The 54645-nt window shown below is 60.4% G+C and carries 56 protein-coding genes and 2 tRNA genes (2 of these 58 only partly in view); 36 read left to right on the top strand and 22 right to left on the bottom strand.

What is annotated here, in order from left to right:
• Positions 1-854, top strand: the 3' portion of a protein-coding gene (locus ROSMUCSMR3_RS19780) for an FMN-binding glutamate synthase family protein (RefSeq protein ID WP_081508484.1). 739 nt of this gene lie to the left of the window's left edge; only the last 854 of its 1593 coding nucleotides appear in the window; the start codon falls outside the window, past its left edge; it ends in the stop codon at positions 852-854.
• 52 nt (positions 855-906) lie between these two features.
• On the opposite strand, the gene ROSMUCSMR3_RS19775 is transcribed toward ROSMUCSMR3_RS19780, so the two are convergent.
• A tRNA-Leu gene (locus ROSMUCSMR3_RS19775) sits at positions 907-992 on the bottom strand.
• A gap of 144 nt (positions 993-1136) precedes the next feature.
• Between ROSMUCSMR3_RS19775 and ROSMUCSMR3_RS19770 the strand changes: the two genes are divergently transcribed.
• Positions 1137-1715: a YqaA family protein gene (locus ROSMUCSMR3_RS19770; protein WP_008282238.1), complete on the top strand. Its 579-nt coding sequence runs from the start codon at positions 1137-1139 to the stop codon at positions 1713-1715.
• Entirely contained in the window at positions 1715-2179 is a 465-nt protein-coding gene (locus ROSMUCSMR3_RS19765; RefSeq protein WP_008282237.1) for a disulfide bond formation protein B, read from the top strand. Before ROSMUCSMR3_RS19770 ends, ROSMUCSMR3_RS19765 begins: the two co-directional genes overlap by 1 nt.
• Before the next feature lie 8 nt (positions 2180-2187).
• Here ROSMUCSMR3_RS19765 and ROSMUCSMR3_RS19760 read toward each other — a convergent pair whose 3' ends face one another.
• On the bottom strand, positions 2188-2616 hold the full coding sequence (locus ROSMUCSMR3_RS19760) for an Lrp/AsnC family transcriptional regulator (RefSeq protein WP_037269691.1): 429 nt from the start codon (positions 2614-2616) through the stop codon (positions 2188-2190).
• 118 nt (positions 2617-2734) lie between these two features.
• On the opposite strand from ROSMUCSMR3_RS19760, the gene rocF reads away from it, so the two are divergent.
• Positions 2735-3664 (top strand): arginase, encoded by a 930-nt coding sequence (gene rocF, locus ROSMUCSMR3_RS19755; protein WP_008282235.1) that lies wholly within the window; start codon positions 2735-2737, stop codon positions 3662-3664.
• 10 nt (positions 3665-3674) lie between these two features.
• Positions 3675-4727 (top strand): ornithine cyclodeaminase, encoded by a 1053-nt coding sequence (locus ROSMUCSMR3_RS19750; protein ID WP_081508483.1) that lies wholly within the window; start codon positions 3675-3677, stop codon positions 4725-4727.
• A gap of 10 nt (positions 4728-4737) precedes the next feature.
• Here ROSMUCSMR3_RS19750 and ROSMUCSMR3_RS19745 read toward each other — a convergent pair whose 3' ends face one another.
• Entirely contained in the window at positions 4738-6297 is a 1560-nt protein-coding gene (locus ROSMUCSMR3_RS19745) for a helicase HerA-like domain-containing protein (protein ID WP_081508482.1), read from the bottom strand.
• A gap of 416 nt (positions 6298-6713) precedes the next feature.
• Here ROSMUCSMR3_RS19745 and ROSMUCSMR3_RS19740 point away from each other — a divergent pair, with 416 nt between their 5' ends.
• Entirely contained in the window at positions 6714-7337 is a 624-nt protein-coding gene (locus ROSMUCSMR3_RS19740) for an invasion associated locus B family protein (protein ID WP_037298327.1), read from the top strand.
• A 59-nt stretch (positions 7338-7396) separates the two neighbouring features.
• On the opposite strand, the gene ROSMUCSMR3_RS19735 is transcribed toward ROSMUCSMR3_RS19740, so the two are convergent.
• The 3 genes from ROSMUCSMR3_RS19735 to ROSMUCSMR3_RS19725 form a co-directional block, all read right to left on the bottom strand.
• Positions 7397-8608 carry a beta-ketoacyl-[acyl-carrier-protein] synthase family protein gene (locus ROSMUCSMR3_RS19735; RefSeq protein ID WP_081508481.1) on the bottom strand — a complete coding sequence of 404 codons (1212 nt, stop codon included), beginning with the start codon at positions 8606-8608 and terminating at the stop codon, positions 7397-7399.
• Positions 8605-8865 carry an acyl carrier protein gene (locus ROSMUCSMR3_RS19730; protein WP_037298430.1) on the bottom strand — a complete coding sequence of 87 codons (261 nt, stop codon included), beginning with the start codon at positions 8863-8865 and terminating at the stop codon, positions 8605-8607. Before ROSMUCSMR3_RS19730 ends, ROSMUCSMR3_RS19735 begins: the two co-directional genes overlap by 4 nt.
• Before the next feature lie 219 nt (positions 8866-9084).
• Positions 9085-10653: a L,D-transpeptidase family protein gene (locus tag ROSMUCSMR3_RS19725; RefSeq protein ID WP_081508685.1), complete on the bottom strand. Its 1569-nt coding sequence runs from the start codon at positions 10651-10653 to the stop codon at positions 9085-9087.
• Positions 10654-11034: 381 nt separating this feature from the next.
• On the opposite strand from ROSMUCSMR3_RS19725, the gene ROSMUCSMR3_RS19720 reads away from it, so the two are divergent.
• Positions 11035-11604 (top strand): YcbK family protein, encoded by a 570-nt coding sequence (locus tag ROSMUCSMR3_RS19720; protein WP_008282228.1) that lies wholly within the window; start codon positions 11035-11037, stop codon positions 11602-11604.
• A gap of 95 nt (positions 11605-11699) precedes the next feature.
• Here ROSMUCSMR3_RS19720 and lipA read toward each other — a convergent pair whose 3' ends face one another.
• The 3 genes from lipA to ROSMUCSMR3_RS19705 form a co-directional block, all read right to left on the bottom strand.
• Positions 11700-12644, bottom strand: a complete 945-nt coding sequence (lipA, locus tag ROSMUCSMR3_RS19715) for a lipoyl synthase (RefSeq protein ID WP_081508480.1) — start codon at positions 12642-12644, stop codon at positions 11700-11702.
• A gap of 122 nt (positions 12645-12766) precedes the next feature.
• Positions 12767-13765: a hydrogen peroxide-inducible genes activator gene (locus ROSMUCSMR3_RS19710; RefSeq protein ID WP_237183497.1), complete on the bottom strand. Its 999-nt coding sequence runs from the start codon at positions 13763-13765 to the stop codon at positions 12767-12769.
• 72 nt (positions 13766-13837) lie between these two features.
• A complete protein-coding gene (locus ROSMUCSMR3_RS19705; protein ID WP_198385558.1) occupies positions 13838-14953 on the bottom strand; it encodes a DUF6456 domain-containing protein in 1116 nt (371 codons plus the stop codon).
• A 238-nt stretch (positions 14954-15191) separates the two neighbouring features.
• Between ROSMUCSMR3_RS19705 and ROSMUCSMR3_RS19700 the strand changes: the two genes are divergently transcribed.
• Positions 15192-15485 carry a DUF6477 family protein gene (locus ROSMUCSMR3_RS19700; protein ID WP_198385557.1) on the top strand — a complete coding sequence of 98 codons (294 nt, stop codon included), beginning with the start codon at positions 15192-15194 and terminating at the stop codon, positions 15483-15485.
• Between the two features lie 60 nt (positions 15486-15545).
• On the opposite strand, the gene ROSMUCSMR3_RS19695 is transcribed toward ROSMUCSMR3_RS19700, so the two are convergent.
• Positions 15546-17093: a trimethylamine methyltransferase family protein gene (locus ROSMUCSMR3_RS19695; RefSeq protein WP_008282223.1), complete on the bottom strand. Its 1548-nt coding sequence runs from the start codon at positions 17091-17093 to the stop codon at positions 15546-15548.
• A gap of 344 nt (positions 17094-17437) precedes the next feature.
• On the opposite strand from ROSMUCSMR3_RS19695, the gene ROSMUCSMR3_RS19690 reads away from it, so the two are divergent.
• The 11 genes from ROSMUCSMR3_RS19690 to ROSMUCSMR3_RS19640 all read left to right on the top strand — a co-directional run bounded on the left by ROSMUCSMR3_RS19690 (position 17438) and on the right by ROSMUCSMR3_RS19640 (position 27559).
• Positions 17438-18655, top strand: a complete 1218-nt coding sequence (locus ROSMUCSMR3_RS19690; RefSeq protein WP_157667367.1) for an OmpP1/FadL family transporter — start codon at positions 17438-17440, stop codon at positions 18653-18655.
• A 52-nt stretch (positions 18656-18707) separates the two neighbouring features.
• On the top strand, positions 18708-20276 hold the full coding sequence (guaA, locus tag ROSMUCSMR3_RS19685; protein WP_081508477.1) for a glutamine-hydrolyzing GMP synthase: 1569 nt from the start codon (positions 18708-18710) through the stop codon (positions 20274-20276).
• A gap of 17 nt (positions 20277-20293) precedes the next feature.
• Entirely contained in the window at positions 20294-20539 is a 246-nt protein-coding gene (locus ROSMUCSMR3_RS19680; protein ID WP_237183496.1) for a putative quinol monooxygenase, read from the top strand.
• The gene (locus ROSMUCSMR3_RS19675) at positions 20536-21423 is read left to right on the top strand and encodes a DMT family transporter (protein ID WP_081508475.1); all 888 of its coding nucleotides are present in this window, start codon (positions 20536-20538) and stop codon (positions 21421-21423) included. The genes ROSMUCSMR3_RS19680 and ROSMUCSMR3_RS19675 overlap by 4 nt, the downstream gene beginning before the upstream one ends.
• Positions 21424-21560: 137 nt before the next feature.
• Positions 21561-22679: an OmpP1/FadL family transporter gene (locus tag ROSMUCSMR3_RS19670; protein WP_008282218.1), complete on the top strand. Its 1119-nt coding sequence runs from the start codon at positions 21561-21563 to the stop codon at positions 22677-22679.
• A 113-nt stretch (positions 22680-22792) separates the two neighbouring features.
• Positions 22793-23665: a hypothetical protein gene (locus ROSMUCSMR3_RS19665; RefSeq protein ID WP_008282217.1), complete on the top strand. Its 873-nt coding sequence runs from the start codon at positions 22793-22795 to the stop codon at positions 23663-23665.
• A 27-nt stretch (positions 23666-23692) separates the two neighbouring features.
• Positions 23693-24616 carry a homoserine O-acetyltransferase MetA gene (gene metA, locus ROSMUCSMR3_RS19660; RefSeq protein WP_081508474.1) on the top strand — a complete coding sequence of 308 codons (924 nt, stop codon included), beginning with the start codon at positions 23693-23695 and terminating at the stop codon, positions 24614-24616.
• Positions 24600-25568 carry an alpha/beta fold hydrolase gene (locus ROSMUCSMR3_RS19655; RefSeq protein WP_081508473.1) on the top strand — a complete coding sequence of 323 codons (969 nt, stop codon included), beginning with the start codon at positions 24600-24602 and terminating at the stop codon, positions 25566-25568. Before metA ends, ROSMUCSMR3_RS19655 begins: the two co-directional genes overlap by 17 nt.
• A gap of 36 nt (positions 25569-25604) precedes the next feature.
• Positions 25605-26474 (top strand): polyphosphate kinase 2, encoded by an 870-nt coding sequence (gene ppk2, locus ROSMUCSMR3_RS19650; protein ID WP_081508472.1) that lies wholly within the window; start codon positions 25605-25607, stop codon positions 26472-26474.
• Positions 26467-27090, top strand: coding sequence for a TetR/AcrR family transcriptional regulator (locus ROSMUCSMR3_RS19645; RefSeq protein ID WP_081508682.1), 624 nt, complete (start codon positions 26467-26469; stop codon positions 27088-27090). The genes ppk2 and ROSMUCSMR3_RS19645 overlap by 8 nt, the downstream gene beginning before the upstream one ends.
• Positions 27091-27181: 91 nt before the next feature.
• Positions 27182-27559 carry a DUF2852 domain-containing protein gene (locus ROSMUCSMR3_RS19640; protein WP_081508471.1) on the top strand — a complete coding sequence of 126 codons (378 nt, stop codon included), beginning with the start codon at positions 27182-27184 and terminating at the stop codon, positions 27557-27559.
• 66 nt (positions 27560-27625) lie between these two features.
• Here ROSMUCSMR3_RS19640 and rpsI read toward each other — a convergent pair whose 3' ends face one another.
• From rpsI to ROSMUCSMR3_RS19625, 3 genes are all read right to left on the bottom strand, one after another.
• Positions 27626-28117, bottom strand: a complete 492-nt coding sequence (rpsI, locus tag ROSMUCSMR3_RS19635) for a 30S ribosomal protein S9 (RefSeq protein ID WP_008282211.1) — start codon at positions 28115-28117, stop codon at positions 27626-27628.
• Positions 28117-28581 carry a 50S ribosomal protein L13 gene (gene rplM / locus ROSMUCSMR3_RS19630; protein ID WP_008282210.1) on the bottom strand — a complete coding sequence of 155 codons (465 nt, stop codon included), beginning with the start codon at positions 28579-28581 and terminating at the stop codon, positions 28117-28119. Before rplM ends, rpsI begins: the two co-directional genes overlap by 1 nt.
• A 246-nt stretch (positions 28582-28827) precedes the next feature.
• Positions 28828-29247 carry a PaaI family thioesterase gene (locus ROSMUCSMR3_RS19625; RefSeq protein ID WP_081508470.1) on the bottom strand — a complete coding sequence of 140 codons (420 nt, stop codon included), beginning with the start codon at positions 29245-29247 and terminating at the stop codon, positions 28828-28830.
• Positions 29248-29305: 58 nt separating this feature from the next.
• Here ROSMUCSMR3_RS19625 and ROSMUCSMR3_RS19620 point away from each other — a divergent pair, with 58 nt between their 5' ends.
• The 3 genes from ROSMUCSMR3_RS19620 to gluQRS are packed head-to-tail and all read left to right on the top strand — an operon-like array spanning position 29306 to position 32356.
• Complete coding sequence (locus ROSMUCSMR3_RS19620; RefSeq protein ID WP_081508469.1) at positions 29306-30091, top strand: enoyl-CoA hydratase; 786 nt, start codon at positions 29306-29308, stop codon at positions 30089-30091.
• A gap of 42 nt (positions 30092-30133) precedes the next feature.
• Positions 30134-31510 carry a methylenetetrahydrofolate--tRNA-(uracil(54)-C(5))-methyltransferase (FADH(2)-oxidizing) TrmFO gene (trmFO, locus tag ROSMUCSMR3_RS19615; RefSeq protein WP_081508468.1) on the top strand — a complete coding sequence of 459 codons (1377 nt, stop codon included), beginning with the start codon at positions 30134-30136 and terminating at the stop codon, positions 31508-31510.
• A 12-nt stretch (positions 31511-31522) separates the two neighbouring features.
• Positions 31523-32356 carry a tRNA glutamyl-Q(34) synthetase GluQRS gene (gene gluQRS, locus ROSMUCSMR3_RS19610; protein ID WP_081508467.1) on the top strand — a complete coding sequence of 278 codons (834 nt, stop codon included), beginning with the start codon at positions 31523-31525 and terminating at the stop codon, positions 32354-32356.
• A gap of 22 nt (positions 32357-32378) precedes the next feature.
• On the opposite strand, the gene hisI is transcribed toward gluQRS, so the two are convergent.
• Positions 32379-32747, bottom strand: a complete 369-nt coding sequence (gene hisI / locus ROSMUCSMR3_RS19605; RefSeq protein WP_081508466.1) for a phosphoribosyl-AMP cyclohydrolase — start codon at positions 32745-32747, stop codon at positions 32379-32381.
• Positions 32748-32814: 67 nt separating this feature from the next.
• Here hisI and ROSMUCSMR3_RS19600 point away from each other — a divergent pair, with 67 nt between their 5' ends.
• A complete protein-coding gene (locus ROSMUCSMR3_RS19600) occupies positions 32815-33270 on the top strand; it encodes an iron-sulfur cluster assembly scaffold protein (RefSeq protein ID WP_037298318.1) in 456 nt (151 codons plus the stop codon).
• Between the two features lie 98 nt (positions 33271-33368).
• Positions 33369-34586, top strand: a complete 1218-nt coding sequence (locus ROSMUCSMR3_RS19595) for a HAMP domain-containing protein (RefSeq protein WP_081508465.1) — start codon at positions 33369-33371, stop codon at positions 34584-34586.
• 190 nt (positions 34587-34776) lie between these two features.
• Here the strand turns inward: ROSMUCSMR3_RS19595 and ROSMUCSMR3_RS21790 are convergent, their stop codons facing one another.
• From ROSMUCSMR3_RS21790 to ROSMUCSMR3_RS19575, 5 genes are all read right to left on the bottom strand, one after another.
• A complete protein-coding gene (locus tag ROSMUCSMR3_RS21790; RefSeq protein ID WP_008282202.1) occupies positions 34777-34899 on the bottom strand; it encodes a hypothetical protein in 123 nt (40 codons plus the stop codon).
• A gap of 97 nt (positions 34900-34996) precedes the next feature.
• A complete protein-coding gene (gene recG, locus ROSMUCSMR3_RS19590) occupies positions 34997-37087 on the bottom strand; it encodes an ATP-dependent DNA helicase RecG (RefSeq protein WP_081508464.1) in 2091 nt (696 codons plus the stop codon).
• Positions 37084-39204, bottom strand: a complete 2121-nt coding sequence (ligA, locus tag ROSMUCSMR3_RS19585) for an NAD-dependent DNA ligase LigA (RefSeq protein WP_081508681.1) — start codon at positions 39202-39204, stop codon at positions 37084-37086. The genes recG and ligA overlap by 4 nt, the downstream gene beginning before the upstream one ends.
• A gap of 103 nt (positions 39205-39307) precedes the next feature.
• Positions 39308-40024 carry a response regulator transcription factor CtrA gene (gene ctrA, locus ROSMUCSMR3_RS19580; protein WP_008282199.1) on the bottom strand — a complete coding sequence of 239 codons (717 nt, stop codon included), beginning with the start codon at positions 40022-40024 and terminating at the stop codon, positions 39308-39310.
• A 101-nt stretch (positions 40025-40125) separates the two neighbouring features.
• Complete coding sequence (locus ROSMUCSMR3_RS19575) at positions 40126-40398, bottom strand: DUF1153 domain-containing protein (RefSeq protein ID WP_081508463.1); 273 nt, start codon at positions 40396-40398, stop codon at positions 40126-40128.
• Positions 40399-40521: 123 nt separating this feature from the next.
• Between ROSMUCSMR3_RS19575 and mnmA the strand changes: the two genes are divergently transcribed.
• Positions 40522-41673 carry a tRNA 2-thiouridine(34) synthase MnmA gene (gene mnmA / locus ROSMUCSMR3_RS19570; RefSeq protein ID WP_008282197.1) on the top strand — a complete coding sequence of 384 codons (1152 nt, stop codon included), beginning with the start codon at positions 40522-40524 and terminating at the stop codon, positions 41671-41673.
• A gap of 18 nt (positions 41674-41691) precedes the next feature.
• On the opposite strand, the gene ychF is transcribed toward mnmA, so the two are convergent.
• Positions 41692-42789 (bottom strand): redox-regulated ATPase YchF, encoded by a 1098-nt coding sequence (ychF, locus tag ROSMUCSMR3_RS19565; protein ID WP_008282196.1) that lies wholly within the window; start codon positions 42787-42789, stop codon positions 41692-41694.
• A gap of 126 nt (positions 42790-42915) precedes the next feature.
• On the opposite strand from ychF, the gene trpA reads away from it, so the two are divergent.
• The 7 genes from trpA to ROSMUCSMR3_RS19530 all read left to right on the top strand — a co-directional run bounded on the left by trpA (position 42916) and on the right by ROSMUCSMR3_RS19530 (position 49498).
• Positions 42916-43707 carry a tryptophan synthase subunit alpha gene (gene trpA / locus ROSMUCSMR3_RS19560; RefSeq protein WP_008282195.1) on the top strand — a complete coding sequence of 264 codons (792 nt, stop codon included), beginning with the start codon at positions 42916-42918 and terminating at the stop codon, positions 43705-43707.
• A gap of 107 nt (positions 43708-43814) precedes the next feature.
• Positions 43815-44276, top strand: a complete 462-nt coding sequence (locus ROSMUCSMR3_RS19555) for a hypothetical protein (protein WP_151979205.1) — start codon at positions 43815-43817, stop codon at positions 44274-44276.
• 10 nt (positions 44277-44286) lie between these two features.
• Positions 44287-45546 (top strand): DNA-packaging protein, encoded by a 1260-nt coding sequence (locus ROSMUCSMR3_RS19550; RefSeq protein WP_081508462.1) that lies wholly within the window; start codon positions 44287-44289, stop codon positions 45544-45546.
• Between the two features lie 554 nt (positions 45547-46100).
• Complete coding sequence (locus ROSMUCSMR3_RS19545; protein ID WP_081508461.1) at positions 46101-46778, top strand: orotate phosphoribosyltransferase; 678 nt, start codon at positions 46101-46103, stop codon at positions 46776-46778.
• Positions 46779-47027: 249 nt separating this feature from the next.
• On the top strand, positions 47028-48515 hold the full coding sequence (locus tag ROSMUCSMR3_RS19540; RefSeq protein ID WP_008282191.1) for a replicative DNA helicase: 1488 nt from the start codon (positions 47028-47030) through the stop codon (positions 48513-48515).
• Between the two features lie 87 nt (positions 48516-48602).
• Positions 48603-49379, top strand: a complete 777-nt coding sequence (gene truA / locus ROSMUCSMR3_RS19535) for a tRNA pseudouridine(38-40) synthase TruA (RefSeq protein WP_081508460.1) — start codon at positions 48603-48605, stop codon at positions 49377-49379.
• A gap of 42 nt (positions 49380-49421) precedes the next feature.
• A tRNA-Arg gene (locus ROSMUCSMR3_RS19530) sits at positions 49422-49498 on the top strand.
• A 100-nt stretch (positions 49499-49598) separates the two neighbouring features.
• On the opposite strand, the gene ROSMUCSMR3_RS19525 is transcribed toward ROSMUCSMR3_RS19530, so the two are convergent.
• Positions 49599-50612: a Hint domain-containing protein gene (locus ROSMUCSMR3_RS19525; protein ID WP_081508459.1), complete on the bottom strand. Its 1014-nt coding sequence runs from the start codon at positions 50610-50612 to the stop codon at positions 49599-49601.
• A gap of 194 nt (positions 50613-50806) precedes the next feature.
• On the opposite strand from ROSMUCSMR3_RS19525, the gene ROSMUCSMR3_RS19520 reads away from it, so the two are divergent.
• Together ROSMUCSMR3_RS19520 and ROSMUCSMR3_RS19515 are read left to right on the top strand one after the other, a co-directional pair.
• Complete coding sequence (locus ROSMUCSMR3_RS19520) at positions 50807-51586, top strand: SDR family oxidoreductase (protein ID WP_081508680.1); 780 nt, start codon at positions 50807-50809, stop codon at positions 51584-51586.
• A 102-nt stretch (positions 51587-51688) separates the two neighbouring features.
• Positions 51689-53056, top strand: a complete 1368-nt coding sequence (locus ROSMUCSMR3_RS19515) for a sodium:proline symporter (RefSeq protein ID WP_081508458.1) — start codon at positions 51689-51691, stop codon at positions 53054-53056.
• Positions 53057-53134: 78 nt separating this feature from the next.
• On the opposite strand, the gene efp is transcribed toward ROSMUCSMR3_RS19515, so the two are convergent.
• On the bottom strand, positions 53135-53698 hold the full coding sequence (gene efp, locus ROSMUCSMR3_RS19510) for an elongation factor P (RefSeq protein ID WP_008282186.1): 564 nt from the start codon (positions 53696-53698) through the stop codon (positions 53135-53137).
• A gap of 217 nt (positions 53699-53915) precedes the next feature.
• Between efp and ROSMUCSMR3_RS19505 the strand changes: the two genes are divergently transcribed.
• Together ROSMUCSMR3_RS19505 and ROSMUCSMR3_RS19500 are read left to right on the top strand one after the other, a co-directional pair.
• Positions 53916-54236 (top strand): DUF6280 family protein, encoded by a 321-nt coding sequence (locus tag ROSMUCSMR3_RS19505; RefSeq protein ID WP_037271076.1) that lies wholly within the window; start codon positions 53916-53918, stop codon positions 54234-54236.
• 149 nt (positions 54237-54385) lie between these two features.
• Positions 54386-54645, top strand: partial view of a cobyric acid synthase gene (locus tag ROSMUCSMR3_RS19500; RefSeq protein ID WP_081508457.1) — the start only. The gene runs 1207 nt beyond the window's last position; 260 of the gene's 1467 nt are visible here — the first part of the coding sequence; the start codon lies at positions 54386-54388; the stop codon falls past the right edge of the window.

Raw genomic sequence — 54645 nt, 5'->3', positions numbered from 1 at the left:
GACACGGCGGCATCCTGCCCGGCGCAAAGGTGACAGAGGCGATTGCAGAGGCACGCGGCGTTCTGGTGGGTCAGGATTGCATCAGCCCTGCCGCCCATTCTGAATTTTCCTCGCCCGACGGCCTTTGCCGCTTTATCGCCCGGCTTCGGCATCTCTCGGGCGGGAAACCTGTGGGGCTCAAACTCTGCGTGGGTCACCCATGGGAGGTGTTCGCCATGGTCAAAGCCTTTCATGAAACCGGCATCACGCCAGATTTCATCACCATCGACGGGGCCGAAGGCGGCACCGGCGCGGCCCCGGTGGAATTCGCCGATCACAAAGGTGCCCCCATCCGCGAGGGGCTCATGCTTGTGCATAACAGCCTCGTTGGCATGGGGCTGCGCGACCGCGTTCGCCTGATTGCCTCGGGCAAGATTATCAGCGCCTTCGATATGTGCCGCATGTTCGCCCTTGGTGCCGATGGCTGCAATATCGCGCGCGGTTTCATGTTCGCGGTTGGCTGCATTCAGGCGCAAGTCTGTCACTCGGGCAAATGCCCAACTGGCGTCACCTCGCAGGATCCCGGCCGTTACCGCGCGATCGTGGTTGCGGAAAAGCATCTGCGCGTCGCCAGTTATCATCGCAACACGCTCTTCGCCCTCAAGGAAGCGGTGGAATCCTCTGGCCTTCAACGCCCACAGGAATTCACCCCACATCACCTGATGATCCGCGTCAACAGCCGCGAAGTGCGTTCCGCCGCAAGCCAGTATCTCTGGCTTGAACCCGGCGAATTGCTCGGCGGTCATGTCAGCCATCCCGCCTTTGCCAAATACTGGGATCACGCCCGCCCAGACACATTCGCCTTCGCCCCCTGACCAAGGACCGCGAACAACCGGGATAAGCCGGTTCTGATCAGAGGAAAACAAATGGTGCCCAAGGTGGGATTCGAACCCACACACCCGTAAAGGCGGCGGATTTTGAATCCGCTGCGTCTACCGTTCCGCCACTTGGGCACTGTTCTTTCTCTAGCCAAGCACGCGACCGACGTCCAGTGCCGAAACGGCGTATTGTGGCGGAATTTGTATGTGGCCGCGCTCGAGACTTGACCCCGGCCATCGGGCGTGGTGTCTCGCGTCAGGCAACGTAAGAGACCCGCAATGATCCGCGCCCTTTATGACTGGACGATCCGAATGGCCGACCATCGCCATGCGCTTTGGGTTCTGGCCGCGGTGTCCTTTGTCGAAAGCTCGGTGTTTCCGATTCCCCCAGATGTCTTGATGATCCCGATGATCCTCGCGCGGCCTTCGCGGGCGTGGTTGATCGCGCTTGTGGCGCTTGTATCTTCGGTTCTCGGTGGGTTGCTGGGCTATGCCATTGGGGCCTTTGCGTTTCAGGAAATTGGCCAACCCATCCTCGCAGCCCTTGGCAAGGGCGACGCAATGACCGAATTCAGCACAAGGTTCAACGATTTCGGGTTCTGGGCGGTGCTGACCGCTGGCATCACGCCCTTTCCCTACAAGGTCATCACCATCATGTCGGGCTGGACTGCCATGCCGCTGGGGGTGTTCATCGCCAGCTCCATTCTGGCGCGCGGCATCCGGTTCTTTCTTGTTGCGGCATTGCTCTGGAAATACGGGCCCTCGGTGCGCGATTTCATCGAACGCCGTCTCGGGCTTGTAACCATCGTCTTTGTAGTTCTGCTTTTTGGCGGCTTTTACGCAACGAGGTTCTTTTGATGCAACTGAGCCAGAAACATCTCATCCTCCTTGCGGCGGGCGGTTCTGCCGCGCTGATGCTGGGGGCGCTCGGGTTTCAGCACTTGGGCGGCATGGCCCCCTGCAAGCTCTGCATCTGGCAGCGTTGGCCACATGTAATCGCGATAGCCTTTGGCGCTGCTGCGCTCGTCGCCCTGCCCCGCCTGCTCTGCCTCGGGGGTCTTTTGGCTGCGCTCACCACGGCCGGTATCGGCGGATATCACACCGGGGTCGAGCGTGGCTGGTGGCAAGGTCCGACCAGTTGCTCGTCGTCCGGCACGGATGGGATCAGCGCCGACGCACTCTTTGAACAGATCATGGCGGCGCCCCTTGTGCGCTGCGATCAGGTGCCATGGGAGATGCTGGGCCTGTCGATGGCCAGTTGGAACATGCTGGCCTCTCTGGGCCTTGCCACACTCTGGCTGATGGCATTGCGCAAGCGCTGAACCATTGCTTAGGCCCCCGATTTCCACGTGTTGAGCAACAGGCTCGTCTCGGATTGCGCTATCCCCTCGAACCGCCGGATCTGCGCCAGCACCTTGTCCAGCTCTTCAAGCGTTTCGGTCCCAATCTCGACAATTACATCCCACCGGCCATTGGTGGTATGGGTCGCGCGCACGGCGCTCAGACCGTTGAGTTGGCGCAAGATCCGATCTGTGCCGCGCCCTTCAATCCCCAGCATCATGAGGCCCCGCACCGGATCACGGGCCGCGTCGCCGCGCAACACCACGGTAAAGCCAACAATCGCGCCACTTGCCCGCAACCGCTCAATCCGCGCCCGCACCGTGGTGCGCGACATCCCAAGCCCAATCGCCAGATCCGATAGAGAGGCGCGCGCGTCATGCCGTAGCATGGAAATCAACCTCTGATCGGCATCGTCCATTTCGCAGCTTCCTTGATCCAATTTGCACAAATACTACCCTATTTGCGCAAAATAGCCGCTTCATTTCAACTCAATTCGGCGGCATCCTGATCCCAAAGCGCAAATGTGAGAGCCTCTGATGACCCCACAAACCATCCTTCTGATCGGTGCCCCGGTGGATAGCGGCAAAGACCGGCGCGGCTGTCTGATGGGCCCTGATGCCTATCGCACTGCCGGCTTGGCAGAGGCGCTTGGCGATCTTGGGCATGGCTTGCGCGACCTTGGCAATCTCTGCCCTGCCCCGGCGACGGTCGATCCCGCCCTGCCCGCGCATCTGCACGCGCCTGCCGAAACGGCCGGCTGGACGGCAACCTTGATGCAGGCCGCAGAGGAAGCCATGCAAGAGGGGCTGCCGATCTTTTTGGGGGGCGACCACAGCCTTTCGCTTGGGTCCGTCGCAGGCGTGGCCAATCATGCCGCTGCCATGAGGCGCCCGCAATTCGTGCTCTGGCTTGATGCCCATAGCGATTTTCACACACCGCAAACCACTGCGTCGGGCAATCTGCACGGCACGCCGCTCGGCTATGTCACGGGCCGCGCCGGATTTCACGGCTTTCCAGAGGTTGCCAATCCGGTGCCCGAAGAAAACATCTGCATTCTCGGCCTGCGGTCCGTAGACCGTGCGGAACGCGAGGCGCTGCAATCCAGCCGCATCCGCTATCACGATATGCGCGTGATCGACGAACAGGGGATTTCCCGCCCTCTTGCCGCCTTTCTGGATCGCGTGGCCGCTGCGGGTGGCGCGCTGCATGTCAGCCTTGATGTCGATTTCATCGACCCGCTCTTTGCCCCCGCCGTGGGCACGACCGTGCCCGGCGGCGTCACGATCCGCGAGGCGCATCTGACGATGGAAATGATCTGCGACAGTGGTCTTATGACCTCGCTCGATCTGGTGGAACTGAACCCTTTTCTAGATGAACGCGGGCGCACCGCGCAGGTGATGGTCGATCTCGCGGCCTCTGCCCTTGGCCGCCGCGTGTTTGATCGCCCCACCCAGGCCTATAGCTGAGGACCCAAAGATGACGCTTGCCCCCTCCCACAAGGCGCTGGTGCCTTTTGTATCTGTCGATAACATGATGAAACTGGTGCATCACATCGGGATCGAGCCGATGTTGCGCGGGCTGGCCGACTATATCGAGGCCGATTTCCGCCGGTGGGAGCTGTTCGACAAGACCCCGCGCATCGCCAGCCATTCCGAGGAAGGCGTGATCGAGCTCATGCCCACTTCGGATGGCGAGGTTTATGGCTTCAAATATGTCAACGGCCATCCCAAGAATACCCGTGAGGGGCTGCAAACCGTCACCGCCTTTGGCCTCTTGGCGAATGTGGGGAACGGCTATCCTGTGCTCTTGTCCGAAATGACCGTGCTCACGGCGCTGCGCACGGCGGCCACCTCGGCGATGGTGGCCAAGTATCTTGCCCCCAAAGGCGCGCACACGATGGCGATGATCGGCAATGGCGCGCAATCAGAGTTTCAAACGCTGGCGATGAAGGCGATTTGCGGCCTCAAATCCGTGCGACTCTACGACATTGACCCCGCCGCAACCGCCAAGGCCGCCCGCAATCTGCGCGGTCTGGGGCTGGAGGTGGTCAGTTGCTCCACCCCCGAGGAAAGCATGGAAGGCGCGCAGATCATCACCACCTGCACAGCCGACAAGCAATATGCGACGATCCTGACCGACAACATGGTTGGGGCCGGCGTGCATATCAACGCCATCGGTGGCGATTGTCCGGGCAAGACAGAACTGGCACCCGGCGTGCTTCAGCGCTCGACCATCTTTGTAGAATATCCCGAGCAAACCCGGATTGAGGGCGAAATACAGCAACTTTCGCCCGATCACCCCGTGACCGAGATGTGGCAGGTGATCAACGGCACCGCCAAGGGGCGCAGCCACGCTGATGAAATCACGCTTTTTGACAGCGTGGGCTTTGCCATCGAGGATTTTTCGGCCCTTCGCTATGTTCGCGACCATATCGCGGGCACCGACCTTTTCCTTGATCTCGACCTATTGGCCGACCCGGACGATCCCCGCGACTTGTTCGGGATGCTGCAACGTGCGAGCACCCCATAACCGCCCCCGTTTAGCGTCCTTTAAACAGCCCGCCCAAGATGCCACGCACGATGCGGCGGCCCGTGGTGCCGGTCAATTCCTTCATCACGGCTGAGGCAAGCGCGTCGCCAAAGCCTTCGGGTTCGCGCGCGCGGCGGCTCTGCCCCGAGGTGGCCCCACCTGAATACCGCCGTGCCGCTTTGAATTCGCGGGCGCGCTCGGCTTCGGCCTCTTCGGCGGCGGCCTCTGCGGCACTCTTGACCTCGGCGTCTTCGGCCTCTTTCGCCGCAGCGGCGGCGCGGGCGGCCAGAATCTCATGGGCGGACTGCCGATCAATCGCCGTCTCGTATTTCCCCGCAACGGGCGAGTCTGCGATGACCGCGCGCCGGGTGGCCGCATCGCAAGGGCCAAGCTGTGTTGCGGGCGGGCGTACAAGCGTGCGTTCAACCACCCCCGGCACACCCTTGTTTTGCAGCATCGAGGTTACAGCCTCGCCTACGCCCACATCCCGGATCGCCTCTACCGTGTCAAAGCGCGGATTGGGGCGATAGGTCTCGGCGGCGCGGCTCAGCGCCTTTTGATCCCGCGCGGTAAAGGCGCGCAGCGCGTGCTGAAACCGGTTGCCAAGCTGGCCCAGAATATCCTCGGGCACGTCATCCGGGTTCTGAGTGATGAAATAAACACCAACCCCCTTGGACCGGATCAGGCGCGCCACCTGCTCGACCTTGTCGACCAGAGCCTTGGGCGCATCCTCAAACAGCAAATGCGCCTCGTCAAAGAAGAACACCAGCTTGGGTTTATCGACATCGCCCACTTCGGGGAGTGTCTCAAAGAGCTCGCTCAAAAGCCACAAGAGGAAGGTCGCATAAAGGCGTGGCGAATTGATCAGCCGGTCGGCGGCAAGGATGTTGACATAGCCACGCCCCTCGGGCGTTACGCGCATCAAATCCTCTAGCGCCAAGGCTGGCTCGCCAAAGAAATGCGCGCCCCCCTGATTTTCCAGCACCAAGAGCGCACGTTGAATGGCCCCGACCGAGGATACACCCACATTGCCATAGCGCAGCGACAGATCGGCGCTGTTCTGGCCCACCCATGTCAGCAGCGCTTGCAGATCCTTGAGGTCGAGTAGCGGCAACCCCTCTTCATCCGACACGCGAAACGCGATGTTGAGCACACCCTCTTGTGCATCCGAAAGCCCCATCAGCCGCGACAGCAAGAGCGGCCCCATCTCGGCCAGCGTGGTGCGCACCGGGTGCCCTTGCTCGCCAAAGAGATCCCAAAAAATCACCGGAAAAGTATCATAGCGAAAGGCGTCAAAGCCAATTTTCTGGGCACGCTCGGTGAAGGGTCCGTGCAGCTTGTTTTCGGGGCTGCCTGCGACGGCCATGCCCGATACATCGCCCTTGATGTCCGACAGGATCACAGGCACGCCCGCATCCGAGAACCCCTCGGCCAATACTTGCAACGTCACCGTCTTGCCGGTGCCTGTGGCCCCCGCGACAAGACCATGCCGATTGCCGTATTTGAGCAAGAGTTCCTGAGGCTCGGAATAATCCGCACCGCCGCCGCCCACGAAAATCGAAGTCTGCACCCCAACACCCCCTATCCAGAAAAGGTCACGGGCTGACCATACTTAATTAACCCTTTCATGCCAGTCTGAATTCATGCCCGGAACCGATTGTCCTCTGGTTGCGGGTGACTTCCTCCCTGTCAGACTGGCCGCGCCCCTCGGGTGCGGCCTTTTTTCGCGATTTTGCGACCTTCCCTGTTGACGGGTGCGCGCATCTGTCCTAGCGTCCGTTTCAATAACTAAGTCGGCCAGTCCGACGGGGAGAAACGTAGGAAGAGGCCGAAAGGCCTCTTTCTTTTTTGCTGACCTCATAATCACAGCGTATTACAAGATGGCGTAAAGCTGCTGGCGACGCGACATTGCGACGTATTTCATCCTGACTCTCCCGGCACACCATGCTAAAGCGCGGCGGAAACATAGACCGATATGGGGAAATGATGCCTAGACTCCTTACAAGCCTTTCGATTGTGGCGCTTCTCGCAATGGGCGGAGCCCTCAGCGCACAAGAAGCAACACAGCCGGCCCCCGAAGCCCCGGTAGAGGCCGCAGAACCGGACGCCGAGACCCCGGCGATCGGTCTCGACACCGGACGCCCTGTGCAAGAGGATCCGTCCTATATCAAATCCACCCATGACGATTGGCAGATCAAATGCTTTCGCACCGGGGTGGAAGGGCAAGAAGACCTCTGCCAGATGTATCAGCTGATGACCGAGAGCGCCGGGAATCCGGTGGCGGAATTCACCATTTACCGCCTGCCCGAAGGTGGTCCGGTGATCGCAGGCGCCACGATTGCTGCCCCTCTGGGCACGCTTTTGACCGAAGAAATCAAGCTCTCGGTCGATGGCGCCAATGCCAAGAGTTATGCCTATTCGTTCTGCACCATGGCGGGCTGTTTCGCGCGCATCGGTCTGACGCAACAGGACATCGACACGATGAAGCGCGGTGTTAAGGTGACGCTTGAAATTGTCCCGGCTCAGGCGCCGGATCAAAAGGTAAAGATTGACGCCTCGCTCAAGGGCTTTACCGCTGCGTTCGAAGAAGCCTCAATTCTTCAGCAGTAATTAAAATATCACTCCTAAGGCCAACGCCGCCCTATGGGGCGGCGTTTTGCGTTCCAACCTCAGGCAAAGCGCTTGAGCGCCAGCACAGCGTTGAGCCCACCAAAGGCAAAGGCATTGCTCAGCGCCACATTCACTCGCGCCTCGCGCGCCACGTTCGGCACCACGTCCAGTGCGCATTCCGGGTCCGGTTCCTCATAGCCGATAGTGGGCGCAATGATCCCGTCGCGCAGCGCCATGATACAGGCCAAAAGCTCGACCGCGCCAGTTCCACCGATCAGATGCGCATGCATGGATTTCGTCGAGGAAATCATCAGACGATCCGCGTGATGCCCGAACACATCCGCCACCGCCGCACTCTCGGTCTTATCATTCGCCGCAGTGCCAGTGCCATGCGCGTTGATATAGCCCACCTCTTCGCGGTTGATCCGCGCATCATTGAGCGCGCCGGTGATGGCACGTGCGGCCCCCTGTTTGGAGGGCATGACAATGTCGGAGGCATCCGACGTCATGGCAAAGCCTGCCACCTCGGCCAAAATCTCGGCCCCGCGCCTTTTGGCATGCTCCATCTCTTCAAAGACGAAAATCGCGGCCCCCTCGCCCTGAACCATACCGTTGCGATTGGCCGAGAATGGGCGGCAGGCATCCCGGCTCATGACGCGCAACCCCTCCCACGCCTTGACGCCGCCAAAACACAGCATCGATTCAGATCCCCCCGTGACCATCACCGGGGTAATGCCGCCATGCACCATCTGAAATGCCTGCGCCATCGCGTGATTGGACGACGCGCAAGCGGTCGAGACGGTAAAGGTCGGCCCCTTGAGATTGAATTCCATCGACAGATGCGAAGCAGCGGCGTTATTCATCAGCTTGGGCACCACAAAGGGATGCACCCGGTTCTTGCCCTCTTCGTAGACAGAGCGGTAATTCTCGTCGAGCGTGGTCATGCCCCCGCCTGAATTGCCAAGAATCACGCCCGCCCGCGCGGCCAACTCGCCCGAAAACTCCAACCCGGCCTGCGCCATGGCCTGCCGCGCCGCGATCAGTGTGAATTGGGTAAACCGGTCATAGAGCGCCAGTTGCTGACGGTTGAACTGCACCTCGGGATCGTAGTTCTTGACCTGGCCACCAATGCGAATCGACAAGCGCTCGACGTCCTGAAACTCCAGATCGGAAATACCGCAACGCCCTTCGCGCATCGCCTCAAGCGTGCTGGGCACATCGGCCCCAAGCGCGTTGATCGTGCCCGCGCCAGTAATGACCACCCGTTTCACGATTGCGCGGCCACCAGCCGCTCGATGCCGGCGATGATCGAACGCACAGTGGAAATGTCGAAATCGCTCTCTGACGGGTTGTTGGCGTTGAAGGGCACGGAAATGTCAAACGCCTCTTCGATGGCAAAGATACTCTCGACCAATCCGAGACTGTCGATACCCAGGTCCTCGGGCGTGCTGTCGAGAGTGACATCCGCAGGTTCGAGCACGGCCTGTTCGGCGATGATGGCGATGACACGGTCCTGAATGGTGCTCATGGCAAGGTCTTTCATTCTGACGCCCGGGGGCCGGGCGGATGCTGGTCTTCTGCGTCGGTTTGGTAACAGTTTATTTAAGATCGGTCCCGCGCGCAGACAATCTTTTCAAGACAGCTGCGCAGTGTGCCGCACCTGAAACCCTTCGCTATCACAGGCAGGCGCATGGCAAAAGGCCCGCACCTCGCGGCACGGGCCCTCAACCGACGAAAAACTCAGATCTCAGCCCCGTGGCGTATCCAATGACACCCCGGCCTTTTCCAGCGCTTCCCAGATCCGCGCATCGCGCCCGTAGACATCGCCACGATACTGCGGACGCCCCTGTGCTTGGGTAAAGGCCGTGCGATAGATGATATGCACCGGCACATGCTGCTCCAGTTGCACATAGGTTTCACGCCCTGTGCCCAGCACGGAATGAAAGAAGGCCTTGGGATCGCTTTCCTGCCGCCCCAAGAGCGCATAGGCGAAATCGAACGGTTGATGCAGGCGGATACAGCCATGGCTGAAATCGCGCTTCTCCAGATCGAACAGCGCTTTTTGCGGCGTGTCGTGCAGGTAGATATTGTACTTGTTGGGGAACATGAACTTGACCAGCCCAAGCGCGTTGCGCTCTGACGGTGGTTGCTTGATCGCAAAGGGAAAATTGCGCGCATTATACGCGCCGAAATTGACTGCCCCCCGGCTCACCTCGCGGCCATTGCGATTGTAAAGCTTGAGATGAGACGCCGCCCCCGGATTGCGCTGCATCTGCGGCAGGTATTCATTGACCGCGATTGAATAGGGCACATGCCACGTCGGATTGATGACCATATACTCCATCTCATCCGAGAATTCGGGGCTCCGGCGGTTCTGGTCATTCTTGCCAATCACGGCTCTGGTTGCAAAGGTCACCGCGTCATTGTCGAGAATACGCGCGCTGAAATCGGTCAGGTTAACAAGTATGTGGCGCTGTCCGCGCTCCTCGCTTAGCCAGCGCTCCCGCTCCATCGCGACAATCACCGATTTGAGCCGCTCTGTCGCAGGGGTATTCACCGCCGCAAGCGTCGTCGCCCCCGCAATGCCGTCGGTCTCAAGCCCGTGATCCCCTTGAAAGGCCTGAACCGCCTGTTGCAGCCTCATATCATAGGTCTGCGCCGCACTCCGATCCAGATAGCCCATTGCAATCAGCCGGTTACGCAGGGCGATGACAGCCGGGCCGCTGTCGCCGGGCCGCAGCTTTTCTGCAGAAACCGTAGCCCCCCATCCGCCTTCTGCGACCAACTGCTCTAGCCGCAGTTTTTGTTTGAGGAGGCGCGCGTATTCATTGCTTTGCGGCGCAAGGTTCCGCATCACACGGCTAGGTTCTTTTGCAAGAATCTCTTTCAAAAGCGCGCCAGATTCCTGCCGCAAAACCTCACGCTTGATGTCACCAATAACCTTTGAGGGCACCAAAACCCCAGATTGCACATCATGCGCATAGCGCAGATAGGTGCGGCTGAGTTCGACCTCTACCTGCCCCAGATCGCGCTGTGACCGCGCGGCGGTCATCGACGCAATCAACCCGTCAAGATCATAACGCTCCGCAGGCAGGCCATGCACCCCGGCCCGCGCCAGCACCTGAACCAAGGCCTGACGGCGCGCGAGATGCTCGGCCCCAGCGCCGGTCCAGACCGGACGATAGCTCTGATCCTGATAAAAGGCCGCAAGGTCACGATCCTCGGCTGCGGCCTCGGCCACCGCTTGCCGAAACGCCGCTTCTTGCGCCGCAGCTGGCATGATCCATGCAAACAGAACAAGTGCGGCGGTCAGCATGACCGGGACAATTCGGAGCAAATCGCGAGAGCGCGGGTGGCAAGACGCCAAAATCATTCTTTTACCTCTAAGTCACGGGGTCGCTTTGAGAAACTATATGCGGGATTTCCCATCGTTCTCAATTTTTTACTAAGGATTCCGTGTCAGTTTCGACGACAAGTGCATGACTGCGACGAAAATGCAGCGGCGGATGCGTATTCTAGCCACATCAGGAAAATTATGCGCGAAATCCCGCCGAAAGGACTTGAATATTGAACGACACAGCAAATCAGGGCTTGGTCATTGATTCCCGCTGTGCCATAAATTCCGCACATCTGGGGATGATTGAGAATGTTGCGGGACAGCAACAACAGGTAGGCTACGGGACAGGCGATTGAAACAATGACAGAAATCAGTTCAACTGGCATCTCGCGGCGTGGCGTATTGCTTGCGTTCGCGGCAACAGCTGTGGCAGCAGCCCCGACATTTTCCAATGCAGCTGGCTTTCTACGCGGTGCTGGCGATATCCGCCGCATTCGCCTTGTTTCGCCGCGCACCGGTGAACGGCTCGACACAATCTATTGGATCGAAGGCGATTACCTCAAGGAAGCCGTGCGCGAGATATCGTTGTTCATGCGTGATTGGCGTACCAATCAGGTGAAAAACATTGATATTCGCACCATCGACATCATGGCCGCCAGCCATAACCTGCTCGACGTATCCGAGCCCTACACGCTCTTGAGCGGCTACCGAAGCGCCCAGACCAACGCGATGCTGCGCAGCCGTTCCAATGGTGTCGCCCGGAATTCCCTTCACATGGTCGGCGAGGCCGCAGACCTGCGTCTTGGAAGCCGCTCTGTCAGCCAGATTTACCGTGCCGGCGTGGCCTGTGGCGGCGGTGGCGTTGGGCGCTATTCCGGCAGCAACTTCGTACATATGGATTGCGGCCCGGTGCGGACCTGGGGGCGTTAACCCTCAATCACTGACAGTACCAAGAAACCAAAAAACCGGCCCATTGGCCGGTTTTTCTGTGCATCATGACCTGTCAAAGCGCACCCAAGGCACGATCAGCCGAATTTTGCATTCCGTGCCGCCTGCAACCGCGCGAAATCATCGCCCGCATGATAGCTGGACCGCGTCAGCGGGCTGGCAGAAACCATCAAAAAGCCCTTGCCATAGGCCGCCTTTTCATAGGCTGCGAACTCATCAGGATGCACAAAACGATCAACCGCGTGATGTTTCGGCGTGGGTTGCAAGTATTGGCCAATAGTCAGGAAATCTATTCCGGCGGCGCGCATATCATCCATCACCTGATGCACGGCCTGCCGATCCTCGCCCAAGCCCACCATAATGCCCGATTTTGTAAACATCGTCGGATCAAGTTCCTTGACCCGCTGCAAAAGCCGCAGGGAATGGAAATACCGCGCGCCGGGGCGCACGGTGGGATAGAGTCCGGGCACAGTTTCAAGGTTGTGATTGAACACATCCGGCTTGGCTGCCACCACGGTTTCCAGCGCACCATCCTCGCAATGCAGGAAATCCGGCGTCAAAATCTCGATCGTGGTTCCGGGTGCCCGGTGGCGAATTGCGCGAATGGTCTGCGCAAAATGGTCAGCCCCGCCATCCGACAGATCATCGCGATCCACGCTCGTCACAACCACATGCTTCAAGCCCAGCTTGGACACAGCATCAGCCACGCGCCCCGGCTCGAACGCATCAAGGGTTTGCGGCTTGCCGGTGGCCACGTTGCAAAAGGTGCAGCCGCGCGTGCAAATCTCGCCCATGATCATCATGGTCGCGTGTCCCTGGCTCCAGCATTCGCCGGCATTCGGGCAACCCGCCTCTTCACAGACCGTTACCAGCTTGTGCTCGCGCATGATCCGATGGGTTTCGAAATAGGCCTTGCTCGTCGGGGCCTTGACCCGAATCCAGTCAGGCTTGCGTGGTTGGGCGTTATCGGGGCGATGCGCCTTTTCAGGATGACGTTGGTCCGGCAGTTTGAGATCGCGCACGAATTTTTCCCCGCGAATGATTTGGTAAGGCTTGGATAGTATAAATCATAGCGATGGAGAGTGCCAGTCACGCAGCGTTACATCCTGACGACTGCACCATGGGTAACGAGTGTCCATCGCGCTTAGTGAGTGTCCCTGTAAATGTCGACCTGCGCTGCGTGCGGCGCAGGTCGCATCGCGGCTGTGGGTTCCGGCACCTCCGCGCGCGCAAGAGCGATAAGCGCGGCACCGGCAGTTTCCAACACCTCGGCCAGTTTCTCGAACCACACCTCGTCTTGCGTGCTCTGACGACGCACCAGAACGATCTGGCGGGCGGGCTCTGGCGGGCCAAACCGGCGCAGGTTTATCCCCGGTGCCGCCCTCACTTCGGTCGCCGCCGCAATCTCGGGCATGAGGGTCAGGCCGAATCCCGCCGCCACCAGCCGCGACAGCGTGCCAAGCGAAGAGGCGCCCATATCGATCTGTGCGTGCCCACGCCCACGTCCGCAAACCTCAAGCGCTTGATCCGTCAGGCAATGCCCCTCTTCCAGCAACAACAGCGGGCTGTGCACCAGCGAGGTTGGGCGCAGCGCCTCTGCCCCCTGCCCAAGCGCCGCCAACCGAACTGAGGTTCCCGCCAACAAGAACCGATCCTCGAACAGCAGTCGCTCGCGCAGCCCCTCAGCCCCGACCGGCCGCGCCAGTATCGCGGCGTCCAGTTGACCGCCTTGAATGTCTGCGATCAATTGGTCAGTCTTGGCCTCGCGCACTTGCACATCAAGCGAGATATCGCGGCTGCGCAGCGCCTCTAGCACGCCGGGTAGAATATAGGGCGCAATGGTTGGGATAATCCCAAGCGATAGCCGCCCCGCCAGCCCGCCTTGCCACCGCGCCGCCTCGCTCAGCGCCTGCATCTCGTCCAGAACCCGCAGGGCATGCGCCAGAATCAGGCGGCCAAACGGGGTCAGCACCACATCCCGCGCACGCCGCTCGACCAGCTTTTGGCCAAGCGTTGTCTCCATCTCTTTGATTTGAACAGAGAGCGCCGGTTGCGAAATATTGACCACCTCTGCCGCACGCCCGAAATTGCGCTGTTCGGCAAGCGCCTTGAAATAGCCAAGCTGTCGAAGGGTGATGTTCATATCCATAGCTTATGGGTCACCACCTCAATGACAAGCCTGAATTATAGCATGGCGGCTTTGCAGCCTGCGCGTTCAACCGATCAAGCTGCCCGCTTCTCCCAACCCCTCGTAATGCCGTTTGAGCCGTTGCAGGGCGATGCGTAACACGATCTTGCCCGACCGCGCCGACCAGCCCATTTTCTTCTCGGCGCGTTCCAGCCCCTCCATGTAACAACAGCAGCGCAGCACCACATCGCCCAAGCCCGGCCCAAGATCCCGCAACGCCGCCAAGACCCGCAGGCGTGCCGCCTCGGCATCATACCCACGAGAGACCACGGGGCTGCCATGCTCATCGACATGACTGAGAAAATGGTCCCAGTTCTGCGCGACACGTGGGGCCATCTGGGCCAGTTCGAAATCCTCGCGCAGCCGTTCGCCCGCGCGCACAAGATCCGAGGTCAGAAACCGGCTGCCGTCCTTGTCACGTCGTCGGGCCAGCGCCACAAGGGGCGAGTCCACCAGACCGTAGCGCGCGCGTCGTCCGCTGGCATCCGGCGTGGGGTGGGATGCGGCCTGCTCCGACAAAAACGGCCCGTCTCTAAGACCGCTTGCCTGATTTTCGGCCTCAGCCAACATCAGGCTGAGCGCGTTGCGCCCTGTGGCGGTGATATGATACCGCGCGATGCGCCCCGGTCCGTCACAGGCCACCCATCCCTTGAGCGCCATAGCCTCGGCCACTTCGCGCTCGACGACCGCCGTGCGCAGGGTCTGGCCGCTACCGGTGTCACGCACCACCACGGCCTTGTCCATATCGGCAGAGACGGCCAACAGGGCCCCCGGCTCACAGAGGCGGCGCAAAACGCGCCGCGCCTCTGATTTCAAGCGGTTTTCCGTCAGTTCAGGCGTCTGATTGTGTCGCGTGATGGTGTGGGATGTCATCGCAGCCTCCTTGGCAGGAGAACCGGAAATCTTGTCATGGTTAACCCTTTGTCCAAGTCGCCGCAGCGCCTCGTCCACCAAAAGATCATCGCGGCGGGTCTCATAGGCGCGGATTTGGCGCATCACGGTCGAAGCGTGCCGCCCCGCGTGCCGCGCCAGGGCCCTGATCGGCGTGCCGGATTCGGTATGGGCCAGATAGTGCAGCGCCGCCTCCGGCACCCAAGAGGGTACGTCATGCAAAATGGTCTTGAATGCATACCCCTCGTGCATCGCCCGTCCCCCAAATTTTCGGCCTTCCGGCACCAGATCGCAACCTGGCAACTTACCCACAGAGTTATCCACAACTTAAGAGTGCAAAGATTACCGGTTCGTTAATTGTTTCCAGAAATGCAACCTTCATTGACAAATCGTAAACAAATCCAAAGCCCTGCGCGCGGCGCAGCGCCTGAAAACGCAACAGCCACCGAACCTGTGCGACGAAGCATTTGCACGATCACAGGAGCCTCTTATGCACGATATACTTGGAACTCTGCAGGCGTTACGCCGCCCCCCACTGTTGATCCGCGCGGCGCGGATAGGTCTGCAAGACTACCGCCGCGAGGTGCATTTGCGGCGGCTACTGCGCGATGGCCCCCTACCCCAGAGCCCTACCGCGCTTGTGCGCCTGCTTGAAACCGAGGCCGCCTTGGATCAGGAACGCCGCCTTGCGTCCACAGGCTACTCACCGGCCCGCCATGTCGAGGTATTGATCGCCATGATGGCAGAGGCACGGGACATGACCCCGTTATTGCTCGAGACCTGACAAAAAAAAGCGCGCCGCAAATCGGTGCGGCGCGCGTTCTTTAGGCAAGTCTCGATGATCTTAGCTAAAGGCATCCGGCATTTCAGCCTTGCGCTTGGCGACATAGGCGGCAAGTGCCTCGGCAATTTCCGGATCAAGCGGCGGTTGCTGATAATCCGCCAAAAGCTTGTGAACCCGCGCATTGGCCAGAACCATCGTGTCGCGCTCGCCCTCATCTGCCCACGTCTCGAACGGCTTGTAGTCGAACAGGTCAGAGCGCCAAAAGGCGGATTTGAAATTCGCCTGCGTATGCGCACAGCCAAGATAATGGCCACCCGGCCCAACCTCACGAATGGCGTCCATCGCCTGCGCCTCTTCATCCACCTGCACGCCGCGCGCCAAATGGTGAAGCGTGCCCAGTTGATCGGCATCCATGACGAATTTCTCAAAGGATGACACAAGCCCGCCTTCAAGCCAGCCGCAAGAGTGCAACATAAAGTTCACCCCCGCCAAAAGCCCGACGTTCAGGCTATTTGCCGTCTCATACGCCGCCTGCGCATCCGGCAGTTTGGAACCGTTGAACGACCCGGAAGACCGGAACGGCAGCCCCATCCGCCGCGCCAACTGACCCGCCCCATAGGTGATATGTGCGGCCTCCGGAGTGCCAAAGGTCGGCGCGCCCGAGTTCATGTCGATCGAGGTAACGAAGGCCCCAAAGATCATCGGCGCGCCGGGGCGCACAAGCTGACTATAGGCAATGCCTGCCAGAACCTCGGCCAGAACCTGCGTCAGCGTACCCGCCACAGACACCGGTGCCATCGCACCGCCAACGATAAAGGGCGACAGGATACAGGCCTGATTGTTCGCGGCATAGATTTCCAGCGACCCCATCATGACATCGTCAAACGTCATCGGCGAGTTCACGTTGATGAGCGATGTCATGACAGTGTTGTTCTGCACGAACTCCTCTCCAAAGAGGATGTTGCACATATCAACGCTGTCTTGCGCGCGGCTAGGCTCTGTCACCGATCCCATAAAGGGCTTGTCCGACAGGGTCATATGCGCCAGCAGCATATCAAGATGGCGCTTGTTCACCGGAATATCGGTGGGTTCACACACCGTGCCGCCGGAATGGTGCAACCATTTCGACATATAGCCCAGCTTCACGAATTTGCGGAAATCCTCCATCGTGGCATAGCGGCGGCCGCCTTCCATGTCGCGCACGAAGGGCGGGCCATAGACCGGTGCCAGAACAAGGGACTTGCCGCCGATTTCCACCGTGCGCTCGGGATTGCGGGCATGCTGGATGATCCGCGACGGGGCGGTGGCACAGAGTTGCCGCGCCAAACCACGCGGAATGCGCACCCGCTCGCCCTGCACATCGGCCCCGGCCTGGCGCCAGCGTTCCAGCGCGGCTGGATTCTGGACAAAATTCACGCCCACCTCGGCCAGTACCGTTTCGGCATTGGCCTCGATGATTTCAAGCGCCTCTTCTGTCAGAACCTCGAAATTCGGAATGTTGCGCTCGATATAGCGCGCGGTCTCGATGCTGACGGCGGTGCGTTCGGCACGGCGTGCTGCCCCGCCGCCGCCACGGGACCGTCTGCTGCTCAGTGCTGCTTCTGACATGGATGCACCCTTCGTATATGGTCAATTGCAATAGCCAAGGCTCCCGCCACAGGGCAGGTCTGCTCTGGTCATACCTGTTTGTCGGCGTGTATCAGGCGAAGATTCCGGCGATTGCGGGGAAAAAGCGACACGCGCCCCTTGTTGATTTCAGGACAGGATAAAATGAATGACAAAATATATTCAAAAACCATAATGCTTTGATCTCGGCCTGATCTATTTACCATGATCAGCGTCAGTCTCTAAAAGCGCAGGACAAACTGACAGATCTGGGCTAACCGCACCGCAGTAAGAGGTATGTTACGATGAAGACGTGTTTGCGCCACTTGGCGAAACTATCTGCGCTGATGAGTGCATTTGCGCTGGCAAGCCCCGCAACAGCCACCAATGGCTATTTCTCCAATGGCTATGGTGGCCAGTCCAAGGGCATGGCGGGCGCAGGTGTTGCGGTGCCAACGGGTGTCCTCGGCATGGCGCAGAATCCGGCCACGGGCGTCAAGCTGGGCAATCAAGCGGGCTTTTGTCTCACCACCTTTGCCCCGAACCGCGACGTGGAAATCGCCCCCGGCGGGCCACTGACCCCCGGCACCCACAAAAGCCAGAATGACGTGTTCTTCATTCCCTGCGGCGGTGCCAACTGGAAACTCGATGACCGCTCATCGCTTGGCGCCTTTGTCTTTGGCAATGGTGGCATGAACACCGAGTTTGACACCAATTTCTTTGCCGGGCTTGGCGCGGGCTCCGCCCCGGTCGGGGTCAATCTCGAACAGGCCTTCATTACGCTGAACTATGCCCGCAAGGTGAATGATCGCCTGACCTTGGGCGTATCTCCTATTCTTGCGGTGCAGCGGTTCAAGGCACAGGGGCTGCAAGCCTTCTCTGCCCTTTCGATCAGTCCCAGCGATGTCACCAACCGCGGGCACGATTGGTCCACCGGCTTTGGCGTAAACCTTGGCCTGCTGTATGAGGCCAATCCGGAATGGACCTTTGGCGCGGCCTATCGCAACGAAATCCAGATGTCCAAGTTCAGCCGCTACAAGGGCCTCTTTGCCGACGGCGAATTCGACGTGCCCGCAATGCTGACCCTTGGGGCGGCCTATACCCCCGCCGCTGCCCCGCATTGGACACTCACGGGCGAGTATCAACGCATCTTCTACGGCAATGTAAAACCCATCGCCAATTCCAGCGCACCTCCGGGCGGCCCGCTGGGAGCGACCAATGGCGTGGGATTCGGCTGGCAGGATGTCGATGTCTGGCGTCTGGCCGCCATCTGGCAGAAGTCTGACAAGCTGACGTTGCGCACCGGCGTTAGCTATTCGACCGAGTTCATCAAGAACGACGGCAACGTGGTGATCAACACCATCGCCCCCGGCACGCCCCAATGGCATCTCTCGGCGGGCGGCACCTATGAGATCAACGACCGCTGGGCCTTTACCTTTGCCTACACCCATGCCTTCTCCAACAGCTTTTCGGGGTCCAACCCCGCGCTTACCGGCGTGGCACAACCGGTTAAAATCCGCATGCATCAACACGAGGTCGCAACCGGCATCAGCTATCGCTGGTAAGGCGCGCTGCTTTCTCTTGCGCCGGAGCGGGACGCCAATTACTAGGCGAGATATGAGCCAGATATCCCATGACCGCCTCCTGATCATCGACTTTGGCAGCCAGGTAACGCAGCTTATTGCGCGTCGCCTGCGCGAGCTGAATGTTTATTGCGAAATCCATCCCTACCAAAAGGTGACGGACGCATTCCTGCAAGAGATGGCGCCGCGCGCGATCATCTTTTCGGGTGGCCCCGATAGCGTGATGCGCGAGGGCAGCCCAAGGCCGCCTCAGGCCGCCTATGATCTGGGCGTGCCGATCTTGGGCATCTGCTATGGCCAGCAGGTCATGATGCAGGACTTGGGCGGTCGCGTTGAGGCGGGCGAACATGCCACCGCCGAATTTGGCCGCGCCTACGTAACGTCGACAGGTGTCGCCAGCGGCTTTGTCGATGGCTGGTTCGCCGGGGATTCGCGCGAACAGGTCTGGATGAGCCACGGCGATCATGTCTCTGAAATCGCACCTGGATTCGAGGTTCTGGGCACCTCGCCCGGTGCGCCCTTTGCCATCACGGCAGACCGCGCCCGCAACTTCTACGCCGTGCAATTCCACCCCGAGGTGCATCACACGCCGAACGGGGCGCGGCTCTATGAGAATTTCATCCGGCAGGCGGGCTTCAAGGGCGACTGGACCATGGGCGCCTACCGTGAAGAGGCGATTGCCAAGATCCGCGCTCAAGTGGGCGACAAACAGGTGATTTGCGGCCTCTCGGGGGGTGTCGATTCCTCTGTCGCCGCCGTGCTGATCCATGAGGCCATTGGCGACCAACTGACGTGCGTCTTTGTCGATCATGGCCTCTTGCGTCAGGGCGAGGCCGACGAGGTCGTGGCCATGTTCCGCGACAATTACAACATCCCCCTCATTCATGCCGATGAGGCAGAGCTGTTTCTAGGTGAGCTTGAGGGCGTAAGTGACCCTGAAACCAAGAGAAAAACCATTGGACGCCTGTTCATCGACGTGTTCCAGAAATACGCGAGCCAGATTGAAGGGGCCGAGTTTCTCGCCCAAGGCACGCTCTACCCCGACGTGATCGAGAGCGTCAGCTTTTCGGGTGGCCCCTCTGTCACCATCAAGTCGCATCACAATGTCGGCGGCCTGCCCGAGAAAATGGGCCTCAAACTGGTCGAACCCCTGCGCGAACTCTTCAAGGACGAAGTGCGCGCTTTGGGGCGCGAACTGGGCCTTCCCCAGAGCTTTATCGGGCGTCATCCCTTTCCCGGCCCCGGTCTTGCCATCCGTTGCCCCGGCGAGATCACCCGCGAAAAACTCGACATCCTGCGCAAGGCCGATGCCGTCTATATCGACCAGATTCGCCGCCACGGGCTCTATGATGACATCTGGCAGGCGTTCGTTGCCATCCTGCCGGTGCGAACAGTTGGGGTCATGGGCGATGGGCGGACCTATGATTTTGCCTGCGCCCTTCGCGCTGTCACAAGCGTCGATGGCATGACCGCCGATTACTATCCCTTTACCCACGAGTTTCTCGGTGAAACCGCGACGCGCATCATCAACGAGGTCAAAGGCATCAACCGCGTGACCTATGACATCACGTCGAAACCACCGGGAACGATCGAGTGGGAATGATTTCTCTCACTGGCCAAATGATTTGTCCCTCCGAAGACCTTGAGGTCACGCGCGCCGCCCTGACGGAGCATATCCGCCTTAGCCGTGCCGAACCGGGCTGTCTGTCGTTTGACGTGACCGAAACCGCGCCCGGAGAATTCAGCGTGTCAGAGCGCTTTGTTGACCGAGCCGCCTTTGACGCGCATCAGACCCGGACGCGCGCCAGCGAATGGTGGCGTGTCACCTCTCATATGCCCCGCCACTTCGAGATCACCGAGGAATGAGTCTGGCGGCCCCCGCCCCGGCCCCACAGACCTTGCGCGCGGGGCTCTGGATGCTGGGCGCGGTCGCCTCTTTCTCATCTATGGCGGTAGCGGGGCGCGCGGTCAGCTTTGAACTCGATACGTTCGAGATCATGATGTATCGCAGCATTGTGGGCTTTATCCTTGTACTATGCGTGGCCCGCCTGACCGGCCAGATTGCCACCGTCACCACGCGCAGCCCCGGCACGCATCTTGTCCGCAACCTCTGCCATTTTACCGGCCAAAACCTGTGGTTCTATGCGATCACCGTCATTCCGCTGGCACAGGTCTTTGCCCTCGAATTCACGGCCCCACTCTGGGTTCTGATCCTGTCACCGCTGGTGTTGGGCGAGCGGTTGACAGGCACCCGCGCCCTCGCCGCCGTAATCGGCTTTGCCGGCATCCTCATCGTCGCGCGCCCCAGTCCCGAGACAATCAACCTGGGCACAATCGCTGCGGCGGCGGCCGCCATCGGCTTTGCCGGTTCAATCCTGATGACCAAGCGCCTGACACGCACGGAATCCCTCACTTGCATCCTGTTCTGGATGACACTGCTGCAAATCGGTTTTGGCCTGGCCTGCGCAGGGTATGATGGCGACATCGCCCTCCCCTCGCTCACCTCTGCCCCATGGCTCGTGCTGATCGGATGCGCGGGGCTTTTGGCCCATTTCTGCCTCACCACCGCGCTCTCGCTGGCTCCGGCCACCTTGGTCACTCCGGTTGATTTTTTACGACTGCCCGTAATCGCCATTGTCGGCCTTTTGGTTTATGGTGAGGCAGTTGACGTGTTTGTACTCGTGGGCGCGGCTGTGATCTTTGGTGCGAATTACCTGAATCTTTGGCGCGAAACGCGCAAAAGTGTATGAATTTACACTTTTTTCCTTAGAAAGTGTGTCCGCTGCGCCACCTGCCGCCACGTCGCAATTTGTGACGCCGCGTCAAAGATTGACCGGTTTCGGCGTAAAGGTAATGTAATCCAAATATTTCTGGAGGAGAGGGACACATGAAGAAAACTTGGCTCGCAGCGACCGTGATCGCCGCAACGGCATCGTCAGCCTTTGGTGGTGAAATCGAACGACGGGGCGACCCTTCGATGATCCTGTTCGAAAAAGGCAAGAACTATCTCGAGTTCTCGGCCGCAACAGTGGACCCATCCGTCTCGGGCGTTGCGCGCCCCGGCGTGCCCACGGCCCCCACTGGCAACATCCAGAACCGCTATCAATCCTTTGCAGGCGGCTACAAGCATGAGCTGAATGATCGTGTGGCGCTCGCGTTCGTCATCGACGAGCCGGTTGGCGCTTCGGTCAATTATCGCACGCCCCCGGCGGCCTTGGGTGGCGCGTTCTTTGGCGGATCAAGCGCCGAAGTCAGCTCTGTCGCGTTCACTGCCCTTGCAAAATACAAGGCAACTGATCGCTTCAGCATCTATGGTGGTCTGCGCTATGTCGGCCTGTCGGGCAATATCACGGTGATTTCGCCCGCCACCCTTGGCAGCGCGGTTCCTGCACCCAACTCACCCTATACGCTGGGCGTGAACAAGGATTTCCAAGTCGGCTACCTGTTGGGTGCCGCCTATGAAATTCCCGACATCGCCCTGCGCGTTGCCCTGACCTATGAGTCCAAAACCGAGCACGATTTCAAGGACAACACCGGCGCAGGTTTCAAAGTGGAAATCCCGCAGGCGTTCACCCTTCATGCCCAATCAGGTATTGCCAAAGACACCTTGCTCTTTGGCTCTGTGAAATGGCGGGAATGGTCGAAATTCGCCGTTCAGCCCGGCGACTTCTTCTCTGTCGCCACGGGTGTTCCGGTCAACGTTCCTATCGCCAGCGGCCCGAGCGACATCTGGACCTATGAGCTGGGCATCGGTCGCCGGTTCAACGAAAACTGGAGCGGCGCTGTCCTCCTTGGCTATGAAAAGGATGAAGGGGACGTCGTTGGCAACCTTTCGGGCAAAGACGGTTACTTCAGCTACGGTCTGGCCGCCACATACGAAACCGAGGCATGGGAAATCACCGCTGGTATCAAGTATTTCGATGTCGGCGACGCGAACTCGAACGTCACGGCCTTCTCTGGCAGCGATGCCATCGCCATCGGCACCAAGGTCGCCTTCCGCTTCTAAGCGGTCCTAGAACCAAAAATAAGGCCCCGCCCCTCACCCGGGCGGGGCTTTTGCATGATTGCATTTGACCCCGCGCCGCGCGCTTTGTACCAAACCCGCGAGAGGGAGCAGCGATGATCTACACTTCGGCACAAGACTGGCGCGAGGCCACACATAAACGGGTGCTGTTCTACGGCATGTCAGGCTTGGGCAAGACGCATGTGTCGAACACGCTGCGGGATGCCGGGAACTGGTTTCACTACTCGATAGATTACCGCATCGGCACGCGCTACATGGGCGAACTTATCGCCGACAATGCCAAGGCGCATGCAATGCAGGTGCCCTTCCTGCGTGACCTTCTGCTGAGCGACTCGATCTATATCGGCTCCAACATCACGTTTCACAACCTCACCCCGGTTTCGACCTATCTGGGCAAGCCGGGCAATCCCGCCAAAGGCGGGCTGCCGATCGAAGAATACCGCATCCGGCAGGAACAGTTTCGGCAAGCCGAGATCCACGCGCTGATGGATACGGCCTATTTCATCCGCCGCGCAGACGCACTTTATGGATATCCGCATTTCATCTGCGACACCGGTGGGTCGATCTGTGAATGGGTAGACGGCGACGATCCCGAGGACACGATCCTAAAGGAACTTTCGGCACATTGTCTGCTGATCTATATTGAAGGCTCCGAGGCGCATACGGCCGAATTGATCCGCCGCTTTGATCGCGCGCCCAAGCCGATGGCGTATCAGCCTGCCTTTCTCGATGCGGCATGGGCCGAATACCTCAAAGAAAACAACTGCGAAGAGGACGAAGTTGATCCAGACAGCTTCATCCGCTGGACCTATGCCCGCGCCCTTGCGCACCGTCAGCCCCGCTATGAGGCGATGGTAAAATGGGGCGTCAGTGTCACCGCCAACGAGGTGGCGACCGTCAAAACGGCACAGGAGTTTGAGGCGTTGATCGCCACCGCCCTTGAGCGCCGCGCCGCCACGCCTATCTAAGGCCCGACAGCCAAGGAACCCCACCTGATGCCCATCAAGATCCCAGCCGACCTGCCAGCCTATGACGTGCTTACGCGCGAAGGTGTGATGGTGGTGGACCCGGATCAAGCCGCGCGGCAAGATATCCGCCCCTTGCGCATCGGCCTTCTCAACCTCATGCCGAAAAAGATCCAGACCGAGAACCAGTTTGCCCGGCTGATCGGGGCAACCCCGTTGCAGATCGACTTTGACCTGATCCGCATGAGCGAACATCAGACCAAGAACACCGCCGCCGAACATATGGAGAGCTTTTACCGCCCCTTTGAAGAGGTCGCCGCCTCGGGTGACAAATACGATGGCCTCATCATCACCGGCGCGCCGATTGAGCATCTCGATTTCGACGCCGTGACCTATTGGGCAGAGTTGGCGCGCGTCTTTGACTGGACCCAAACCCATGTGCATTCGACCTTTGGGGTATGCTGGGGCGGGATGGCGATGATCAACCATTTCCACGGGGTGCAGAAACACATGCTGCCCGCCAAGGCCTTTGGCTGCTTTCGGCATCGCAACATGGTCCCCGCGTCACCCTATCTGCGCGGATTTTCCGATGATTGCGTGATCCCCGTCAGCCGCTGGACCGAGATGAAGCGCGCCGAGATCGAGGCGGTCGAGGGGCTTATGATCCTTCTGGACAGCGATGATGTCGGACCCTGTCTGGTCGAGGATACCGCGCGTCGTGCGCTCTACATCTTCAACCATTTTGAATATGACAGCGACACGCTGAAACAGGAATATGACCGCGATATAGCCAACGGCACGCCGATCAATGTGCCCTGCAACTACTATCCCGGCGATGATCCGTCGCGCCCGCCGCAGAACCGCTGGCGCAGTCACGCGCATCTTCTTTATGGCAACTGGGTGAACCAGATCTATCAGACGACCCCGTTCGATATGAATGCCATTGGCTGTTAAATCCCTGATCCTTGTTGCGGTATGTCTGGTCGCTTTTTGGGGCTGGACCCAGCAACGTGCCCGCACCCACGAGGCGCGCGCCGAAGCCGCCTTTCCCCCAGAGGGCCAGATCATCGACGTGAGCGGCCACCGCGTGCATGCCGTCGTGATGGGCAATGGGCCTGATCTGGTGCTGATCCACGGGGCCTCGGGCAATACCCGCGATCTGACCTTTGAACTCGCCCCGCGATTGGCAGAGCGCTACCGTGTCATCGTGATTGATCGCCCCGGTCTGGGTTATACCGCCCGCATCAACCGCACCGGGGCCACGATCACCCAACAAGCGGCGCTGCTGCAAGAGGCGGCAGCCCAGCTTGGGGCCGACAAGCCTATCGTGCTCGGCCATAGCTATGGCGGCGCGGTAGCGCTTGCTTGGGCGGTGACGCGACCTGATCATATCGCAGCCCTCGTGGATGTGGCCGGTGCCGCCAAACCCTGGGATACCGGCCTCTCCACCTATTACCGCGTGCTCTCGCATCCGGTGCTTGGCCCGCTCGTGATCCCGCTGCTGACCGCCTTTGTCCATGATACCCGCGTCGAACAGGCGGTGCGGGAAATTTTCACGCCGCAAGAACCACCCGAAGGTTATCTCGAACATATTGGTGCCGGCCTCACGCTGCGCCGCCATTCTTTGCGCGCCAATGCCTTGCAGCGCGCCAATCTACTGGCCGAGATCGAGGCACTGCACCCCCTTTACGGCACCATCACCGTGCCGGTCGAAATCGTACACGGCACGGCTGATACCACCGTGGGCGTCTCGATCCATTCCGAACCGCTGGCGGCCCAAATTCCCGGTGCCCATCTGGCCGTGCTCGATGGCGTCGGGCACATGCCCCACCACAGCGATCCAGAGGCGGTGATTGCAGCCATAGATCGCGCCGCCACCCGCGCCGGATTGCGCCCCGTCGATTGAGCCGCCATACTGACGGAAACCATAGCGAGAGGCCCCATGGACCTGCCCTTTGACGGCGCGATCAGCGCCTTTTTCGAGACGGAAGCCCCCGAAGCCATCCGCAAGGAAATCCGCCGCGCCGATAAGGATGATATCTTGGGGGCCGATTTCCCTTATTCCGAAGGCCTGTCAAAAAAGACCTATGAGAAAGATATAGAAAAGCTGCAAATCGAACTGGTCAAGCTCCAGCATTGGGCCAAGGAAAGCGGTGCGCGCATCGCTATCGTCTTTGAGGGGCGCGATGCGGCGGGTAAGGGCGGCACGATCAAGCGGTTCCGCGAGTATCTGAATCCGCGCGGCGCGCGGGTTGTCGCGCTTAGCAAACCGTCGGATGTCGAGGCAACGCAATGGTATTTTCAGCGCTATATCGACCATCTGCCCGCCGGGGGCGAGATCGTATTCTATGACCGCAGTTGGTATAACCGCGCGGTTGTGGAAAAAGTGTTCGGCTTTTGCACCGACGCGCAGCGCGAGCATTTCTTTGCCCAAGTCCCGGATTTCGAGCGGATGATCGTCGACGAGGGTATCCATCTCTTCAAAGTCTGGCTCAATGTTGGCCGTGCCGAGCAACTCCGCCGCTTTCTCGACCGCGAGCAAGATCCCCTCAAGCAATGGAAACTCAGCTGGATCGATGTCGAGGGTCTCAAGAAATGGGACAGTTACACCGCCGCCATCGCCGAAACCCTCACGCGCAGCCATAGCGACCATGCGCCGTGGACTGTCGTGCGCTCGGACGACAAGCGGCGCGCGCGGATTGAAACCATCCGTCATGTCCTCAGCCAACTGGATTATGCCCGCAAGGATGCCCGCGCGGTGGGCAGCGCTGATCCGGGCATCGTCGGCGGCCCTGAAATTTGGCATGGGTAAGCAGGGCTATCACCACGGCAATTTGCGGCAGGCTCTGGTTGAGGCCACGCTGACCCTGATTGCCGAAAAGGGGCCGCAGGGCTTTACCATGGCCGAGGCCGCAAAATTGGCCGGTGTCTCGACCGCCGCGCCCTACCGGCATTTTTCAGGCCGCGAGGCGCTGATTGCCGAGGCCGCGCGCCAAGGATTTGAAATCTTTGTCACCCGGATGGAAGCCGCGTTCAATGACGCCCGCCCCAATCCGCTGACGGCGTTTATGGCAACGGGGCGCGCCTATTTGGCCTTTGCCCGCTCGAATGCCGGGCATTACGTGGCGATGTTCGAATCCGGCCTCTCGGTAAACTCCAACCCGGAATTGGCCGATGCCGCCGCGCGGGCCCAAGCGATCCTCACCCGCGCCGCCGCCGCGCTCTCGGCGCATTTGCCGACTGACCGCCGCCCACCTGCGGCGATGTTCGCCGCCCATGTCTGGGCGATGAGCCATGGGGTGGTCGAACTTTACGCGCGTGGCACCCCCGGTGCCCGCGCCCCCTTTCCGCCCGAAGACCTGCTTGAATCCGGCATAAGCGTCTATCTGCGCGGTCTGGGCCTCATCCCGCCCGACAGCACCCCCTGACCCGAAAATTCAAAGCACACCTCTTGCGTGCAGCACTGGGCATCTTACATATGTAAATGTAAGTAACATTCACACACGACAAGGAGACGTCATGTCCGCCATTACCACCTGGCCCGCACAGGCCGAATCTTGGCTCGACCGCCAAGGCAAACCCGCTTGGATCATCGCCATGGTCTTGGGTCTTATCGTTTTTTGGCCCCTCGGGCTCGCCCTACTGGCCTATATGATCTGGAGCAACCGCATGACCGTACGCAGCCTTCCCTCTCGCTTTCAACGCCAGAACGCCACGCGCAGCACTGGCAATGCCGCCTTTGACGCCTACAAGGCCGACACGCTGCGCCGTCTCGAGGAAGAGCAGGAACAATTCGAAGCCTTCCTTCAGTGCCTGCGCGACGCGCGCGACAAGGCCGAATTCGACCAGTTCATCGACGAACGCCGCAAGCCCGCACAGGCGCAAACCACCGCCTGAGCCGTACCGCAAAACCAAAAAGGGCCGCCCTCTGGGCGGCCCTTTGACTGTGTAATCCGAAACGGATCAGCGCTTGGAGAACTGGAAGCTGCGGCGCGCCTTGCGCTTACCGTATTTCTTCCGCTCAACGACGCGGCTGTCACGGGTCAGGAACCCGGCAGCCTTGAGAGCGCCACGCAGGCTGGGATCGTAAAGCTGCAGCGCCTTCGACACGCCGTGCTTGACCGCACCGGCCTGACCCGACAGACCACCACCGGCGACTGTTGCCATCACATCGAACTGGCCTTCGGTGCCAGAAATCGTGAACGGCTGTTTCAGGATCATCTGAAGCACGGGACGCGCGAAATACTCGTTCATCGGCTTGCCATTGACCACGACCTTACCCGAACCGGGCTTGATCCAGACGCGGGCAACCGCATCCTTCCGCTTGCCGGTTGCATAAGAGCGACCAAGCGCATCACGCTCGGGCTCGCGCGGGGCTTTGATGGCCACTGCTGCAGCGCTGACACCGCCAGCGACGGCTTCGAGACCTTCGAGGGATTTGATTTCGTCAGCCATCAGTGAGCCACCCGCGTATTCTTGGAGTTCATGGATTTGACGTCCAACACCTCAGGGCTCTGCGCCTCATGAGGATGCTCGCCGCCAGCATAGACGCGCAGGTTGGTCATCTGCGTGCGGCTCAGGCGGTTGCCCGGCAGCATGCGCTTGACCGCCTGCATCACGACGCGCTCAGGGTACTTGCCCTCGAGGATCTCGCCGGTGGTGCGCGATTTGATGCCGCCCGGATGGCCGGTGTGCCAGTAGTTGGGCTTGTTGCGCTTGTTGCCGGTCAGCTGCACCTTGTCGGCATTGATGACAATCACGTTGTCGCCCATGTCCATGTGGGGGGTAAAGCTGGCCTTGTGCTTGCCGCGCAGGCGCATGGCGATGATCGACGCAAGACGGCCCAGAACCACGCCTTCGGCGTCGATCAGGATCCATTTCTTGTCGATATCTGCCGGGGTAGCAGAGAATGTTTTCATTTCAGGCAGAACCTTGTGCTTGGTCTTTGGTCTTGATCAGTTTGGGCCACCCTATGGGCGGCTCTGATGCGATGGGCGGGTTATAATCAGTTCAATGCGCAGGTCAACTGCCATATGTTCAAAATAAAATAGCTAAATCAGTAGCTTAAAAAATAGGTATTATTTTACCCCAAATAATCCACCCCGTCACCGTTCTTGAAATACGCTTGGGGGGTCCGGGGAGTGAACAGCGCCCCGTCTAGGGCTTCATTTGGGGGGGATCGAATAGGTCAGGCTCGCGCGCGCCACCGGCGCGCTCATCCCTTCGGAATAGATCAGAACATCCCCCACCGCCAGCACCCGCCCCAGCTTGAGCAACCGACACTCCGCGATCAAATCCACCCCTGCCATGGGCTTGCGCATGAAATCAATGCTGCAATTTGTCGTCACGGCCAGCCCCTCAGGCCCGATCATCGCCAGAATTGCCAAGTAAACCGACACATCCGCAAGCGCAAAGATCGACGGTCCAGACACCGTGCCGCCGGGCCGCAAATGCCGCTCTCCCACCAAGAGCCGCGTGCGGATGTGCATCTCGCCCACCTCCTCGATGGCAAACTCCCCCGAGACTTGTGGAAACTCCCGGTCGAGAAAACTCATCAAGTCCGCCGCCGTCATCTTGACGCTCATGCTTTGCCCCCCGCGCTGTTCCGCGCTAGAATGGCCATAACGCACAAGGGGTTACAAGATGGCAATTCTCGACCGCACCGACCAGGGCGCAATCGCGCGGCTTACTCTCAATTCGCCCGGCAATCTCAACGCGCTTTCGGATGCCATGCTGGCTGCGCTTCAGTCCGAGTTTGACAGGCTGGCACAGGATCGTCACATCCGCGTGATCACCCTCATGGGTGCCGGCAAAGCGTTCTGCGCCGGGCATGATCTCAAGGAAATGACCGCCGGACGACAGGCCGAAGATGGCGGGCGCGCCTATTTCGCCGATCTCTTTGCACGTTGCGCCCGGATGATGACCACTATCCTTACCCTGCCCCAACCGGTGATTGCCGCACCGCATGGCATCGCCACTGCGGCAGGCTGTCAATTGGTGGCAAGCTGCGACATGGCCGTGGCCGCGCATGGCTCGCGCTTTGGCGTCAATGGCGTCAATATCGGTCTGTTTTGTTCTACCCCGATGGTGGCGCTCAGCCGCAATATCCCGCGCAAACAGGCGTTCGAGATGCTGACCACCGGCCAGTTCATCGACACCGCCCGCGCCGCAGAGCTTGGCTTGATCAACCGCGCCGTGCCGCCCGAGGATCTGGAGTCTGAGACCATGGCCCTTGCCGAAACCGTCGCCAGCAAACTTGGCTCTGCCGTGCGCATCGGCAAACGCGCCTTTTACGACCAACTCGACATGGGGTTAGAGGCCGCCTATGCCCATACTGGCGCGGTGATGGTTGAGAATATGCTCGACCGCGACACCGCCGAAGGCATCGCCGCCTTCATCGACAAACGCGCCCCCGATTGGGATCAGTGACGCCCCTTTCCAAACACCCCTCAATGGCCTAAATCGCAGCCCATGGATAACGTATTACACATCATCGGCGGCGGCATGGCCGGGTCAGAGGCAGCATGGCAAGCCGCGAATATGGGCGTGCATGTGGTCATCCACGAAATGCGCCCAAGCGTCAAAACCTTTGCCCATCGCACGGGTGATCTGGCCGAGATGGTCTGTTCCAACTCGTTCCGTTCGGATGATGATGAACAAAACGCCGTGGGCCTCCTGCATTGGGAAATGCGCGCGGCGAATGGCCTGATCATGGCCATGGCCCACGAGAACCGCCTGCCTGCGGGCGGTGCCTTGGCGGTGGATCGCGATCGCTTTGCCCAATCGGTCACGGCGCGGCTGTTGGATCACCCGAATATCACCGTGCAACATGATGAAATCACGCAACTTCCTGAAAGTGGCCATTGGATCATCGCCACCGGCCCGCTAACCTCTGAGGGGCTGGGACAGGCCATTGCCGCCGAGACCGGCACAGAGGCGCTCGCCTTTTTTGACGCCATCGCGCCGATTGTCTATCACGACAGCATCGACATGTCGCGCGCGTGGATGCAATCGCGCTATGACAAGGGCGAAACCGAGGCCGAGCGCACCGCCTACCTCAATTGCCCGATGGACCGCGATCAATACGAGGCGTTCATCGACGCGCTGCTGGCCGCCGACAAGACCGAATTTCACGAAGGCGAAGCAGAGTCTTCCCCCAACCCCACCCCTTATTTCGACGGCTGCTTGCCCATCGAGGTCATGGCCGAACGCGGCCGCGAGACCCTGCGCCACGGCCCAATGAAGCCTGTGGGCCTGACCAACCCACATGCGCCGGATGTCAAACCGCATGCCGTGGTGCAACTGCGCCGCGACAATGCGCTAGGCACGCTTTACAATATCGTGGGCTTCCAGACCAAGATGAAATATGGCGCGCAAACCACTGTTTTTAAAATGATTCCCGGCCTTGAAAACGCGCAGTTTGCCCGCCTTGGCGGCATCCATCGCAACACGTTCCTCAATTCCCCTACGCTGCTTGATGCGCAGATGCGCCTGCGCGCGCGCCCGCATATCCGCTTTGCCGGGCAGATCACCGGGGTCGAGGGCTATGTCGAATCCGCCGCCATGGGCCTTTTGGCTGGGCGTCTGGCGGCAGCGGAAATCCTGGGTCAGAGCCTGCCCCCCGTGCCACAGGACAGTGCCATGGGCGCGCTTATCCATCACATCACCGGCGGGGCCGAGGCGAAAACCTTTCAGCCGATGAATGTCAATTTCGGGCTCTTTCGCCCGATTGATGGGTTCAAAGGCGGGCGGCGTGGGCGCATCGACCGCTACAAGGGCTATACCGACCGCGCCAAGGCAGCTTGGGGCGAATGGCTGGCGGCTCAAAACATGAGCATCGCCTCATAACGCATTGAATATATGTTCATAACGCGCTTTGCTCCTTCGCCAACCGGCCCACTCCATCTGGGGCATGCCTATTCTGCGATGCTGGCCCATGACCGGGCGCAGGCTGAGGGCGGAACCTTTCTTTTACGCATCGACGATCTGGATCAAAGCCGCTGCCGCCCGGAATGGGAGGCGCAGATTTTTGATGATCTGGCATGGCTGGGTCTCGACTGGCCCCGCCCCGTGTTGCGCCAATCAACCCGCCTCCCCCGCTATCGCGCGGCCTTGAATATACTTTGGGATCAAGGGCTTTTGTACCACTGTTTCTGTAGCCGCGCCGATATTCGTGCCGCCGCCTCTGCCCCGCAAGAAGGCGCGCCGCTCTTGGGGCCAGATGGCGTGAACTATCCCGGCACCTGCCGCCCCACAGCCCCGCAAAACGGGCCGATGCCCGAGGGTTGCGCGCTGCGCCTTGATATGGCCCGCGCCTGCGCAAGGCTCACCAACCCACTCATCTATAGGGAAAAAGACGACGTCATCACCCCCCGTGACCTGCCCGAAACCGTCGGCGACGTGGTGCTGGCGCGCCGCGAGATGGGGGCCTCTTATCATCTGTCTGTTGTTGTGGACGATGCCGATCAGGGCATCACCCATGTCATTCGCGGCGAAGACCTGCAAGAGGCCACGCAAATCCATGTGCTCTTGCAACACCTCTTGGGCCTGCCCACGCCTGCCTATCACCATCATGCGCTGATCCGCGATGACGCTGGCAAGCGGCTGGCCAAACGCGATGACGCACGTGCTATCGCCACCTTCCGCGCCGAAGGGGCGAGCCCGCAAGACATCCGGGCCATGGTCGGGCTCTAGCCTTACAGCGTTCCGAAAATGCTCAATCCAACGGTGCCATAGGGGCCATGATCTCGGTCTCTTCCCCGGCACGCACCGCCGTGTAAAAGCACGACCGCCGGTTGGTGTGACAGGCAGGCCCATTCTGGCGTACCTGCACCAACAGGCAGTCACGGTCGCAATCGACACGCATCTCAACCAACTCTTGCACATGCCCCGAGGTTTCGCCCTTGATCCAGAACGCCTGCCGCGAGCGGCTCCAATAGGTCACGCGGCCCGTGTCGAGCGTGCGCGCGACCGACTGGGCGTTCATCCAGGCCATCATGAGCACCTCGCCGGTCTCGGCCTCTTGGGCGATGGCGGGGATCAACCCGTTCGCGTCATACTTTAGTGTCGCCGGATCGAAGGGCATGGCGGATTTCCTTTTGCATCTGCGCGCTCCACGCCTATTTATGGGGCAACACACGAAAGGGAAAGCCATGAGCGGCGAAACCGACCTGATCAAGCTTTATTCAGCGCGCATTCTGGAACTGGCCGCGGACATCCCGCATCACGGGCGCTTGGCCAGCCCACAGGCCAGCGTCAAGCGGCGCGCACCGCTTTGTGGCTCGACCGTGACCGTCGATATTCGCTGCGAGGGTGGCCGGATCACCGACTATGCCGCCGAGGTTAAGGCCTGTGCGCTTGGTCAGGCCGCCGCCAGTGTCGTGGGGCGCGCCATCATCGGTTGCGATCTGGCACAGGTGACAGCGGCGCGCGACGCGCTGCGCGAGATGCTGAAATCCGACGGCCCCACACCGCCCGCGCCCTTTGACGGGCTCGAGGTGCTGCGCCCCGCGCGGGATTACAAGAACCGCCACGCCTCTATCCTGCTCACGATTGAGGCCGCGGTTGAGGCAATGGAAACCGTGCGCGCCCAAACGTCCTGCGCCTGACGGTGCTGTCGCGGCAAAGCGACAGCTTGTGAACAGGCCGCCCCTTACCTTCGGTAAATTGCGCGCTATCTCTCTCAGAGATATCCGGGGACAGCGCCATGACAGGGCAGAAACTCGACCAGAATAGCCCGCTGATCGGGCGATTTGATCAGTCCTTTTTGATCCATATGATCCGTGACTTTTTCATCATCCTGTTGATGGTGACGGTGCTGGAATTCGCGCTCAAGGCGGGGATGGTCTATTACAAATTCCGCGTGCATGGTGCCACTGATGCCACCGAGGCGGCTCAGGATCTCGCCGATAATGTGCGTTCCATCATGCGCAACGAAGGCGGACCGGTCGCCGCGCGCACGGTCTATCCGATCCTTCAGGACAATTGGGACGGGCTTGGTTACCGCATCGCGATCATCCCCTCCGATGTCACGATCCGTTCCATTGAACAGGGGTTCGAGTTTACCCCCGAGGGCTTGCCGCGCGGCGATTGGCCCGACACCGCCCATGCAAGCGCCACCCTGCCCATCACCGCCGAGCCCTTTTGCCTTGCCTGTCACTCAGAGGCGCAGGTGGGGGATGTGCTGGGCGAGGTGACGGTGCGGCGGGATCTTGCGACGGATTTCGCGCAATGGATCGAGGATATGCGCCTGACCGGCCTTTTGGCTCTGGCCAAAATCGTGCTGCATTCGGTGCTCTTGTTTCTGATCCTGCGCGCGCGACTTGAGCCGCTTTTGGGTCTGCGCACGGTGGTCAGCAATCTTGCCCGCGCCTATGGCGGGCTGAACCACCGCGCCGAAATTCGCAGCGCCGATGAGTTCGGTGTGCTGGCACGCGATCTCAACCTCTTTCTAGACCGCATCACCCGGCTGATGGGCGAACTCGATGAGGTGCTGCAACGGGTGGTCACGGTCAATGATGACATCGTCACCATCCAAGCCGATCTTCGCGACCGGATCGACACCCTGACCGGACGCATCCGGCGACTGGAGCGCGCCGCGATGCTCAGCGCCAAGTCAGAGCCGCGCCTCTCGAAAGCGTGGTTTGATACGGCACGCCGCGCTGTCTCTGACCTGCGCAGCCAGACCCCCGAGGATGCCGGGGCCCTGATCGAGGATCTGCGCGCCGTCGTCGCCAATGCCGAGGCGCAGATTGCCGGAAGCGAAGCGCTCTTTGCTGATCTGGGTGCTTTGGGCGATGAAAGCGAACGCCTGCGCCATGTCATGTCCGAGATGATCCGCCTTGAGGAGCGGATGAAGGGGATCGTCGACACCGGCAGCGTTCTGGTGCAGCGCCTGCGCCCCGGCCCTGTGCCCTCGGAATGAAAAAACCGCCGCACGCTCGGATGAGCGGCGGCGGCAGAGTTGAGCGGGTCACAGGCCCCGGACATTCGGGAGGATTGAGGCAAATCCCGAAAACCGGATGGGACAGGTGGTGTGGCGCATCCCCAAAGTTGGGACAGGAGGGATGCAGCCAGAGCCGGGGCAAACCCGCAGGCAGAAACTCAGGCAGAAATCAGAGAAAACCGGGCAGATAAAGCGCACCGACCAGCGTCACCATCAGCGCAAGCGCGCCAACCGCATCGCCGACAATCGTATCCTGCGCACGGGTCGCAGTCGTCTTGATCTGGTGCAACATCTGGGGGCTCCTTCTGAAAACCTCTGTGTTGCTACTTTGTTCTCATATCGCAAACACCAAGTAAAGAACTTTTTAAGAACATATGTGAACAAAAATTCTAACCCACGGAAATTAAACGAATTGCCTGATCCTGTTCCATCAACCACAAGAGCACGCGCGCCGCACGTCCCCGCTCTGACACAAGGTCCGGATCGTCGTGAAGCAGTTTGCGCGCATCCGATTGCGCCACTGCCATCAGCGCCGATTGCGATTCGAGATCGGCAATGCGAAATCGCGGCAGGCCAGATTGCGCCGTGCCGATCAGATCGCCCGCGCCGCGCATCTCCAGATCAACCTCGCTGATGCGAAACCCGTCCTCTGTGTCACGCATCGTGGTCAATCGTCGCTCGCCGCTCTCACTCAGCGGGGCCTGATACATCAAGAGACAGGTCGACGCCGCCTGCCCCCGTCCAACGCGCCCGCGCAACTGATGCAATTGCGCCAGCCCGAAACTCTCGGCGCGCTCGATCACCATGATTGAGGCATTGGGCACATCCACCCCAACCTCAATCACCGTGGTCGAGACCAGAACGCTTGTGTCGCCCCGTTGAAACGCGGCCATCGCGGCATCTTTGTCCTCGGGCGGCATCTGTCCGTGCACCAGCCCCACAACGCCCTCCCCAAGGGCTGCGCGCAACCGCTTGAACCGCTCCTCGGCGCTGCTCAGGTCTACGACCTCGCTTTCCTCGACCAGTGGGCAAACCCAATAGGCCTGACGCCCCTCGGCCAAGGCGCGGCGCAGGTGATCGACCACCTCATCAATCCGCCCCATACTGATCAGCGCCGTCTTGATTGGCTGGCGGCCGGGCGGCTTTTCATCCAGCACCGACACATCCATATCGCCATATTGCGCCAAGGCCAGTGAGCGCGGGATTGGCGTGGCGGTCATCACCAGCACATCGGCCTGTGCGCCTTTCTTGCCCAGCTCAAGACGTTGCCGCACACCAAAACGGTGTTGCTCATCGACAATGGCCAGACGCAAATCGGAAAACTCCACATCCTTTTGAAACACCGCATGGGTGCCCACGAGGATCTGAATATCGCCCCGCGCAAGCGCCGCCAGCTTGGCGCGTCGCTCGGTGCCCTTGTCGCGACCCGTCAGGATTTCGAGCACCACGCCCGCACTCTCGGCCAAGGGGCGCAAGCCCTGCAAATGTTGCCGCGCGAGGATTTCGGTGGGGGCCATCATCACCCCCTGCCCGCCCGCCTCGACCGCGATGAGCAGCGCCTTGAACGCCACCAGCGTCTTGCCCGCGCCCACATCACCCTGAAGCAGCCGGTTCATCCGTTGTGGGGCGGCCATATCGGCGGCAATCTCGGCAATGGCCCGCGTTTGCGCCCCGGTCAGCGCATAGGGCAGCTCTGCCAATACCTTGGCCTGCAAGCGCCCGGTGCCAACCGTCGCGCGCCCCTTGGCGCGGCGCAGTTTTGAGCGGGCCAAGGCCAATGTCATCTGATGCGCCATCAACTCATCATAGGCCAAGCGCTCGCGTGCCGGATGCGCAGGCGAAAGATCCCGCGCCTCTTGCGGCCCATGGGCGGCACGCACCGCAGCGGCCCAATCGGGCCAGCCGGCCTGCGCCTTTTGCACCGGGTCGATCCATTCGGCAAGGTCTGGCAGTCGCATCAACGCCGAGTGCACCCCTTTGGTCATCACCCGCTGCGTGACACCTGCGGTCAGCGGATAGACCGGCTCAAAATCAGGGATGTCCGATGCCTCCTCAAGAGGCAGCATATGATCGGGATGCACGATTTGCGCGATTCCGTCGAAAAGCTCTGCCTTGCCCGACACGATCCGCCGCGCGCCGGTGGGCAGCATTTTGCGCAGATACTCATCGCGGGCATGAAAGAAGACGAGATGAAAGCTGGTGGCGGCATCCTCGACCACCACGCGATACGGCCCGCCTTTGCGCGAGGGCGGACGGTGCTGCCCCACAGTCACCTCGACCGTCACGATCCCGGGCATCTCTGCCCCCTGCACCGTGGCGCGGCGGCGGCGATCCACGCCGGAATGCGGCAGTGTCAGGATCAGGTCGCGCGGCCGCGTGATCTCAAGCGCAGAGAGGGCTTGCGCGGTCTTCGGCCCGATCCCCTCGAGCGTTTCCAGCCCGGCAAAAAGCGGAAATAGGATTTCCGGCCGCCCGCTCATGCGTCCCCGATCAGGGTCAGCCAACCATCCTCGTCAATTGTCTCGATCCCCAAGTCTTGTGCCTTCTTGGCCTTGGACCCGGCCCCCGGCCCTGCCACCAAAAGGTCGGTCTTGGCACTGACCGAACCCGCAACCTTGGCCCCCAGCCCTTCGGCCCGCGCCTTGGCCTCGGCCCGCGTCATCTTTTCGAGGCTGCCGGTGAAGACGACGGTCTTACCCGCAACCGGGCTGCCGTCGGTTCTGGGGCGCGCGGCCTCTTGCACGGTCAGATACTCGGTCAGCCGGTCAATGCTGCCGCGTTCATGCGGCTCTGCAAAGGCCCCGACAAGGGCGCGCGCCATGACCGTGCCCACCCCGTCGATCCCCAACAGACGCTCCCACTCCGGCCCTTCATAATCCTTGGCCCCGTCCATCGCCGCGATGAAATCATCCCAAGTGCCGTAATTGCGCGCAATCAGGGTACTGGCCTGCTCGCCCACATGCCGGATCCCAAGCGCAAAGAGCAACCGACCAAAGGGTATTTTTCTTTTTTCTTCAATAGCTTCAAAGAGGTTCTTCGCGCTCTTTTCGCCCCAGCCCTCGCGGTTCTTCAACTGCTGCAGGCCAGAGCCATAGCGCTCTTGCAGGGTAAAGATATCTGCCGGTTCCTTGATCCAGCCATAGCGGTAGAATTGCTCTACCTGCTTGGCCCCCAGCCCTTCGATGTCAAAGGCGGCGCGGGATACGAAATGCTTGAGCTTTTCCACCGCCTGCGCCGGACAAATAAGACCGCCCACACAGCGCCGCACCGCATCGCCCTCTTCGCGCACCGCATCCGATCCGCATTCGGGACAAGTCGCGGGAAAGACATAGGGTGCGACCCCCTCCGCCCGCTTGCTCAGGTCTACATCGGCCACTTTTGGGATCACATCGCCCGCGCGGTAAACCTGCACCCAGTCGCCCACGCGAATATCCTTGCCGCCGCGAATGACCTCGCCTTTGCTGTCACGCCCGGCGATGTAATCCTCATTATGCAGAGTGGCATTGCTGACCACCACGCCGCCCACCGTGACCGGCGTCAGCCGCGCAACGGGGCTTAGCGCGCCGGTGCGCCCAACCTGAATGTCGATCGCCTCCAGCCGTGTCCAGGCCAGTTCGGCGGGAAACTTATGCGCAATCGCCCAACGCGGCGTGGTCGAGCGAAAGCCAAGACGCGCCTGCAGGCCCAGATCATCGACCTTGTAGACCACGCCGTCGATGTCATAGCCCAAAGTCGCGCGCGCCTGTTCGATCCGCGCGTAATGCTCAAGCAGCGCCTCGACCCCATCACAGAGCACTGTCAGCGGGTTGGTCTGAAACCCGAGCGCCTTCAGACGCGCAATCGCGCCCATCTGCGTCTCGGCCAGGGGCGCGCTCACCTCGCCCCAGCTATAGGCAAAGAACAGCAGCGGCCGCGCAGCCGTGATCTTGGCATCCAGCTGCCGCAACGATCCCGCCGCGGCATTGCGCGGATTGGCAAATTGTTTGTCCGATTTCTCGGCTTGCCGCGCGTTCAGCGCGGCGAAATCGGCATGGCTCATATAGACTTCGCCGCGCACTTCCAGAATTTCGGGCGCACCGGTCAAACTCTCGGGAATATCGGTGATGGTGCGGGCGTTGGCGGTGACATTCTCACCCACCTCGCCATCGCCGCGCGTCGCGGCCTGCACCAGCCTGCCCTGAACATATCGCAAGCTCAGGCTTAGCCCGTCGATCTTTGGCTCAGCGGTATAGGCCAGCGGCGCATCGTCCGGCAGGCCCAGATAGCGGCGAATACGGCTGTCGAACTCGGCCACATCCTCTGGCTCGAACGCATTGCCCAGGCTCAGCATGCGGATGCTATGGGCCACCTTGGCAAAGCCATCCAGCGGCGCGGCGCCTACCTGATCCGATGCGCTGTCGTCGCGCTTGAGCTCAGGAAAGCGCGCCTCGATCGCCGCATTGCGCGCCTTGAGCGCGTCATAGGCCGCATCGGTGATTTCGGGCGCATCCTCGGTGTGATAGGCCCGGTTTGCCGCCGCCAAGAGCGCCGCAAGCCGCCCCAATTCGGCCTGCGCCTCGCTTTCGGTCAGATCCTCAACGGCAAGTTTGTCGGTCATCGGCCCCTCGCTGATCCCGGATGCGGCGGCCATTCCCTGCCCGCCTCTCCCTGATCAGAGTGATAGTGCCCGACCCGCCCAGCGTCCAGAGCCTGTGCTACCCTCAGGCCCCAATGGCCAGAGGCCGCCCGCCCAGCGTCGCTTGCTCAGGATCCCGCAGCACATAGCCGCGCCCCCAGACCGTCTCGATGTAATTGACACCATCGGTGGCCTCGCAGAGTTTCTTGCGCAGCTTGCAGATAAACACGTCGATGATCTTGAGTTCCGGTTCATCCATGCCGCCGTAGAGGTGGTTCAGGAACATCTCTTTGGTCAGGGTTGTGCCTTTGCGCAGGCTCAACAGCTCCAGCATCTGGTATTCCTTGCCGGTCAGATGCACCGGCTTGCCGCCCGCATCCACCGTCTTGGCATCAAGGTTCACATTGATCTTGCCGGTGCGGATCACCGATTGCGAATGCCCCTTGGACCGCCGGATGATGGCGTGGATACGCGCCACCAACTCATCGCGGTGGAATGGCTTGGTCAGATAATCATCCGCGCCAAATCCGAACCCTTTGATCTTGCTTTCGGTGTCATCCGCCCCTGACAGGATCAGGATCGGCGTGGCAATGCGCGCCAGCCGCAATTGGCGCAACACCTCGTGCCCGTTCATATCCGGCAGGCCCAGATCCAGCAAGATCAGGTCGTAATCATAGAGCTTTGCCAGATCTATGCCCTCTTCCCCCAGATCGGTGGTGTAGACATTGAGATTGGCATGGGTGAGCATCAACTCGATGCTTTTCGAGGTTGTCGGATCATCCTCGACCAAAAGTACGCGCATTGGGGACTCCATGGATCATTGTTTTGATACCGATCACACTGCTCAAAAATGGTTAACTACCCGTTACCATTGTTTCAACATCTCAAATGCTCAACCTGCAGTTATCGATACGCCCCCAATGCCGTGACCTTGAGCGCACCCTCCCCATGCTTGGCCACCGCGGCAATCCAGCCGTCAAACTCCTCTTCGCTCAACCCATAGGTTTCGAGCGCCTCACGCCGCGAGATCAGCCCATAGGCCACCCCGCGCACCACCGCCAACTTGCGCGATGCAACCCATCGCGCCGTATCGGCGGGCGGCAAATCCGCCCGGCTGAACACCGTTCCATCCGCCAAGGTAACAGCCCTTGGCCCTTCCACTTTCTTGAGATACATGACGCTCACCCCTTTGGTCTGATGCACCCAGAATGGCGCTTTCAGGCTTAATGCGGTGTGAAACCGGGTCTTGAGAGTGTTTAGGATTTTCCTATATTCTGAAACACCCGAGCGGAGGCCGCCATGGCATTGGACATAAATAAACCATTGAACTCCCTTGGGTTTCCGAAATCCCCGGCCGAAACCCGTGTGGTTGTCGCCATGTCGGGCGGCGTTGACAGCTCGGTTGTGGCCGCACATCTGGCCGCCGAGGGCTATGATGTGGTGGGCGTCACCCTGCAACTTTACGACCATGGCGCGGCTCTGGCCAAGAAGGGCGCCTGCTGTGCCGGGGTGGATATCCACGACGCCCGCCGCGTTGCCGAGGAAATGGGCTTTCCGCATTACGTGCTGGATTACGAGAACATCTTTCGCGATGCCGTGATCGACGAATTCGCTGATAGCTATCTTGCCGGAGCCACGCCCGTGCCCTGCATCCGCTGCAATGAACGGGTCAAGTTCAAGGACCTTTTGGAAACCGCCCGCGATCTTGAGGCGGATTGCATGGCGACCGGCCATTATATTCAGCGCAAGATGGGCGTGCAGGGGCCGGAATTGCACAGCGCCACTGATTCGGCGCGCGACCAGTCCTATTTTCTGTTCTCGACCACGCCCGAGCAGCTCGAATTCCTGCGCTTCCCGCTGGGGCATCTGCCCTCGAAACAGGCGACGCGTGAATTGGCCGCGCAATATGGCCTGCAAGTCGCGGACAAACCCGACAGTCAGGACATCTGCTTTGTCCCCAACGGCAATTACGCCAGCGTGATCGAAAAACTGCGCCCCGGTGCCGCCGAACCCGGTGAGATTGTCCATGCCGATGGCCGCATCCTTGGCACGCATGAGGGCGTCATCCATTACACCATCGGTCAGCGTCGCGGCCTTGGCATCGGCGGGCTTGAAGAGCCGCTCTATGTCGTGCGCCTTGACGTCGACACGCGCCGTGTGATCGTCGGCCCCAAGGACATGCTCTCGACCCGCACCGTGCCGCTGCGCGAAATCAACTGGCTGGGCGATGCCCCCCTCACCTCTCAGGCGGAATGGCATATCTCGGTCAAGGTCCGCTCCACCCGCCCGCCGCGCGAGGCGGTGCTGCGCCCCATTTCCGCCACCGAGGCGACGGTTGAATTGCTGACACCAGAGGAAGGCGTCTCGCCCGGTCAGGCCTGCGTTTTCTATGAAACCACCGGCACCCGCGTTCTGGGCGGCGGCTGGATCTGGCGCGGCGCGACAGTCTGAGGCGTTAAAACGCCCCGCTCAGGTGTTGAAGAGAAAGTGCAAAACGTCGCCATCCTTGACGACATAGCTCTTGCCCTCAGACCGCATCTTGCCCGCGTCCTTGGCCTTTTGCTCGCCGCCAAGTGTCACGAAATCGTCATAGGCAATCGTCTCGGCCCGGATGAATCCGCGCTCGAAATCGCCGTGGATCACGCCCGCCGCCTTGGGGGCTGGCGTGCCTGCCGGAATGGTCCAGGCGCGCGCCTCTTTGGGCCCGACGGTGAAATACGTCTCAAGATGCAAGAGACCATAGCCCGCCCGGATCAGCCGATCCAGCCCCGCCTCTTCCAGCCCCATCTCGGTTAGAAACATCTCCGCTTCTTCCGGCTCGAGCTTGGAGATTTCCTCTTCGATCTGCGCAGAAATCACAACTGAGGCCGCGCCCTGTTCAGCAGCCATCTTTGCCACCGCCTCAGAATGGGTATTGCCGGTCGCGGCATTCCCCTCATCCACGTTGCAGACATAGAGCACCGGCTTGGCGGTCAAAAGTTGCAGCATTTTCCATGCTTTAATGTCTTCGGCATCCACCTCAACCGTGCGCGCCGGGCGTCCCTCTTCCAGCGCGGCCTGCGCTGCGGCCAAGAGCCGCTCAGCCTGTGCCGCCTCTTTATCGCCGCCCTTGAGCTTGCGTTGCAGGCCTGCGCGCCGCTTTTCAACCGACTCAAGATCAGACAGCATCAATTCGGTCTCGATCGTATCGGCATCCGCCACCGGATCAACGCGCCCCTCCACATGGGTCACATCGCCATCCTCAAAGCAGCGCAGCACATGGGCAATCGCATCCGTCTCGCGGATATTGGCCAAAAACTGATTGCCCAGCCCCTCGCCTTTGGACGCCCCTTTGACCAGCCCGGCAATGTCCACAAAGGTCATGCGCGTCGGGATGATCTGCTTGGATCCGGCAATCTGCGCCAATTTGTCCAGCCGCGCATCAGGCACGGCCACCTCGCCCACATTCGGCTCGATCGTGCAAAAGGGAAAGTTCGCCGCCTGCGCCGCAGCCGTGCGGGTGAGCGCATTAAAGAGCGTGGATTTGCCAACATTGGGCAGGCCCACGATTCCCATTTTAAAGCCCATCTCAGACCCTCCATGCGGTGAATTGCGCGCATCTACGGGTTTGCGCCCCCCAAGGTCAAGCCGGGCATTGATTTCCCGCGCGCTTTGCGCCAAACCCGCACGGACCCATTCGAAGGACAGACCAACATGACACGTATCGACGCCAAATTCGCAGAGTTGAAGGCCGCCGGTAAAAAGGCGTTCGTTTCCTACATCATGGCGGGCGATCCGGATTATGACACCTCGCTCGCGGTGATGCAGGGGCTGCCTGCTGCGGGGGTGGATATCATCGAATTGGGCGTGCCCTTTACTGATCCGATGGCGGACGGGCCAACCATCCAACTCGCCGGTCAGAGGGCGCTGGCGGCGGGCATGACGCTCGAAAAAACGCTGGCCATGGCGCGCGAGTTTCGTAAAGGCGATGACAGCACGCCCATCGTGCTCATGGGCTATTACAACCCGATCTACAATCGTGGCGTGGACAAGTTCCTGACCGATGCGAAGGCCGCCGGGATCGACGGGCTGATCGTGGTTGATCTGCCCCCCGAAGAGGATGACGAACTCTGCATTCCGGCCAGCAAGGCGGGGATGAACTTCATCCGCCTCGCCACCCCCACAACCGATGACAAACGCCTGCCCAAGGTGCTCGAAAACACCTCTGGCTTTGTTTATTACGTCTCGATCACCGGCATCACCGGGGCAGCGGCGGCAGAGGCGGCGGATGTCGCCCCCGAGGTGGCACGCATCAAGGCTCAGACCGATCTACCGGTGATCGTGGGCTTTGGCATCCGCACACCGGAAACTGCGCAGACGATTGCCAGCGTTGCCGATGGCTGCGTCGTAGGCTCGGCCATCGTGGGCGAGATTGCCAAGGGCAAAGCGGTCACAGAGGTTTTGGCCTTTGTAAAAGGTCTGGCCGACGGGGCACACCGCGCCTGAGTGCCATGCCGAATAGTTAATAAAACGTAAATATAACGGATAGTTGCGGGTCGAAGCTATCGCGCTGTGACTTGACTCACCGCGCGGCCTCACGTATAGGTTGTGACATGCTGGACGAAATGGGCAACGGCCCCGGGGGAAACCCCGGAGGCCGTTTTTTCATGTCGAGCAGACAGAGGGGCCCACCGAAACACACCACTCATGAGGCAAGAGCACGCATGGTTTTGATCACCCCCGACGAGGGGCCCACCGGCCTGACCACCTCGATCAACGCGCTGGAACAGCAATTGGCCGACATGCGCGTCGATCTGGCAGAGATCTATCAACGGATCAGAGCCGGTGATCTGGATGAATTGAAAAACGCGACCAAGGCCACCGCCGAGATCCGGCAATGGCTCAAAATCGCTCTGGAAGCGGAGGCACAACTTGAACGACGCAGAAAAGAAGACCTTGGTATTGTCCATGGATACGCCCTCGATTTCGACGACGCCCGGCATCAGATCGGGTGCCGATTGGATCGTCTCAAACGGGCAAGCTGTCCGGGACGACTTTCTCGATGCCCTGAGTGACGGCGAGCTCATGGCCCTGCCCTATCTCTTCGAGTTCTGGGCGCTGCCGCATCAACTGCCGCCCTCGGGCGACTGGCGGACATGGGTGATCATGGGCGGGCGCGGGGCGGGCAAGACCCGCGCCGGGGCCGAATGGGTGCGGTCCGAGGTCGAAGGCGCGCGCCCCATGGATACAGGCCGCTGCAAGCGGATCGCCCTTGTGGGCGAGACGATTGATCAGGTGCGCGAAGTGATGATCTTTGGCGAGAGCGGCATTCTCGCCTGTTCGCCCCCCGACCGCCGCCCCGAATGGCAGGCCACGCGCAAGCGGCTGATCTGGCCCAATGGCGCGGTGGCACAGGCCTTTTCCGCCCATGATCCCGAGGGGCTGCGCGGCCCGCAATTCGACGGAGCCTGGGTGGATGAGCTGGCCAAGTGGAAACGCGCGCGCGAAACTTGGGACATGCTGCAATTCGGTCTGCGGTTGGGCGAAGCGCCGCGCGTCTGCGTCACCACCACGCCGCGCAATGTGGGCGTGCTCAAGGACATCCTTGCCACCCCCAGCACTGTGACCAGCTCCGCCCCCACCGAGGCCAACCGCGCCCATCTCGCCGAGAGCTTCCTTGACGAGGTGCGCGCACGCTATGCAGGCACGCGGCTTGGGCGGCAGGAACTGGACGGCCTGCTGATTGACGAGGCCGAGGATGCGCTCTGGAGCCCAGCCATGCTAGAGGCCGCGCGCGTCGACACCTTGCCCGAATTTGACCGCGTGGTGGTGGCGGTTGATCCTCCGGTTTCGGGCCATGCCGCATCGGATGAATGCGGGATCATTGTGGTCGGGGCCATCACGCGCGGCCCGGTGCAGGACTGGCGCGCCTATGTTCTGGCCGATGCCAGCGTCAGCGCCGCCAGCCCCGCCCGCTGGGCCCGCGCCGTGATCCGCGCACGCGAGCTTTGGGGGGCAGAACGGGTGGTGGCCGAGGTCAATCAGGGCGGCGATCTGGTGGAACAGGTGATCCGGCAGGTCGACCCCCTCGTGCCCCTGCGCAAGGTCCACGCCAGCCGGGGCAAGGTGGCACGGGCAGAGCCGGTGGCAGCGCTTTATGAACAGGGCCGGGTCCATCACGCGCGCGGGCTTGGCACGTTGGAGGATCAGATGTGCGCCATGACCGCACGCGGCTATGAGGGCCGTGGCAGCCCCGACCGCGTCGATGCGTTGGTCTGGGCGCTCACCGATCTCATCGTGGAACCCGCCTCGAAATGGGTCCGCCCAAGGGTGCGCGGGGTCTAAAGCGCGCCGCCGACGGGGGTCTAACGTCCCGGGCCTGACCCGGGACATCGGCGCCGCCCCCCGTGCGACGCCAGGCACGATAGCTTAACGCTGCCATGAATCTTTTGATCCATGCAGGGGGCATGCAGGCTCAATTCAACGGATAAAGGCGCAAGATACACCGTTCTGTGCACTGTTCAAACGTAGACGATATCGCTGACCCAAGGCCGGTTCGGCATGTCTCGCGCAAGGACCCCAGTCCACCTTGTCATCGGCTTGGAGTGCTGAATGCTCAAACGGCCCCGATTTCCAACAATCGACAGGAACCCAAAGATCCGGTAGTGCGGCCCTGACATTTTGTTTTTAAGGGCTTTCTTGGCATGGGCTGATTGGTAGATGCTAAATCCAAAGCATCATCCCAGTCTGAACCATCGGACCAAGCGTAGATTCCAAAGGCGGACATAAAGAGACAGGCAAACCCACATTCAGTTGAAAAATATAGCCCTTTTTCTTGACAATACCTCCTCTGGACGCCCAACTCTCTACCGCGTACCGCCCAACCCAAGGACCCTGCCATGATCCCCACCACCTACCCGCCCAAGGATGAGATCGCCCGTCTGACCGCCCGCATGCTGCTGGAAATCGGCGCAGTGCATTTCAACGCGGACACGCCCTTTACGCTGGCCTCGGGCCTGCCCTCACCCACCTATATCGACTGCCGCAAGTTGATCTCCTATCCGCGCATCCGCAGCACCCTTATGGATTTTCTCTCGATCACCGTGATGCGGGAAGCCGGGTTTGAGGCGTTCGACAATATCGCGGGCGGCGAAACCGCGGGTATTCCCTTTGCGGCCCTTGTCGCCGAGCGTATGGCCCTGCCCATGACCTATGTGCGCAAGAAACCGAAAGGCTATGGGCGCAACGCTCGCATCGAAGGGGCCATGACCGAGGGGCAGCGCGTACTCTTGGTTGAGGATCTCACCACGGATGGCGGCTCAAAGCTCAGCTTTGTGGATGCCATCCGCGAAACCGGGGCCACCTGCGGCCATACGGCGGTGATCTTTTACTACGGCATTTTCCCCGACACCAAGAAAACCCTTGGCGATCACGGCGTGGCCCTGCATCACCTCTGCACGTGGTGGGATGTGTTGGCCGAGGCGCGCACGCAAGCGATTTTCGAGGCCGCTACTCTTGACGCGGTCGAAGATTTCTTGCGCGATCCCCGTAAGTGGCAGGCGGCACACAAGAAATAAATTTGTCCTCAGGGGATGGGGATAAACCACCTCTCGAATCGTAAAATGCTTCGATATGTGGTAGGCTAGGAAAATCCTAATACAGGATATGGGAAGCGCTTCTGTGGCGCGGCCCTATCCACCGACTTATCCCGCCAAATGCCCACAGGTTTATACAAGTGGCGAGCGCGCAAGGATTGGCCTAGAACTCTCGAACCAAGACTACCGACACGATACCGATAAAACACCGAACAAACGGGGACCGCAGGCATGAACGAGATCAGCGCTTTCAATCCGACTGGGGCAGAGATTCAATCCGCTGAAAGCGTGCCGCATTCGATCGAGGCTGAGCAGCAACTCCTCGGTGCGATTCTGACAAATAACGATGTCTATGACCGCATCGCCGCCATTATCGGCCCACAGCATTTCTACGACCCCGTCCATGCCCGTATTTTCGAAACCGCCGCCGCCCGCATCGCCAAGAACAACCTCGCCTCGCCCGTAACCTTGCGCGCGTTCCTCGAAAATGATGAGGGGTTAAAAGAGCTTGGCGGGCCTGCGTATCTTGCCAAACTGGCCGGTGCCGCGATCTCGACCTTCGCCGTGCGCGACTATGCGCAAATGATCTATGATCTGGCGATCCGCCGCGCGCTTATTGCCTTGGGTCATGACATCGCCGGCAAGGCGGCCCGCGTCAATGTCGATAGCGAACCCAAGGATCAAATCGTCGAGGCCGAACAAAAGCTCTACCAATTGGCTGAGCAAGGTCAGTCCGAGAGCGGATTTCAAAGCTTTCTCAAGGCTGTAACAGACGCTGTTAATGTGGCCAACGCCGCCTATCAGCGCGAAGGCGGGTTGGCAGGCATCTCAACCGGGCTGGTCGATCTTGATGGAAAACTGGGCGGGCTGCACAAATCCGACCTTCTCATCCTTGCGGGCCGCCCCTCGATGGGCAAAACGTCGCTCGCGACCAATATCGCCTTTAACGTAGCCAAGGCCTATCGCCGAGGCACGCTGCCCGATGGGTCTGAGGGGGCTGTGGATGGCGGCGTCGTGGGCTTCTTCTCGCTTGAAATGAGCGCCGAACAATTGGCCGGTCGGGTGCTGGCCGAAGCCTCGGAAATCTCCTCGCACAAGATCCGTCAGGGCGACATGGACGAAAGCGAGTTCCGCCGCTTTGTCGAAGCCGCCAAGACACTGGAATCCTGTCCGCTCTATATCGACGATACTGCCGCGATCCCGATTTCACAACTTGCCGCGCGCGCGCGACGGTTAAAGCGCACGCATGGTCTTGATCTCTTGATCGTCGACTACCTGCAACTTGTGCGCGGGTCCTCTGACAACCGGGTGCAGGAGATTGGCGAAATTTCCATGGGGCTCAAGGCAATAGCCAAGGAACTTAACATCCCCGTCGTGGCCCTTTCGCAGTTGTCGCGCCAAGTCGAAAGCCGCGAGGACAAGCGCCCGCAACTCTCGGACCTGCGCGAATCCGGCTCGATCGAACAGGACGCCGATGTCGTGATGTTCGTGTTCCGCGAAGAATATTACAAGGAACGCGAAAAGCCGGGCGATCACGAAATGGATAAGATGGCCGAATGGCAAGAGGCGATGTCGCGCCTGCATGGCAAGGCCGAAGTCATCATCGGCAAACAGCGCCACGGCCCTATCGGTACGGTTGAATTGAGCTTTGAGGCGCAGTTCACCCGCTTTGGCAATCTGGTCAAGCCCTGGCAACAAGGCGGAAACGCCGACTACTGAAACCTGCAATGGACGGGGGCGCTGCCCCCGAACCCCCGAGGTATTTCGGGCCAGATGAACCGCAATTGATAGCAAGACCCGCCGACCATGCCCCGATATGCCCTCCGGATCGAATATGATGGCGCGCCCTTTGCCGGATGGCAGCGGCAGGTCGATCACCCCTCTGTGCAAGGTGCCGTCGAGGCGGCGCTCGCGCGGATTGAACCGGGGTCCCATACCATCGCCGCCGCCGGGCGCACGGATGCAGGCGTGCACGCGATTGCCCAGGTGGCGCATTGCGACCTGACACGGGAATGGGGCACGTTTCGCCTTTCAGAGGCGCTCAACTATCACCTCAAACCTTTGCCCGTGGCGATTACGGCCTGCGTGCGTGTCGCTGAAGACTGGCACGCAAGGTTTTCCGCAAACGAGCGGCGCTATCTTTTTCGCGTCATGTCGCGGCGCGCCCCTGTTACGTTGGACCGAGGCCGGGTTTGGCATGTGCGCCCAAAGCTCGATATCGAGGCGATGCGCGCAGGCGCACAACATCTGATCGGGATGCATGATTTCACCACTTTCCGCTCGACCATTTGTCAGGCGGCAAGCCCAATCAAGACATTGGACGCCATTGAGATTTCGGAGCACGAGAGCGCCATGGGCCCCGAGATCCATTTCCGCCTGCGCGCCCGGTCGTTTCTGCACAATCAAGTCCGCAGTATCGTGGGCACGTTGGAGCGTGTGGGCGCGGGGTCTTGGCATCCCGATGAGGTGCGCGCCGCACTGAACGCACGCGACCGCGCCGCCTGTGGCCCGGTGTGCCCCCCTCATGGCCTCTATCTGGCTGGGGTCAGCTATCCGCAAGACCCGTTCGCCGCGCAAGATTAGGCTTTGATCTTGCGTCCTTGCCACGCTAAGACCCTGCTCAGCGGTCCCGTAGCTCAACCGGATAGAGCACCTGACTTCTAATCAGGATGTTGGGGGTTCGAGTCCTCCCGGGATCGCCAGATATTGTGAATCCGCTGTCTTATATGCGCCGGCCACCTGTGTTTGTGCGCGATGCAGGCGATAACGCAAATCTGACTTGGCCTCTTGCCACGCCAGTAGTTAGCGCGTTGACGCCCGTTTCAGGATATCCGCCGCATTCGGGTGATTGAGCAGCGCTTGCCCCACCTCGAATTGCAGGTGGCTGGGGGCGTTCTGGCCTGCAATCTGTCGGCTCAGCGCCTCTTTGAGATCGGCGGGCAGTGCAGCAGAGGTGCGCGGATCGACCAGCAGAGTTTCGGCAGCAATCCCTTCGGCATAGATGATTTGATGCCGGTCAAAGAGCAGTTGCACGTAATCTATGAAACCGCCGCTCTCGCGGCGCACGGTATCCCCGTTGACCAGATGCCGGGCGCGCACCAATACTTCGGCCCGGCCCGCACCAAGGGCATCCGAGCGCTGGTAGATAAAGAGCCGGTGATCGGGGCTGACCAATAGGTCGTTTTCATTGTGCAACGCCCCAGCAGAAATCCGAATGGGGGCGAAATCCCCAACCGCGCGAACGGTCGAATGCCCGACCCACCGAATTGGCCGCACCCCGTCATCGCGCGTAAGGACCATGTCGCCGCACACCAAGGTTTCGACCGGGCGCTGTTCCCCCGTTGCCATGGTGATGTGGGTGCCCCGCGAGAACGACACGCACGCCACCTGAGCAAAACGTTGCAGCACGTTCTCCGTGTCAATGCCCACCAGCGCATAGCCGGTCTTGGGCCGCATCTGCGCCAGCGGCATGGCAAAAACCTCTACCATGTTTTCGGCATCATCCACCTCGACCAACACGATCATTTCGGTTGTGCGCCCGGTGCCCGACATCAACGTCAGGCAACAGTCGAGATGGATTTGCGCACCGGGTCGACCAACCTCGGAGCCGCGAGCGATTTTAAATGGTGCCCCCCCTGCCAGAGAAAGCGAGAGGCGAAGCTGCCGCGCTTGCGGCTGCAACTCATAGACATCGTCGAGGTCGAGCTCTGCCGCAAAAGACAGAGCATCCCCCATGTTCGCCCCGTTGACGACGCGAAAATCCAATCCCGTATACACGGGCAGGATGTGGTCGGACGGGGCAAGATCAGAGGTCATGGGTGCAGTTGGTCCTGATATGGCTGGGGTCACAATTCTCTATCGGGCAGCGTAGTTTAGAATTGTGGTATCATGGCGTCAATGTGATGGACATGCCCTCGTGGACGAGGCCCGTCACACGCCCGCTTGCAAGCATCTGGCCATTCTTGCCGACAGCGTGTTAATTTCGCGTTGATTAAGCAGGAGAGTGGATGATGGATCTGGGGATCAAGGGGAAACGGGCGTTGGTCTGCGCCGCGTCCAAAGGCTTGGGATTGGGCTCTGCGCGCGCATTGGCCGAGGCAGGGGTCGATCTGGTGATCAACGCACGCGGCGGCGAGGCGCTCGAGGCGGCAGCAACGGCCATTCGTGCGGATTTCGACGTTACCGTTCAGACGGTCGCAGCCGACATTACCTCAGAGGCCGGTCGCGCAGCAGTGCTTGACGTGGCGCAAGACGTGGACATTCTCGTCAACAATGCCGGAGGACCGCCGCCGGGTCTGTGGTCTGATTGGGACCGCGAGGATTTTATCCGAGCACTCGACGCCAATATGCTGACCCCTATCGCGCTGATAAAGGCCTTGGTCCCCGGAATGATGGCGCGGGGCTGGGGCCGTGTGGTCAACATTACCTCGCAATCGGTCAAGGCGCCGATCCCGGCGCTAGGTCTTAGCAATTCGGCGCGCGCAGGCCTGACAGGCTATGTCGCGGGCACGTCACGGCAAGTGGCTGGCAGCGGCGTCACGATCAACAACCTGCTACCGGGTATCCATGCCACGGATCGCGCCAAAGCACTGGATGAAGGCGTGGCCAAAGCACAAGGGATCAGCATGGAGGAGGCAAAGGCGCGCCGCTGTGCCAGCATTCCCGCTGGGCGCTATGGCACGGCGCAGGAATTTGGCGCGGCTTGTGCCTTTCTCTGTAGCCAGCATGCGGGTTTTATCGTGGGACAAAACATCCTGCTAGATGGCGGCGGCGTCAACGCAACGCTCTGATCGCGGGCATCACGAAAGCGAGATCGGGCTACATAAACTCTGGTGCTGGAACGCTCTGGTCATTAGCACTGGAGCAACCATTCCACGGAGGAAACACAAGTCATGCAAGCATTGGCGATTATTGGCCTTTTTGGCCTCGTCATTCTGGGCAGCCTGTTCGTCGCACCGCGTCGCGCCACGATTGAAGGTTTTTTCAACGGCACCGGCACGGATGGCCGAGCGCCAGGTCTTTGGGTGCTGGTCCTAAGCCAGGTCACTACCTGGATTTTCGCTCGTTCTCTGATGAATTCGGCCATTCTGGGGTATTTCTTCGGGATTTGGGGCACGCTGGCCTATGCTGCTTACTACGGCTCTTTCCTGAGCGGCGGCTATATCGTAGGCCGATTGCGTGCAGGTGGCGCGGGCTCTGTGCAGGATTGGCTGGGCACACATTTTGGCGCAATGGGCAAGGCCTGCTACAACTTCGTCATTGCTCTGCGGCTCTTGTCCGAGGTTTTTGCCAATCTGCTGGTGGTGGGGCTGATCTTTGCCGCAGCCCTGCCTGAAATGGGCATCGCGCGCGACGCCTCTATCCTGATCGTCGCGGTGCTTGGGTTGGCCTATAGCGCTTGGGGCGGGCTAAGCGCGGCGCTGCGCACCGATGTGTTGCAGATGGTGGTATTCTTGGGCGTTTTCGCGGTTGCCTTTGTAGCGCTCGTGATCAGCCCCGGCTTTGACCTTGGGGCCGTGCTGACCGCGCCGGGCACTTCCGGTGCCTGGAGTGGCCAAGTTCTTTTGCTGGTGGCGCTGTTGCAGGTGTTCTCTTACCCCGCACATGACCCGGTGATGATGGATCGTGGCTTTATCGCCGATCCCGAGACAACGCGCCGCTCTTTCCTGCATGCCTTCTGGATCTCTACGCTCTGTATCATTGGCTTTGGCTTTTTCGGCATTCAGGCTGGATTGGTCGGGGCGGAATATGAGGGCGAGTTGATTGGCACTTGGGCCACGATGTTCCCGGCATGGCTTTTTGTGGCGTTGCTCGTGTCACTGCTTATTTCAGCTCTCAGCACGCTCGATTCAGCACTGGCCAGTGCCGCGCGGCTTGTGGTGGACGAGCTGAAACTGGGGCAGCGGTCGCTTGCGGGTGGGCGCATGGCAATGATCGCGTTCATGGTGGTTGGCACCGGTCTGACCCTATGGGGAAATCAGACGCTGTTCGACGCTGTAGCCATCAGCGGCACGGCCAGCATGTTTCTGACACCTATTCTGATCATTGGGCTGGTGATGGGGCGTCACATCGCACTCTGGTCCTATCTGGTGGCTTTTGGTGCGGCGATGTTCGGTGCCGTGCTCTACTTCGCGCGCGAAGCCGACTGGGCCGTTGCGCTACTGCCAGAGGCCCATAAATACGAGCAGCTGTTGGTCATCTGCGTGGGGGTGTTGATCGCTGGCTTTGCCGCGGTGATGATGGGCGCTCGACGCAGCTGAGCCGGGCGTGTTTCAAAAGAACAGGGGGCAGGCCAACACCGGCCTGCCCCCTTTTTCGTTTTCAGTGCTCTTGCCCGTTCAGGCGCGCTCGGAATATTCCATCGTCTCGGTGTTGACGACGATATCCTCGTCAGGTCCAACAAAGGGCGGCACCATGACCTTGACCCCATTATCGAGGATCGCAGGCTTAAAGCTATTGGCCGCCGTCTGCCCCTTCACGACGGGCTCAGTCTCGACGATGCGGCAAATCACCTTTTGCGGCAGCGCGGCGTGCAGCGCCTCGCTCTCGTGGAATTCAACCGTGATGGTCATACCGTCCTGAAGAAACGGACGACGTTCCCCCAAAAGGTCAGCGGGCAATTCGATCTGCTCATAGGTCTCGGCATCCATGAACACCAGCTTGCCATTCTCTTCATAGAGAAACTGCTGATCCTTTTGCTCAAGGCGCACACGCTCGACCTTGTCGGCGCTGCGAAAGCGTTCGTTGAGTTTGGAGCCGTTGCGCAGGTTCTTCATTTCGACCTGAGCAAAGGCACCGCCCTTGCCGGGCTTTACGTGATCGACCTTCACCGCGGCCCAGAGGTGGCCATTATGCTCCAGCACATTACCGGGGCGAATTTCGTTTCCATTGATCTTGGGCATTGCGTTCAAACCGTGACAAAAGGTTGATGTGAGATTGATGCTTCCTATATCTGGAGGGATGATGGGTGGCAAGACAACGAAATGTCGTTATGCATCGTGGCGAGGCATGCAAAATTCGCATAGAAGTTATGCAACTGTGCTCTATCCGAATCGCAAAAACTCCGCCATAAGGTCCGTCACGCCCAAAACGCAAGAGCAATAAGAACAAGGACGAATGATGAAGGATTTCGTTGACGGTACGGCTTTCAACGCCGAACAGGGCAACCGTGCTCGTAAACTCTTTGCGGCCGTTGTGCTGGCCGCTCTGGATGACGCCATTTCCGATGACAAGAAATATGGCAATGGCCCCGAGCAGATCGCCCGCTGGGCGCGGTCCCGTGATGGCCGCGAAGTATTGTCCTGCGCCGGGATCGACCCGAATGAGCGGGTTGTTGCCGGCCTGATGGATTTCGTATCCAAGGGCGTGCGCACCTCTGTGGCCCTCTCGCGCGAAGAAAGTGAACGCCGGAATGCTGCGGCGCAGGCCGAAGCCGCCTGAGCACTGCTGCCTGACCACGTATCAAAGCCCTGCCCTAGTGGCAGGGCTTTTGCGTTGCGGTCGGGAAAACAGGCCTTTGTGACGGAAACCGGCCTTTCCCCCTGCACTCTCAAACGGTATCAGCACAGAGCGGCAAAAGGGGCATCGCAATGACACGCGCGATCATGATTCAGGGGGCAGGCTCGAATGTGGGCAAGTCCATGCTCGTGGCAGGTATGGCGCGCGCCTATGCCCGACGTGGCCTGTCGGTGGCCCCGTTCAAGCCGCAAAACATGTCAAACAATGCCGCTGTCACCGTGGATGGCGGCGAAATTGGTCGCGCGCAGGCGCTTCAGGCGCTGGCCGCGTACCGCGCGCCACACACCGATATGAATCCCGTACTGCTCAAACCCGAGAGCGATATTGGCGC

Source organism: Roseovarius mucosus (genome assembly GCF_002080415.1).
Classification (GTDB): domain Bacteria; phylum Pseudomonadota; class Alphaproteobacteria; order Rhodobacterales; family Rhodobacteraceae; genus Roseovarius; species Roseovarius mucosus_A.
This window is presented reverse-complemented; position numbering and strand designations above follow the sequence as displayed.

What these genes read in the sequence shown, in the direction of transcription:
- ROSMUCSMR3_RS19770 (WP_008282238.1), top strand. Translation starts at nt 1,137, where the DNA reads ATGATCCGCGCCCTTTATGACTGGACGATCCGAATGGCCGACCATCGC.
- ROSMUCSMR3_RS19765 (WP_008282237.1), top strand. Translation starts at nt 1,715, where the DNA reads ATGCAACTGAGCCAGAAACATCTCATCCTCCTTGCGGCGGGCGGTTCT.
- ROSMUCSMR3_RS19760 (WP_037269691.1), bottom strand. Translation starts at nt 2,616, where the DNA reads ATGGACGATGCCGATCAGAGGTTGATTTCCATGCTACGGCATGACGCG.
- rocF (WP_008282235.1), top strand. Translation starts at nt 2,735, where the DNA reads ATGACCCCACAAACCATCCTTCTGATCGGTGCCCCGGTGGATAGCGGC.
- ROSMUCSMR3_RS19750 (WP_081508483.1), top strand. Translation starts at nt 3,675, where the DNA reads ATGACGCTTGCCCCCTCCCACAAGGCGCTGGTGCCTTTTGTATCTGTC.
- ROSMUCSMR3_RS19740 (WP_037298327.1), top strand. Translation starts at nt 6,714, where the DNA reads ATGCCTAGACTCCTTACAAGCCTTTCGATTGTGGCGCTTCTCGCAATG.
- ROSMUCSMR3_RS19730 (WP_037298430.1), bottom strand. Translation starts at nt 8,865, where the DNA reads ATGAGCACCATTCAGGACCGTGTCATCGCCATCATCGCCGAACAGGCC.
- ROSMUCSMR3_RS19725 (WP_081508685.1), bottom strand. Translation starts at nt 10,653, where the DNA reads ATGCTGACCGCCGCACTTGTTCTGTTTGCATGGATCATGCCAGCTGCG.
- ROSMUCSMR3_RS19720 (WP_008282228.1), top strand. Translation starts at nt 11,035, where the DNA reads ATGACAGAAATCAGTTCAACTGGCATCTCGCGGCGTGGCGTATTGCTT.
- ROSMUCSMR3_RS19710 (WP_237183497.1), bottom strand. Translation starts at nt 13,765, where the DNA reads ATGAACATCACCCTTCGACAGCTTGGCTATTTCAAGGCGCTTGCCGAA.
- ROSMUCSMR3_RS19705 (WP_198385558.1), bottom strand. Translation starts at nt 14,953, where the DNA reads ATGCACGAGGGGTATGCATTCAAGACCATTTTGCATGACGTACCCTCT.
- ROSMUCSMR3_RS19700 (WP_198385557.1), top strand. Translation starts at nt 15,192, where the DNA reads ATGCACGATATACTTGGAACTCTGCAGGCGTTACGCCGCCCCCCACTG.
- ROSMUCSMR3_RS19695 (WP_008282223.1), bottom strand. Translation starts at nt 17,093, where the DNA reads ATGTCAGAAGCAGCACTGAGCAGCAGACGGTCCCGTGGCGGCGGCGGG.
- ROSMUCSMR3_RS19690 (WP_157667367.1), top strand. Translation starts at nt 17,438, where the DNA reads ATGAGTGCATTTGCGCTGGCAAGCCCCGCAACAGCCACCAATGGCTAT.
- guaA (WP_081508477.1), top strand. Translation starts at nt 18,708, where the DNA reads ATGAGCCAGATATCCCATGACCGCCTCCTGATCATCGACTTTGGCAGC.
- ROSMUCSMR3_RS19680 (WP_237183496.1), top strand. Translation starts at nt 20,294, where the DNA reads ATGATTTGTCCCTCCGAAGACCTTGAGGTCACGCGCGCCGCCCTGACG.
- ROSMUCSMR3_RS19675 (WP_081508475.1), top strand. Translation starts at nt 20,536, where the DNA reads ATGAGTCTGGCGGCCCCCGCCCCGGCCCCACAGACCTTGCGCGCGGGG.
- ROSMUCSMR3_RS19670 (WP_008282218.1), top strand. Translation starts at nt 21,561, where the DNA reads ATGAAGAAAACTTGGCTCGCAGCGACCGTGATCGCCGCAACGGCATCG.
- ROSMUCSMR3_RS19665 (WP_008282217.1), top strand. Translation starts at nt 22,793, where the DNA reads ATGATCTACACTTCGGCACAAGACTGGCGCGAGGCCACACATAAACGG.
- metA (WP_081508474.1), top strand. Translation starts at nt 23,693, where the DNA reads ATGCCCATCAAGATCCCAGCCGACCTGCCAGCCTATGACGTGCTTACG.
- ROSMUCSMR3_RS19655 (WP_081508473.1), top strand. Translation starts at nt 24,600, where the DNA reads ATGCCATTGGCTGTTAAATCCCTGATCCTTGTTGCGGTATGTCTGGTC.
- ppk2 (WP_081508472.1), top strand. Translation starts at nt 25,605, where the DNA reads ATGGACCTGCCCTTTGACGGCGCGATCAGCGCCTTTTTCGAGACGGAA.
- ROSMUCSMR3_RS19645 (WP_081508682.1), top strand. Translation starts at nt 26,467, where the DNA reads ATGGGTAAGCAGGGCTATCACCACGGCAATTTGCGGCAGGCTCTGGTT.
- ROSMUCSMR3_RS19640 (WP_081508471.1), top strand. Translation starts at nt 27,182, where the DNA reads ATGTCCGCCATTACCACCTGGCCCGCACAGGCCGAATCTTGGCTCGAC.
- rpsI (WP_008282211.1), bottom strand. Translation starts at nt 28,117, where the DNA reads ATGGCTGACGAAATCAAATCCCTCGAAGGTCTCGAAGCCGTCGCTGGC.
- rplM (WP_008282210.1), bottom strand. Translation starts at nt 28,581, where the DNA reads ATGAAAACATTCTCTGCTACCCCGGCAGATATCGACAAGAAATGGATC.
- ROSMUCSMR3_RS19625 (WP_081508470.1), bottom strand. Translation starts at nt 29,247, where the DNA reads ATGAGCGTCAAGATGACGGCGGCGGACTTGATGAGTTTTCTCGACCGG.
- ROSMUCSMR3_RS19620 (WP_081508469.1), top strand. Translation starts at nt 29,306, where the DNA reads ATGGCAATTCTCGACCGCACCGACCAGGGCGCAATCGCGCGGCTTACT.
- trmFO (WP_081508468.1), top strand. Translation starts at nt 30,134, where the DNA reads ATGGATAACGTATTACACATCATCGGCGGCGGCATGGCCGGGTCAGAG.
- gluQRS (WP_081508467.1), top strand. Translation starts at nt 31,523, where the DNA reads ATGTTCATAACGCGCTTTGCTCCTTCGCCAACCGGCCCACTCCATCTG.
- hisI (WP_081508466.1), bottom strand. Translation starts at nt 32,747, where the DNA reads ATGCCCTTCGATCCGGCGACACTAAAGTATGACGCGAACGGGTTGATC.
- ROSMUCSMR3_RS19600 (WP_037298318.1), top strand. Translation starts at nt 32,815, where the DNA reads ATGAGCGGCGAAACCGACCTGATCAAGCTTTATTCAGCGCGCATTCTG.
- ROSMUCSMR3_RS19595 (WP_081508465.1), top strand. Translation starts at nt 33,369, where the DNA reads ATGACAGGGCAGAAACTCGACCAGAATAGCCCGCTGATCGGGCGATTT.
- ROSMUCSMR3_RS21790 (WP_008282202.1), bottom strand. Translation starts at nt 34,899, where the DNA reads ATGTTGCACCAGATCAAGACGACTGCGACCCGTGCGCAGGATACGATT.
- recG (WP_081508464.1), bottom strand. Translation starts at nt 37,087, where the DNA reads ATGAGCGGGCGGCCGGAAATCCTATTTCCGCTTTTTGCCGGGCTGGAA.
- ligA (WP_081508681.1), bottom strand. Translation starts at nt 39,204, where the DNA reads ATGACCGACAAACTTGCCGTTGAGGATCTGACCGAAAGCGAGGCGCAG.
- ctrA (WP_008282199.1), bottom strand. Translation starts at nt 40,024, where the DNA reads ATGCGCGTACTTTTGGTCGAGGATGATCCGACAACCTCGAAAAGCATC.
- ROSMUCSMR3_RS19575 (WP_081508463.1), bottom strand. Translation starts at nt 40,398, where the DNA reads ATGTATCTCAAGAAAGTGGAAGGGCCAAGGGCTGTTACCTTGGCGGAT.
- mnmA (WP_008282197.1), top strand. Translation starts at nt 40,522, where the DNA reads ATGGCATTGGACATAAATAAACCATTGAACTCCCTTGGGTTTCCGAAA.
- ychF (WP_008282196.1), bottom strand. Translation starts at nt 42,789, where the DNA reads ATGGGCTTTAAAATGGGAATCGTGGGCCTGCCCAATGTTGGCAAATCC.
- trpA (WP_008282195.1), top strand. Translation starts at nt 42,916, where the DNA reads ATGACACGTATCGACGCCAAATTCGCAGAGTTGAAGGCCGCCGGTAAA.
- ROSMUCSMR3_RS19555 (WP_151979205.1), top strand. Translation starts at nt 43,815, where the DNA reads ATGCTGGACGAAATGGGCAACGGCCCCGGGGGAAACCCCGGAGGCCGT.
- ROSMUCSMR3_RS19550 (WP_081508462.1), top strand. Translation starts at nt 44,287, where the DNA reads ATGGCCCTGCCCTATCTCTTCGAGTTCTGGGCGCTGCCGCATCAACTG.
- ROSMUCSMR3_RS19545 (WP_081508461.1), top strand. Translation starts at nt 46,101, where the DNA reads ATGATCCCCACCACCTACCCGCCCAAGGATGAGATCGCCCGTCTGACC.
- ROSMUCSMR3_RS19540 (WP_008282191.1), top strand. Translation starts at nt 47,028, where the DNA reads ATGAACGAGATCAGCGCTTTCAATCCGACTGGGGCAGAGATTCAATCC.
- truA (WP_081508460.1), top strand. Translation starts at nt 48,603, where the DNA reads ATGCCCCGATATGCCCTCCGGATCGAATATGATGGCGCGCCCTTTGCC.
- ROSMUCSMR3_RS19525 (WP_081508459.1), bottom strand. Translation starts at nt 50,612, where the DNA reads ATGACCTCTGATCTTGCCCCGTCCGACCACATCCTGCCCGTGTATACG.
- ROSMUCSMR3_RS19520 (WP_081508680.1), top strand. Translation starts at nt 50,807, where the DNA reads ATGGATCTGGGGATCAAGGGGAAACGGGCGTTGGTCTGCGCCGCGTCC.
- ROSMUCSMR3_RS19515 (WP_081508458.1), top strand. Translation starts at nt 51,689, where the DNA reads ATGCAAGCATTGGCGATTATTGGCCTTTTTGGCCTCGTCATTCTGGGC.
- efp (WP_008282186.1), bottom strand. Translation starts at nt 53,698, where the DNA reads ATGCCCAAGATCAATGGAAACGAAATTCGCCCCGGTAATGTGCTGGAG.
- ROSMUCSMR3_RS19505 (WP_037271076.1), top strand. Translation starts at nt 53,916, where the DNA reads ATGAAGGATTTCGTTGACGGTACGGCTTTCAACGCCGAACAGGGCAAC.